The sequence below is a fragment of the Mycolicibacter longobardus genome (assembly GCF_002102265.1).
Lineage (GTDB): Bacteria > Actinomycetota > Actinomycetes > Mycobacteriales > Mycobacteriaceae > Mycobacterium > Mycobacterium longobardum.
Map to the genome: position 1 here is coordinate 1 of NZ_LQPG01000022.1, position 57671 is coordinate 57671.

Consider the following 57671-nt stretch of genomic DNA (forward strand, 5'->3'; position numbering starts at 1 on the left):
CACCGGAGACGACACCAACGGCACCACCCCCAACCCCAAAAACGCCGCCACAGAACCCACACCCAACACCCGACGACCGACCCGAGTTGCATTGCGGCGCTTACTAATCACAGGGAGACCCTCACTACTTGAACAGGACTGGTTTTGCGTTGAACAGGACAGGAATGGTTATGTGCTGACCGATGCCGAGGTCGTCGAGGCCTTAGCCGGTACTGCCGGTCGATCCGCCGCTGCCGGCGACGCCGTCGGTGCCGTCGGCCCCTCCGGTACCGCCCGCACCGCTGGATGCGGTCGAGCCGTCGGCGTTCTGTCCGCCGGCCCCTCCGGTGCCGGCGGCGCCGCCGGTTCCGCCGGAGTCCGCGGTCCCGCCGGATCCGCCCTGGCCGGCTGTCTGACTGCCGAATGCGGTGCCACGGCTGGTGTCGCCGCCGTCGCCACCGTCGCCACCATTGCCGCCATCACCGCCGGCGCCACCGTTGCCCCCGGCGCCGCCTACACCGGCCTGACCGGCGCCATCCGCACCGGCCGCACCCGCGGCACCGCCCTGGCCACCGATGCCACCGTTGCCACCGTTACCGCCGTATCCACCGTTGCCGCCGTCACCGCCGTGACCACCGACCGCGGAGGTGCCGCCGACCGGCGCCGACATGTATGCCTCCCCGCCGGTGCCGCCGTCGCCGCCGTTGCCACCCACGGTGCCGTCGCCACCGTTGCCGCCCGCACCGCCGACGCCACCGTTGCCGCCCACACCAGACACCGAGCCCCCGGCACCACCGGCACCACCGACACCACCGTTGCCGCCGGTCACACCGTCGATCCCGTTGCCGCCGTTGCCGCCGTCACCGCCGACGCCGCCGCGGGCGCCGCTCGAGCTGCCGCCGACGTAGGCGTAGCCGCCGGTGCCGCCGTCGCCGCCGTTGCCGGCCACCCCGCCGTCACCGCCGTCGCCGCCCCGGCCGCCGGTAGCCGTCTGGCCCAACCACGCTCCCGTGTTGGCCCGACCGCCGGTGCCGCCGTTGCCGCCGTCCTGGATGTGCCCGCCGTTGTTGGCGTTGTTGCCCAGGGTGCCCTCGCCGCCGATTCCGGCGGTGCAAGAGGTGGTGCCGACCGTGCTGCCGCAGTCCGATCCGGTGGAGCCGTTGGGCGCCGACGGGTTCGACCCGCCCGGGGTCGGCGCGACCGGGTTGGTGCCCAGCGCACCCCTACCGCCGGCGCCACCGTCGCCGCCGTTGCCGTTGGTGCCGGCGGCACCGCCCAGGCCGCCGTTCCCGCCGGATTGGCCGACATTGTTGATCACGCCGACCCCGCTACCGCCCGCACCGCCGTTGCCGCCGTTGCCGCCGCCGCCGGCCGCACCGACGCCGCCGTGCGCACCGTCCTGCACGCTGCCGGTTCCGCCGGCACCGCCTTGTCCGGCCGTGCCACGTTCGCCGCCGTCGCCGCCGTCGCCGCCGTTGCTGGCGCTGGCTGCGGCGCCTCCGCCGACGCCGGCGCCGCCCTGGCCGCCGTTCCCGGCATCGCCGGCGGCGCCACCGCGCCCACCGGCCCCGCCGGTGCCGTTGGTGGCGTTACCGCCCTGGCCGCCCACACCGCCCTGGCCGCCGTTCCCGGCGTCCCCGGCGTTGCCACCGTTCTGGCCTGCCACGGTGGCGTTGAGCCCGGCGCCACCGGTGCCACCGGCACCGCCCGCGCCGCCCTGTCCACCGGCGCCGCCGTCACCGGCCACGCTGCCGCCGGCACCACCGGTGCCGCCGTTGCCGCCCAGGCCGCCGTTGCCGCCTTGAGTGCCCGTGCCGGAGGCGTCGGTGTCCCCGGTCGCACCGGTGGCACCCGCACCACCGTTACCACCGGCACCACCGGTGCCGACCGTTCCGGCGTTGCCACCGTTGCCGCCCTGGCCGCCGGTCTGGGCGCTGCCGTCGGCCAGCACCTGCCCGGTGCCGCCGTTGCCGCCGGCGCCGCCGTTGGAGACACCGGCAGCACCGGCCGCCCCGTCGGCGGCGTAGATGCCATCGGCACCTTGGCCGCCGGCACCGCCGGTGCCGGCCTGCCCGATCACACCGCCGTTGCCGCCGTTGCCACCCGTGCCGGCCACCGCGTTGAGTCCGCCGCCCGCACCATCGCCGCCGCGACCGCCCGTACCACCGTTACCGGCCGCACCGCCCTGGCCACCGGCACCGCCGGCCCCGTGCTCGCCGGCCATGCCGTTGACGGCTGAGCCGCCTGCGCCGCCGTTGCCGCCGGCACCGGCGTTGCCACCGTTGCCACCGCTGAGGCCGTCGGCACCGTCGGTGCCCTCACCGGCGGCGTCGGTCTGCCCGGCGGCGCCGGCGAGGCCACTGCCACCCGCACCTCCGTTACCGCCGGCACCACCGCGGCCGCCCGCGCCGCCATTGCCGGAGGTGCTGCCACCCGCGCCACCGACCCCGCCGTTACCACCGGCCGCGCCGTGGCCGCCGTCGGTGCCGTCGCCTCCGGCGTCCGTGGATCCCGCGTCACCGCTCGCGCCCGCACCACCGTTACCGCCGGCGCCACCGGCGCCGACCGCAGCCGCGTTACCGCCGGCGCCACCGTCACCGCCGGCCTGGGAAGCGCCGTTGGACAGCACCTGGCCCGCGCCGCCATCGCCACCGGCACCACCGTTGCCGCCTCCGACCGCCGCCACCCCCGCGACACCGCCGGCACGCTGCGTGACGCCATCACCGCTCAGGCCGCCCTGCCCGGCGCCACCGGCCTGGCCCACGTTGCCGGCATCACCACCGGCCCCGCCGTTTCCGGCGATCAGGTTCAACCCGCCTCCGGCGCCACGCCCGCCGGCACCGCCGTCGCCGCCCTCGCCGGCGTTGCCGCCGTTTCCACCGATACCGCCGATACCGGCCTTGCCCGCCGTCCCGTTGGCCGCACTGCCGCCGACGCCGCCCTGCCCGCCGGCGCCACCGTTGCCGCCGTTGCCACCGTCGGCACCGTGGCCGCCGTTGCCACCGGCCAGGCCGCTGCCGGCCGCGGCATCGATGCCCGCGGTGCCCGTCACGCCGTTGGCGCCGTTTCCTCCGTTTCCGCCGTGGCCGCCGACGCCGCCGGCACCACCGTTGCCGGAGACCGCGCCGCCGCTACCACCGGCGCCACCGACACCACCGGTGGCGCCGTTGGCGCCGTTCGAGCTGTTGACCGAGCCGGTCCCACCGCTGGCGCCCGCACCGCCGGTACCACCGCGTCCACCGTCGCCGATCGACCCGGCGTTACCGCCCTGGCCGCCGGCGCCACCGATCTGCATTGTGCCGTCAGCGAGTTCGCGGCCGTCGCCGCCGCGACCGCCTTCACCGCCGTTACCACCGCCGCCGGCGCCACCGGCCGCGCCCACCGCACCGTCCTGGCCGGATCCGGCTCCGCTACCACCGGCACCACCGGCACCCGCGGTGCCGCGTTCGCCGCCGTCACCACCCTGGCCACCGCTGCCGGCCTCGGCAGCGCTGCCGCCGCCGGTGCCGACGCCACCGTTGCCGCCGTTGCCGGCACTGCCCGCGGCACCACCCTGGCCACCGGCCCCACCGTTGCCGTCGGTCGCGGCACCACCGATGCCACCGGCCCCACCGGCGCCGCCGGTTCCGCCGTTGCCGCCGGTCGCGCCGGACGCACCGCTGCCGGGGATGACGAAGCCGGCGTTGCCGCCGTTGCCACCCGCGCCGCCGGCGCCGCCCTGACCGCCGGCACCACCGTCCCCGGAGATGGTGCCGCCCGCGCCGCCGGCACCACCGACACCGCCCGCGGCGCCGGTGCCACCGGTGAGTCCGTTGCCCGCCGCGTCGCGCCCGCCCGTCGCGCCACTTGCGCCGCTGCCGCCGTTCCCGCCGGCACCACCGGTGCCGATCGCACCCGCATTGCCGCCGTTGCCGCCCGCGCCGCCGGCCTGCACCGTGCCGTCGGCGAGCACCTGGCCGTCGCCACCGTTGCCGCCCACGCCACCGACCGCGCTGCCCGCCGCACCCGCGGCACCACCTGCCGCCTGACCGCCGAAGCCGACGCCGCCCGCACCGCCGACGCCGACCTGGCCGGCCGTGCCGCCACTGCCGCCGTTGCCTCCGCGACCGGCCGCCGCGTTGGCACCGCCACCGGCGCCGTCACCGCCGGCACCACCGGTGCCACCGTCACCGGCCGCGCCGCCCGCACCACCGACGCCGCCGACGCCCTGGGCGCCCGCGGTGCCGTGGGCCGAGGTACCACCCGCACCGCCGGTACCGCCGACACCACCACTGCCGCCGTTGCCGCCGACGCTGGTGGTGTCACCACCGTCGCCGCCGTTGCCGCCGCTGCCGGCGACCGCATCCGCGCCGTCGACTCCGTCGGCGCCGGAGCCACCGGCACCACCGGTGCCGCCGACACCTCCGGCACCACCCACACCGCCGTTACCCGAGGTGGAGCCACCTGCACCACCCACACCGCCTGCACCGCCGTTGCCGCCGGTGGCACCGTTGGTGCCGTTACCCGAACCGTTGGTCGTCCCAGCCTCGCCGGTCGCCCCGGCACCGCCGGCGCCACCCGCACCACCGTCGCCGACCGCGCCCGCGTTACCGCCGTTACCGCCGACGCCACCGGACTGGGCAAAGCCGTTGGCCAGCAGTTGCCCGGCGCCACCGGTGCCGCCCGCACCGCCGTCGCCACCATTACCGGCCGCACCCACCGCGCCACCTGCCGCCTGCGCGCCACCGGCGCCCTGGCCGCCGGCACCACCGTCGCCGCCCGCGCCCACCGAGCCACCGTTACCGCCGGCACCACCGTTACCGGCCGCGGTGCCGATGCCACCACCGGCACCCGTACCGCCCTGGCCACCGTTGCCTGCGTCCCCGCCGGCGCCGCCGACACCACCGACACCACCCGCGCCGTGCGCGCCCGCGGTGCCGTTGACGGCGGCGCCGCCCGCGCCACCGTTGCCGCCCAAACCGCCTACACCGCCCTGGCCACCGTTACCGCCGTTCTCGCCGGTTCCGCCCGCGGCACCACTGCCGGCGATCGCGTCCTCACCGGCAGCGCCGGTCTCTCCGGCGCCACCGGAGCCACCGGCGCCGCCGACACCACCGGCACCACCGGCACCGCCTTTGCCCGAGACCGATCCACCGGCACCACCGACACCACCGTTACCCGCCGCGCCACCGGCGCCGCCCTGCAGACCATTGCCGGCGACATCGTTGCCGCCGACCGCACCGGTCGCCCCGTTACCGCCGACGCCACCGTTGCCACCGTTGCCGGTCGACCCGCCGTCACCGCCCCGGCCGCCGTTACCGGCGATCTGGCCCGGGTTGATCGCGCTGAAGCCGGCGCCGCCGTTGCCGCCGTTGCCGCTGACGGTGGCTGCTTCGCCCGCACTGCCGGCCACGCCGGCGACACCGCCGGTGCCGTTACCGGCCGCGCCGCCCTGGCCCGCGGCGCCTGCCACGCCGGCCTCGCCGCCACGACCGCCGTTGCCGCCGTGGAGGTTTGCCGCGGTTCCGGCCGCGCCGTCGCCGCCGTTACCGCCCACACCGCTGTCGCCGCCGTCGCCGCCGGACCCGCCGGAGCCACCGGTGCCCGCACCACCGAAGATGCCGCCCGCGCCGGCGTTGCCGCCCACGCCGCCGTTGCCGCCCCGGCCGCCGGCTCCACCGTTGTCGCCGTCGCCGCCGTTGCCGTTGCCACCTCCGGTGAAGGTGCCCTGCACGCCGTCGGTACCGGCCGCGCCGGCCGCGCCCTCGCCGCCGGCGCCGCCATTGCCGCCGGAGCCGCCCTTGCCCATCCAGACGCCGCCGCGACCCCCGGCACCGCCCGCGCCACCGTTGCCGCCGTCGACGTGCACGGCGGTACCGGCCAGCCCGACGCCGCCGTCCCCGCCGCTGCCGCCGTAGCCGAAGATGGATCCGCCGTTGCCGCCGTTGCCGCCGGCGCCGCCCTCCACACCGTCGGCGCCGGCACCGCCGTGGCCGAACAGACCGCCGCCGTTGCCCCCGTGGCCCGCCGCCCCGGTGGCGACCGAGCCGGGGTCGAGGATGCTGCCGGCGTCACCACCGTTGCCGAACAACCATCCGGCGCTGCCGCCGCTACCGGTCAGGCCATAGCCGTCACCGCCGTCACCGAGCCACAGGCCGCCGTCGCCGCCGTCCGGGTTGTCGATGGTGCCGTCGGCGCCGTTGCCGATCAGGTACATCCCGAACAGGCCGTTGATGGCACCGTTGACCTGCATACCGAGCGAGCTGGTGATCCAGTTCTCGATGCTGGCGTGCATCGGTTGGTAGAACATGGTGTTGAACAGCTCGGTGAACGGGTCGGTGGCCGCTGCCGACATCGGGACCAGTGCGGCTTCCCAGCCGTTGTCGAGCTGGGTGAACAGCGGCGACCATGAGTCGGCGTCGAAGATCGTCTGCCACGACGACGGGTCGTCGAGCTGGATGACGGCCTCGCCGAGGCTCTGGCCGAGCACGTCGATGACCCAGTCCAGCTCGTCGGCGTGGGCCGGCGCGGCGGCCAGCGGGCTCATCCCGAATGCCAGGAACGCACCCACCGCGGTTCCGGCTCCGGCGACGCGTTTGCCACGGCGCGTCCCGTTGGGGTTCGCCGTCCGCCGTTGTGCACCGTCGCGCCTGCCGCCCATTGCTGTCATCCGCCCTTGCTTTTCGTGAAGTGATGTTTTGCCGAGGAAGTCCGGGATCGGACTAGAAGCCGAACAGCCCGCCGAGCTGTCCGATGCTGATGGTGATCAGATCGGTGCCGGCGATGCCCATGTTGGACAGCAGGCCGTCGAGGTCGAGGCCGCCGAGGCCCAGGCCGTCGATCACGTCGTTGACCGTCAGGCCGTCGAGACCGAGGCTGGCGACCAGCGCGTCGAGGGTGACGCTGCCCAGGCCCAGCGAGTTGGCGATGTCGTTGACCGTGACTCCGCCGAGCAGGCGCTGAAGAATCTCGTCCAGGTGGACGCTGTCCAGGTTCAGGTCATCGAGGAGGTCGCCGACCTTGGCGCCGCCCAGCAGGCCTTCCAAGAAGCCATCCAGGTGAATGTTGTTCAACCCCAGGTCATTTGCGATCGAACCGAGTGTCATGCCGCCCAGCACGTGGTCGATGACGCTGCCGATGTCGACCTGGTTCAGCCCGAGGTTGCCCAGCAGCCCGTTGATCGTGACGTCCAGGCCCAGCCGGTCGATCACCGTGTCGATGTTCAGGTTGTTCAGGCCCCAGGAGCTCAGGATCGACACCAGCGAGGTGTTCATCAGATCCGGGAAACCGTTGTTGAGGACGGTGCTCAGGGTGACGTCGTCCAGGCCCAGGTTCTGCATGACCGTGTCGAAGGGGGTGGTCAGGTTCAGGCCGGTCAAGATTTCGCTGAGCTTCTCGTCGGACACGCCGGTGGCACCCAGCAGCTGGCCGAGGGTGATGTCGGCCAGCGGGGTGCCGGGTGCCACGCCCAGGTTCGGGGCGCCGGCACTGTACAGCCGCTGCAGGGTCTCCAGCAGGCTGTTGTTCCCCATCAGGCTGTTGAGGGTCTGGTAGCAGGAGACGTTGTACAGACCCGGCAACAGGGGGCAGGTGATGTCGGGGACCGGGATTGCGCCGTTCGCGAGCTCGAGCAGCGTCTGGTCGCCCACGCCGGCCTGCGTCAGCAGGTCGGTGAACTTCTGCTCACCGATCTCGGTGCCTTCGAGCAGGTCACCCAGCGTCATGCCGGACATTTCCGAGCTCTGCAGCACCTCCGCCAGCGACATGTCGAAGCCGGCGCCCTGCAGGATCTCGATCACCAGGTCGCCGACGGTCATGCTGCCGGCACTGCCGCCACCCAACATGCCGCCCAGCAGGCTGTCGATCAGCTCGGCGATGCTCTGGTCGCCGAAACCGGAGGCTTCCAGCAGCGGGTTGAGCATGCTGCCGATGGTCAGATCCTCGCCGCCGAACTGGTCGAGCAGGTCGGTGATGGTCACGTCGCCGCCCACCGTGGCATGGACCAGATCTTTGAGCGCTTCACCCAGGGTGAGGTCGCCGACACCGAGCTGGCCGAGCAGGCCGGTGATGGTGGTGTCGGTCATTCCGCCGGCTTGCAGCAGACCGGTCGCCAGCTCGCCCAGCGACTGGTCGCCGAGCCCGAACTCGTCGAGCAGGCCGGCCAGGGTCGGGTTGCCGATGCCGGCCTGGCCGAGCAGACCGGTCAGCACTTCGGCGATCGACTTGTCACCCAGCCCCACCTGATCGGCCAGGCCGGAGATCGTCGGGTTGCCGATGCCCATCACGTCGAGCAGGTTGGCCGCCAGTCCGGCGATCGGCTCGTCGCCGATCCCGAATTCGCTGAGCAGCCCGGTGACGCTCATGTGGCCGAAGCCCAGGCAGTCGAGCAGGCCGGTCAGCAGGCCCCCCACCGACTGATCGCCGATGCCGAAGTCGCCGAGCAGGTCTCCCAGCGTGGTGTTGCCGACGCCGGCCAGGTCCACCAACTGACCCAGTTGCAGATCGACCGTCGCAGTGTGCGGTGCGACGAGCAGGCCGTTGAACAGCGGGATGTTCATGCCCGCCACGTCGATGCCGGCCGTGCCGTAGAGGAAGGCGTTGATCAGCGTGCCCGGCGCGTTGAACAGGATCATGAACGCGTTGGCCGGGTCGGCGGCGAGCTGCTCGGTGATGTCGTTCCACGCGTTGGTCATCGTGATGAACGGGCCGATCATCGCCAACAGGGTGTGCAGCGTCGAGCCCAGCTCGATGTTGATCTGCGCCGGCAGCGGCAGTGCGTTGACGGTGATCGTCGGCAGCAGCCCCCAGCTGGTGAGCAGGCCGGTGACGTCGTTCGCCGGGTCCGCGGTCAGCGCCACCGGGTACTGCTGGGTGAGCGGGGCCGCGGCGGCGGGCATGGGCGCTGCCGAGGGAACGACGGCGATCAGGCCGGCGCCGACGACGGCGATGCCGGGGGTGACGTAGGGGCGAAGCATCTGAAGCATCACGTTCTCCGAATCGATTCCTGGAAGTGGGTGGGTCGGCTACCCGAACAGGGAGGCGAACAGGCCCCCGAAATCTCCGATATGGGTGTCGATCAGCACCATGTCCGCCAGACCGAACTGGTCGAGCAGCTCGGTCAAGGTGTCACTGCCCAGGCCCATGTTGATGAGCAACTCGTTCAACGTCCCGCCGCCGAGGAGGTCGCCGATCAGCGTGTTGAGGTCGGTGGTGGCGAGATCGAAGCCGCTCAGCAGATCGCCGATGGTCTGGCCGCCCAGGAAGTCGCCGACCAGCGTGTTCAGGTCGGTGGTGGCGAAGCCCAGGCCGCCCAGCACCGACCCCACGGTCATGTCGCCCAGCAGGCTGTGCAGCAGGGCGTCGAGGTGGGTGTCACCGAGGTCGGTGCTGCCGAGCAGGGAGCCCAATGTCTGGCCGCTGAAGATGCCGTCCAGCAGGTCGCCCAGGTGCTGGTTACCGATACCGGCGTCGTCGAGCAGCTGACCCAGGGTGGAGGTGCCCAGCAGATCGGCGAGCATCTGGTCGAGGGTGGTGTCGCCCAGCCCCAGGTCGGTGAGCAGCTGGCCCAGGCTGGTGTCGTTCATTCCGAAGCTGGCAACCAGTTCGTCCAGCGTCTGGTCGTTGTAGCCCATACCGGTCAACAGCGAGCCCACGGTCATGGACAGGTTGGTTTCCAGCAGGGTGCTGAGCTTCTCGTCGGCCATCGGCCCGAGCAGCTCGGCGATGGTCTGGTTGCTCATGCCCTGGCCCGCCAGGATGCTGTTGATCGTCTGGTCGTTGAAACCGTCGATCATGCCCTGGCCGCCGATCTTGGCCGCGACGGTTTCGCCGCCGGTGGCCCAGATCAGGTTGTTCAGGGTCAGGCCACCGAATCCCAGGTTGGTGAAGATCGTGCCCAGCGAGACCTCGCCCAGGTTGGCGGCATCGACGATGTTCTGCATGGTCAGACTGCCCAGGCCGGCGGCATTCACCAGGTCGCCGACCGTGGTGTCGCCCAGGCCGGCGCCACCGAGGAAGTCGGCGGCCAGCGATCCCACACTGACGTCGCCCAGGCCCATCGCGTCGACGAGGTCCACCGGGGTCCGCTGACCGAGGTCCAGCGCATCGAGAACCTTGGGCAGGATGTCGCCGACAGTCAGGTCGGCCAGGCCCAGCGCGCCGAGCAGATCGACCGGGGTCTGCTGGCCCAGGCCGAGCCCGTCGAGCAGGCTGCCGGCCAGGTCAGCGACCGGCTGTTGGGCCAGGCCGAGCTGGTCGAGCAGGCCGGTGACGGTCGGGTTCCCGATGCCGGCCGCGTCCAACACCGCCAGCAGCGCGCCCGACACCGACTGGTCGGCCAGCCCGACATCGCCCAGCAAGTCGCCGAGCGTCGGGTTACCCATGCCGATCGCGTCGAGCAGCTTGGCGCCCAGGTCCGCCACCGACTCGTCGCTGAGGCCGACGTCGCCGAGGATGTCGATCAGGTTCTTCTGTCCCAGCCCCATTGCGTCGAGCAGACCGGTGGCGAGCTGCGCGGCGGACTGTTCGCCGATGCCGATCGCGTTGATCAGGTCCAGCGGAGTCTGGTCACCCAGGCCGACCCCGTCGAGCAGGCTGGTCACCATCGAGCCGATCGGCAGGTCGCCGATCCCGATACCGGAGAGGATCTCGGTCAGGCTCTTGTTCCCGAGGTTGATGGAGTCGAGCACCTGGTCGAGCCGCAGCTCGAGGTCGAACGGCTGCGGCCCGACCAGCAGGCCGTTGAACGCCGGCACCACGATGCCGAACAGGTCGATCGTGTTGGTGCCGTTGAGCCAGGCGTTGAGCAGGGTGGCCGGCGCGTTGAACAGGATGCTCAGCGTGTTGGCCGGGTCGATCGCGATGGCGGCCCAGATCTCGTTCCAGGCGTTGGTGACGGTGATGAACGGCGCGACCGACGACAGGATGAGACCCAGCTCGGACGGCAGTGAACCGGAGTCCACATGTTGGCCCAGGTTCGCCAGGTTGGCCGCGGTATTGCTGAACAGCTCATCCCAGGTGACCAGGACGTCGGACGTGTTGGCCACCAGCCGCAGGTTCGGCTTTTGCTGGACCGGCGCGAGATCCGGCCGTGGAGCCGCCGAGGGATGCAGGCTCACCTGCGGAGTCGGTACCACAGCGACGCTGACGAGACCGGCACCGACCAGGGCGACACCCGTCGTGGCGTAGGGACGAAGTATCTGCTGCATCGGTAATTTCTTCCATCTCGGGGATCAAACGTTCGCGACAGTACATGAGCGGAATCACATTTCCAACATGGATTTCTCAGCTTCACAGCGCTTCGGCAGTCCAATTTTTCAGGCGCCCAATGACAACGTGTGTAGTCATTTTTATGACAACGCGCGTGGTCATTTTTTTGACAACATGCGTGGTCAGGACTGGTGAATAGCGGGTAACTTCACCAAGGTTTCCGGAGAATTCCAATATCGTCGCCCAGGCGCTGGGAAGTTTCGGCGGCACCGCTTTCGCGTTTTTATTAGGAAACATGCTGATAAATGACTTAGGAGCCGAACCATCACCGCTGGAAAGCTCCAGTGGACGACTGTCTGCCGACGGGCGACCGTTTTTTTCGTCTCGGCGGGTACATCCCGGCCGTCGGGGTGGCCCCGCCGGTCACGGCGCCGGCACTTGCGGGGGTCGTCGACGACGAGATCGAGCAGCTGTGCCGGACCGGTTTGCTGAGCTTGTTCCCGGCGCTACGAATACACCACAATTTCGGCACGGCTGTTCACTTACGCCCGCCGGCGCTCGCCGACTGTCATCGCCTCCGACAGCGGGCAGGCACCGCCACCGTCACCGTGACGCCCACCGGGTCTGGATCGGTCTTAGTCCGATCCGCGTCCCTGGCGCACGAGCCTGCCCACGAACCGGGCCAGACCGAGCGCCATCTGCTGTTTGGGTTCCAGGGCCGCGTTGTCCGTCTCCGGGGCGTTCCACTGCGCGACCGCCGCCAGCTCGCCGTCGCTGAACAGTTCACGGCAGGCGATCCGCTGGATCTTGCCGCTGGACGTGGTGGGAATGCACATCGGCTTGACCAGGAGCACGTCGTGCACCTCGACCCGGTGATGGTGTCGGACCGCAGCCCGGATCGCCTCGAGGACTGCGTCCAGATCGGTGTCGCCGGATCGATGGCGCTGCACCTCCTGCACCACCACCAGCCGTTCGCGAGCGTGGGGATCGCCGGGATCCCCGGTTATCGCGAACACCGCGCCGCGGCCGGGCAGCAACATCGGGTCACAGTCCTGCACGGTCCGCTCGATGTCGTTGGGGTAGTGGTTGACATCGCCGATGACCACCAGGTCCTTGCAGCGTCCGGTGATGAACAGTTCGCCGTCGCGCAGGAATCCACGATCCCCGGTACGCAGGAACGGCCCTGGAAAATCTCGCGTGGTGTCGGCCAGGTGCGCGGCGAACGTCCGCGCGGTCTCCTCGCCACGGCGCCAATACCCCTGCCCCACACTGGGCCCGGCGACCCAGATCTCCCCGACCCCGTCGGCATCGCACTCGGTTCGGGTCTCCGGGTCGACGATGATGACCCGTTGGCCGCCCCGCGGCCGCCCGCACCCGACTATCGCGGAGGCGGCCGGATCACCCGGCGCGGCGTCGGCAACCCGATCCTCACCGAGCGCGCCGCGATCGATATGGGCGATCACCGGCAGCCCCAGCGCTCCGGCATCCGATCCACCGGACACCCCCAGCGTCGCCTCTGCCAGGCCGTACACCGGAAGGAATGTCTCGGGTGTGAACCCGGCCGGTGCGAATGCCTCCGAGAACGCCTGCAGCGTCGCGGGATTCACCGATTCACCGCCGTTGAGGGCCACCTGCCAGTTGGACAGGTCCAGCGCCGCCCGCTCCTGCGGCGAGCTGCGCTTGATACACCACTCGTAGGCGAAGTTCGGTGCGCCGGAGATCACCGCGCCGTGCCGGGACATCGCTTCGAGCCATCGCATGGGACGCATCAGGAAGGCGCCCGGCGACATCACCACCGTCGTGGTTCCGACGTACAGCGTCATCAGGACGCCACCGATGAGGCCCAGGTCGTGATACTGCGGCAGCCAGGTCACCGAACCCACCGGGCGATGGAAAACCGGGTTGTCCGGTGCGGGATTCCAGGTCTGGCGGACCGTCTCCAGGTTGTGCATGAAGTTGCCGTGGGTCAGCACAACACCCTTGGGCACCTTGGTGGTGCCCGAGGTGTACTGGATCGCGGCGACGGTGGTCGCGGTCACCGGCGGCAGCGCCCACCGGTCGGCGGCCGAGGCATCGCCGGCCAATTCGTCGGTGGCGAACCATTGCAGGGGCGGTGCGCCCGCCGCCTCGGCCGCAGCGTCCGCCGCGGCCCGGATCCCGTCTTGGGTTTTCGTTGTGGCCAGGGCGATTTCGGCCCGCGCATCGGGCACGATGGCTGCGATTCGGGCCGAGGTCCACTGCGCGTCCACCGGAATCGCGACCGCGCGGGCATACAGGCAACCGAAGAAGCCGACGATGCTGTCCAGGCCCGGGCGGCAGAAGACCAGTACCCGCTGGCCGGCCGCACCGTGCTGTTGCAGGCCGGCGGCGACCGCCCGTGCCCGACGATCCAGCTCGCGGTAGGTCAGCCGGTCGCGTTCCTCGTCGCCCTCGGGGCAGAAGTGGAACGCGACCTTGCCGCCGTGCCTGTCGGCCTGCTGCGACAGCAGGTCGACAAGGGTGGGTGCGCTGGGCACTGTCCCGGACATTGCCCAGCGACCACCTATTCCTACGGACTTACTCCGGCTGGCAGAGATTGTCCAGGACGTCGATCTCGCCGCGGAGCTGGTCGCGCAGCGGCTGCTGGACCGAGTCGTCGGGCGAGTGTCCGGCCAGGTAGTTGATGCTCAGCGCCTCCAGGGTGTCGGCCATGTCGCCGACTGCCTTGGCCAGGTCCGCCGGGGTGGCCGGGTTCTCCTCCAGGCGCTGGTGCAGGAACGCACCGCCGGCGAACAGCGACAGGCGCGCGTTGGTGCCGACGGCCAGGTCACCGGCCAGGTCACCCGGCACCGGGTTCTGCAGGTTGGTGTTGAACTGAGTGCCCTGACGCACGACGCCCTGCGCGTCACAGATCTTGCCCTTGGCTTCCTGGCGCTGGTCGCCGGAGAACTTCTGGCTCGTCGACGGGTGGAACCATCCGAAGATGGCCAAGACGATACCGATCACGGCCAACGCCAACGCGGCGATGGTCGGCAGGGACAGCCCCGGCGCTGAAGTGGAAGATTGCGGAAAACCCGCGCTCTTGGGCTTGACGGCCTTGGCCGAGGAGGGGGAATCGCTAGCAGGAGTCTCAGGCATTGCGCGATCGTAGCGGGACAGCTCCGAATAGTCACGCGGACCCGGGATGTGGCGCGTTGCCGGTACCCTCATGTGCGATGTTGAGCACCGAGTTCGAGACCACCGCGCGCCGGCTCACCGGCTGGGGACGCACCGCGCCGAGCGTGGCGCAGGTGTTGTCGACCCCGGATGTCGAGGTCATCGCCAAGGCGGTGGCACGATCGGCCGACGCCGGCAACCGGGGCGTGATCGCCCGCGGTCTGGGCCGCTCCTACGGCGACAACGCCCAGAACGGCGGCGGCCTGGTGATCGACATGACCGCGCTGAACCGGATCCACTCGATCTCGTCGGATCGCGGCGTCGTCGACGTCGACGCTGGCGTGAGCCTGGACCAGTTGATGAAGGCCGCGTTGCCGTTCGGTCTGTGGGTGCCGGTGCTGCCGGGGACCCGCCAGGTCACCATCGGCGGGGCGATCGCCTGCGACATCCACGGCAAGAACCACCACAGCGAAGGCAGTTTCGGCAACCACGTGGTCTCGATGGATCTGCTGACCGCCGACGGTTCGGTGCGGCAACTGACCCCAGACGGTTCCGAGGCCGAACTGTTCTGGGCCACCGTCGGCGGCAACGGGCTGACCGGGATCATCCTGCGCGCCACCATCGCGATGACCCCGACCGAGACGGCGTACTTCATCAACGACGGCGACAACACCGCCGACCTGGAGGAGACCGTCGCCTTCCACAGCGACGGCAGCGAAGCCGACTACACCTACTCCTCGGCCTGGTTCGACGCGGTCAGCGCGCCGCCGAGACTCGGGCGAGCGGCCATCACCCGGGGCCGGCTGGCGCTGCGCGACGAGCTGCCCAAGAAGCTGGCCCGCAACCCGCTGAAGTTCGACGCTCCGCAGCTGATGACGGTGCCCGACGTCTTTCCCAACGGGCTGATGAACAAGCTCTCCGCCAGCGTGATCGGTGAGCTGTACTACCGGCGGGGCGGGCACTATCGCGGCAAGGTCCAGAACCTGACGCAGTTCTACCACCCGCTGGACCTGCTGGGGGAATGGAATCGGGCCTACGGAACCGCGGGTTTCGCCCAGTATCAGTTCCTGGTCCCCACCGAGGCGGTCGAGGAATTCAAGGCGATCATCCGCGACATCCAGGCCAGCGGGCATTCGTCGGCGCTCAATGTGTTCAAACTGTTCGGGCCGGGCAACCAGGCGCCGTTGAGCTTCCCGATGGCCGGCTGGAACGTCGCCATGGACTTCCCGATGAGACCCGGGGTGGACGAATTCCTCAACGCCCTGGACCGCCGGGTGCTGGAGTTCGGCGGCCGGCTCTACACCGCCAAGGATTCCCGCACCACCGCGGAGAATTTCCACGCCATGTACCCGCGCATCGACGAATGGATTGCGGTGCGCCGCAAGGTGGATCCCGATGGGATTTTCGCCTCCGACATGGCCCGACGTTTGGAGCTGCTGTAGAGATGGTGCTTGACGCCACCGGAAATCCCCAGTCCATCCTGTTGCTGGGCGGCACGTCCGAGATCGGCCTGGCGATCTGCGCACGCTATCTGCGCCACGCCTCGGCGAGCGTGGTGCTGGCCTGCCTGCCGGGTGATCCCGGCCGCGACGGCGCCGTGGCGGCCATGGAGGCCGCCGGAGCCAAGTCGGTGCGGGTGATCGACTTCGACGCACTCGACACCGCCGGCCACCCAGCCATGATCGACTCGGCGTTCAGCGCCGGTGATATCGACGTGGCGATCGTGGCGTTCGGCATGGACGCCGACGCCGAGGAGCTCTGGCACAACCAGGCCAAAGCCGTGCAGGTCGCCGAGATCAACTACACCGCAGCGGTTTCGGTGGGTGTGCTGCTCGCCGGCAAGATGAGCGCGCAGGGTTTCGGGCAGATCATCGCGATGAGTTCGGTGGCCGGCGAGCGGGTGCGCCGCACCAACTTCGTGTACGGCTCCACCAAGGCCGGGCTCGACGGCTTCTACCTCGGCCTGGGCGAGGCGCTTCGCGACCACGGGGTGCGGGTGCTGGTGATCCGGCCCGGCCAGGTGCGCACCCGGTTCTCCGCGCACGTCAAGGAGGCACCGCTGACCGTCGACAAGGAGGACGTCGCCGAGCTGGCGGTGACCGCGGCCGCCAAGGGCAAGGAATTGGTCTGGGCGCCAGGGGCATTCCGCTACGTCATGATGGTGCTGCGGCACGTCCCGCGGGCGATCTTCCGTCGGCTTCCGATCTGATGTCGGCCAGCAGGGCAGGACATTGCGAGTTGCCCACCTATGAGCGACAACTGGGTTATTTGCCCGCCTTGTTCCGCGTCCACGCCCGGGCAGAAGACTCGTTGAGTGTGCGGTTTCGTACGCCAGCGCCGGCGTGTCGCGTACGAAACCGCACACTCGGCACGTTTTCATCCCGACAAAGCGGGATGCACCCCTCCGAAAGGTTCCAGCCCCAACGGTTGTCGCTCATAGGCGGGCAACACACACATACCTTTCCCTTTGCGAGCCCCTTCACGAGCCTTCGCTCGCACCCACACCTGACAGGCCGATGCTGACCATGCGCACCGCGTCGGTCACCGCCGGCAAGACGTTGGCCCAGATGCTCCTGGCCGCCGCAGTGGCCGTCGCCGTCTCGGTGGTCGCGCTGGTGGCGATCTCCCGGGTGGAGTGGCCGGCGTATCCGTCGTCGAACCAACTGCATGCGCTGACCACGGTCGGGCAAGTGGGCTGCCTGGCCGGGCTGGTCGGTTGCGCCCTGCTCTGGCGACGCGGGCGACAGGCCCTGGCCTGGCTGGCGGCGGTGACATTCACCAGCGCGTTCTCGGTGGTGACGCTGGCGATGCCGCTGGGCGCCACCAAGCTCTACCTGTTCGGGATCTCGGTGGACCAGCAGTTCCGCACCGAATACCTGACCCGGCTTGCCGACAGCCCGCGACTTGCAGACATGACCTACCTGGGGCTGCCGTCGTTCTACCCGCCGGGCTGGTTCTGGCTCGGCGGACGTGCCGCGGCGCTGACCGGACTGCCGGCCTGGGAGATGTACAAGCCGTGGGCGATCACCTCGATGGCCGTGGCGGTCGCGGTCGCGCTGGTGCTGTGGAACAAGCTGATCCGCTTCGAGTACGCGCTGCTGGTGACCATCGCCGGCGCCGCGGTGACGCTGGCCAACAGCTCCCCGGAGCCCTACGCCGCGATGATCACGGTGTTGCTGCCGCCGGTGCTGATCCTGACCTGGTCGGGTCTGCGGGCCGGCGACCGCGGCGGCTGGGCAGCGATCGCGGGCGCCGGCATCTTCCTCGGGTTCGCGGCCACCTTCTACACCCTGCTGGTGGCCTACACGGCGTTCACCGTGATCCTGATGGCGCTCCTGCTGGCAGCGATCCGGCGGAGTTTCGACCCCCTGGCCAGGCTGGCGGTGATCGGGGTGATCGCGCTGGCCATCGCGTCGATCACCTGGACGCCGTACCTGCTGGCCACGCTGCACCACCCGGTCAGCGACTCCGGCAGCGCCCGGCACTACCTGCCCGGCGACGGCGCCGAGCTGAGCTTCCCGATGCTGCAGTTCACCCTGCTCGGTGCGCTGTGCCTGCTGGGCACGCTGTGGCTGGTGGTGCGTGCCCGCGAATCCACCCGGGCCGGCGCGCTGGCGATCGGCGTCGTCGGCGTCTACGCCTGGTCGATCCTGTCCATGTTGTCGACGCTGGCCCGCACCACGCTGCTGAGCTTCCGGCTGCAGCCGACGCTGGCCGTGCTGCTGGCCACCGCCGGGGTGTTCGGCTTCATCGAGGGCGCCCGGGCCCTCGGCCGGGCCGGACAGGGCTGGCACCGCGTGGTGTATCCGGCGGCGACGGCCGTGGGACTGTCCGGGGCCCTGGCGTTCAGCCAGGACATCCCCGAGGTGCTGCGGCCCGACATCACCGTCGCCTACACCGACACCGACGGCCACGGCGAACGCGGTGACCGCCGCGCACCCGGCGCGGCGAAGTACTACGAGGCCGTTGACGCCGCGATCACCAAAGCCACCGGCAAGCCGCGCAACGAGACCGTGGTGCTCACCGCCGACTACAGCTTCCTGTCCTACTACCCCTACTGGGGTTTCCAGGGCCTGACGTCGCACTACGCCAACCCCCTGGCGCAGTTCTCCGCGCGTGCGGGCGCGATCGGGGCGTGGTCCAAGCTTCAGACCTCAGAGCAGTTCACCCGCGCGCTCGACGAGTTGGCGTGGCCGGCGCCGACGGTGTTTCTGATGCGGCCCGGTGCCGGGGACACCTACACGCTGAAGCTGGCCAAGGACGTCTACCCCAACCACCCCAACGTGCGGCGCTACACCGTGGAACTGGACGCGGCGCTGTTCTCCGGGCCGCAGTTCCAGGTGCAGAAGATCGGGCCGTTCGTGCTCGCCGTCCGCACCTGACAGACGCCGCCGAGCACCCCGATAGCATCTAGGTCCGTGACCGATACGCGCAACTACCGGGTGGCTCGGACCGTCGCCGTCGTCGCCGGCGTGCTGGGCACCCTGCTGGCGATCCTCACCCCGTTACTGCCGGTCAAACAGACCACCGCCGAACTCAACTGGCCGCAGAACGGCGCGCTGACCAGCGTGCAGGCCCCGCTGATCGGCTACGTCGCCACCGATCTGGACATCACCGTGCCGTGTCAGGCCGCGGCCGGGCTGACCGCGACCAAGACGGTGTTGCTGTCCACGGTGCCCAAGCAGGCCCCCAAGGCCGTGGACCGCGGCCTGCTCATCGAACGCGTCAACGACGATCTGGTCCTGGTGGTGCGCAACGTGCCGGTAGTGGTGGCGCCGCTGACCCAGGTGCTGAGCCCGGCCTGCGAGAAGCTGACGTTCACCGCGCACGCCGACCGCGTCACCGCGGAGTTCGTCGGCCTCAAATACGGTCCCAACGCCGAACACCCCGGCTCGCCGCTCAAAGGCACCCGCAGCGGCTACGACTTCCGGCCGCAGATCGTCGGCGTCTACACCGACCTGTCCGGGCCGGCGCCGGCCGGACTGGACTTCACCGCCACCGTCGACACCCGCTTCTCCAGCGCGCCCACTCCCCTCAAGCTGGCCGCGATGATCCTCGGGGTGGCGCTGACGATCGTCGCGCTGATCGCCCTGCACGTCCTGGACACCGCCGACGGCACCCGGCACCGCCGTTTCCTGCCGGCCCGCTGGTGGTCGATGTCGCCGCTGGACGCGCTGGTCACCCTGGTACTGGTCTGGTGGCACTTCGTCGGTGCGAACACCTCCGACGACGGCTACATCCTGACCATGGCGCGGATCTCCGAGCACGCCGGCTACATGGCCAACTTCTACCGTTGGTTCGGCACCCCGGAGGCGCCCTTCGGCTGGTATTACGACCTGCTGGCGGTGTGGTCGCAGGTGTCGACCACCAGCATCTGGATGCGGCTGCCCACCCTGGGCATGGCGCTGGCGTGCTGGTGGCTGATCAGCCGCGAGGTGATCCCCCGGCTGGGTCACGCCGTCAAGCACAGTCCGGCGGCGGCCTGGACCGCGGCCGGCATGTTCTTGGCGTTCTGGCTGCCGCTGAACAACGGGCTGCGCCCCGAGCCCATCATCGCGCTGGGCATCCTGGCGACCTGGTGCTCGGTGGAGCGCGCGGTGGCCACCAGCCGGCTGCTGCCGCTGGCGATCGCCTGCATCATCGGCGCGATGACGCTGTTCTCCGGGCCGACGGGAATCGCCTCCATCGGTGCGCTGCTGGTGGCGATCGGGCCGCTGCGCACCATCTTGCACCGGCGCTCCAAGCAGTTCGGCCTGGCGCCGCTGCTGGCGCCGATCACCGCCGCGGTCGGCATCACCGCGATCGTGATCTTCCGCGACCAGACCCTGGCCGGCGAGATCGAGGCCAGCACGCTGAAGTCCGCGGTGGGGCCCAGCCTGGCCTGGTTCGAGGAGCATGTCCGCTACGAGCGACTGTTCCTGGCCACCCCCGACGGTTCGGTGGCACGCCGGTTCCCGGTGCTGGCCCTGGGCGTCGCGCTGGCGGTGTCGGTGGCGATGGCGCTGCGCAAGGGCCGGATTCCCGGCACCGCGGCCGGCCCGAGCCGCCGCATCATCGGGATCACCATCATCTCCTTCATCGGACTGATGTTCACGCCGACCAAGTGGACCCACCACTTCGGGGTGTTCGCCGGGCTGGCCGGGTCACTGGGCGCGCTGGCCGCCGTCGCGGTGAGCGCGGCGGCGATGCACTCGCGGCGCAACCGGACGATGTTCACCGCGGTGGTGCTGTTCATCACCGCGCTGTCGTTCGCCAGCGTCAACGGCTGGTGGTACGTCTCGAACTTCGGGGTGCCGTGGTCGAACGCATTCCCCAAGTGGCACTTGGCCTTCGCCACCATCGGGGTGGCCCTGACCGTGTTCGCGCTGCTGGTGGCGGCCTGGTTCCACTTCGCCAACGGCGAAGACCGCCCGCCGCGCTGGACCGCACTGTCCGGCTACCCGCTGGCCATCGCGTCCTGGGTGCTGATCCTGTTCGAGGTGGTGTCGCTGACCGCCTCGATGGTGGGCCAGTACCCGGCGTGGACGGTGGGCCGTTCCAACCTGGACGCCCTGACCGGCAAAACATGCGGGCTGGCCGATGACGTGCTGGTCGAGCAGGACCCCAATGCCGGCATGCTCGATCCGGTCGACACCCCGGTGGCCGAGGCGCTCGGCGCGACCTTCTCGGTCGGGTTCACCCCCAACGGGATTCCCGCCGACGTCACCGCCGACCAGGTGATCGGACCGCCGGGGCTGGGCCGGCTGGCCGATGACGACGCGCAGACCGCGGGCGGCGAGGCCGGCACCGAGGGCGGCACCACGGCCCGTGAAGGGGTCAACGGCTCGCGGGCCCGGCTGCCCTACAAGCTGGACCCGGCCCGGGTGCCGGTGCTGGGCAGCTGGCGCCCCGGTATGCAGATGCCGTCGCTGCTGCGCTCCGCGTGGTACCGGCTGCCCGCCGACCGGGCGAACGCCGGACCGCTGCTGGTGGTGGCGGCCGCGGGCCGTTTCGACCGCGGCGAGGTCACCGCGCAGTGGGCCACCGACTCCGGCGCCGCCAACGACAAGCCCGGCGGGACGGTCGATTTCGGTGACATCGGCGCAGTCCCGGCGTGGCGCAACCTGCGCGCGCCGCTGTCCGCGATCCCGGCCGAGGCCACTCAGATCCGGCTGGTGGTCCGCGACGACGACCTGGCTCCGCAACACTGGATCGCGGTGACGCCGCCGCGTGTCCCGCAGTTGCGCACCCTGCAGGATGTGGTCGGATCCTCGGATCCGGTACTGCTGGACTGGCTGGTGGGCCTGGCGTTCCCCTGCCAGCGCCCGTTCGGCCACCAGAACGGGGTGACCGAGGTGCCGAAGTGGCGGATCCTGCCGGACCGGTTCGGCGCGGAGGCGAACTCTCCGGTGATGGACAACAACGGCGGCGGCCCGCTGGGCATCACCGAACTGCTGGTGCACGCGACCACCGTGCCCAGCTACCTGAACCACGACTGGTTCCGTGACTGGGGCGCCCTGCAGCAGTTGACGCCCTACTACCCCGCGGCGACGCCCGCGCAACTGGACCTGGGGACGGCGGTGCGGTCCGGGTTGTGGAGCCCGGCGCCGCTGCGGCACTGACCCGCGGGCCTCGCGGCCCCGGGGGTATATGTCGTTAATTGCCCGCCTATCAGCGACAACGTTCGTCGTGTCACACCCCGGTGCCATCGTGGGGTATGAAAAACGCGATAACACTGCGCGGGATCGAACTTCGTTATGTGCTCACCCACTATTTGCACCACCGTGACTACCCAGCCACCATCGGCGAGCTGGCCGATGAATTGGAATCCCGGGGCTTCGCGGTGGTCGGCCGAGCTTCGAAGGCAATCTCCGACGCGCTGCGCTGGGAGTGCCGATACGGCCGCGTGTACCGGCGTCGCCGGGGGCTCTACGGCCCGGCGTCGATGCCACGCAGCACCGAGTACCGAATTCACCAGCGGGTGATGACGCTGCGAGCCCGGGCGAAGGAGCAGTGGGACTCCCCCGAGGGCCGGGCTGACCCTGAGCCAAACCCGCCCTGAGCCGGGATTGACCCGGCTGCGGCCCGCTGACCCCGGCGTCGTCGCCGCACCCCGACTCCGACCCGGCCGCAAATTCCCGCACCCCCGACACCCGGCCGCAAATTCCCGCACCCGACACCCCGACCTGACGTGCCCCACCCCCCGACCTGACATAACGTACGTTGTCGCTGATAGGCGGGCAATTAACGACATATACCCGGGCCGCGGGGCAGGACGGTGGGGGCACCGGAGGGGCCGGTTCCCCGCCGGGCGGGACGGGTTCCCCGCATCGCCGGCCTCGTCGCATAACATCGAGGCTCGTGTCCTCCCCCCACGATCAGTCCAGGGACCAGCCCCAGCAGCGTTATCGGTTCGCCCGGCTGATCGCGGTGGTCGCAGGCATCACCGGCGTGCTGCTGTGCGGCCTCACCCCGCTGCTCCCGGTCCGACAGACCACTGCCACCATCGCCTGGCCGCAGGGCGTCAACGCCGACGGCCACGTCACCGACGTCACCGCCCCCCTGGTCTCCGGCGCGCCCCGCAGCCTGGACATCACCATCCCCTGCTCCGCGATCGCCTCGCTGCCGGAGAAGGGCGGCCTGGTGCTGTCCACCGTGCCGGCCGGCGGCGTGGACGCCACCGCGCACGGCCTGTTCGTGCGGGCCAACAAGACGGTCGTGTTCGCGGCCTATCGCGACCACGTGGCCGCGGCCGCCTCCCGGGACAAGATCGCCGGCTGCAGCGAGCTGCACCTGTGGGCGGATACGGGCGGTGTCGGCGCGGACTTCGTCGGCATTCCCGGCGCATCCGGCAGCCTGCCTCCCGAGAACAAGCCGCAGATCGGCGGCATCTTCACCGAGCTGGAGATCGGCCCGCAGCCCGGCTTGAGCGCCCGCATCGACGTCGACACCCGGTTCATCACCGCACCCACCACCCTCAAGGCCGGGGTGATGGCGCTGGGCGTGCTCGCGGTACTGGCGTCGATCCTCGCGCTGGCGGTCCTGGACGGGCCCCGGCGTCGACGTGCCAGGTCCAAGGTCCACACCGTGACCCGACTCGCCGACGTCGGTGTGCTGGGGACCCTGGCGCTGTGGCACGTCATCGGCGCCATCTCCAGCGACGACGGCTACAACCTGACGATGGCGCGCAACGTCGCGCACGCCGGTTATGTCGCCAACTACTACCGGTTCTTCGGCGCCAGCGAGGCCCCGTTCGACTGGTATCCGTCGCTGCTGGGCCAGCTGAGCACGGTCAGCACCGCCGGGGTGTGGATGCGCCTGCCCGCCACCCTCGCCGGGATGGCCTGCTGGCTGATCATCAGCCGCCGCATCCTGCCCCGGCTGGGCCGGCTGTCGGGCAACCGGGTGGCGGTGTTCACCGCGGCGATGATGTTCGCGGCGGCGTGGCTGCCGTTCAACAACGGCCTGCGCCCGGAGCCGCTGATCGCGCTGGGGACCCTGGTGGTCTGGATGCTGGTGGAACGCACCATCGCCACCCGCCGGCTGGTGCCGACTGCGCTGGCAATCGTGGTGGCGGTCTTCAGCGTCACGCTGGCCCCGCACGGACTGATCGCGCTGGCCCCGCTGCTGACCGGCTCCCGGGCCATCGAGGCGGTGATCCGCAAGCGCCGGGCCGTCGACGGTCTGGCCGCACCGCTGACGGTGCTGGCCGCGGCGGCCTCGGTGCTCGCCGTGGTGGTGTGCCGGTCCCAGACCCTGGCCGCAGTCGCCGAGTCGGCCCGGATCAAATACGTGGTCGGCCCCACCATCGCCTGGTACCAGGAGTTCCTGCGCTACTACTTCCTGACCGTCGAAGAGAACGTCGACGCCTCCCTGACCCGCCGGTTCGCCGTGCTGGTGCTGCTGTTCTGCATGTTCGCCATGCTGGTGGTGCTGCTGCGCCGCGGCCGCATCGCCGGGGTGGCCAGCGGCCCGGCCTGGCGGCTGATCGGCTCGACCGCGGTGGGCCTGCTGCTGCTGACCTTCACCCCGACCAAGTGGGCGGTGCAGTTCGGCGCGTTCGCCGGGCTGGGCGGGGCGCTGGCCGCGCTCACCGCGTTCACCTTCGCCCGGGTGGGCCTGCACAGCCGACGCAACATGACCCTGTACGTGACGGCGCTGTTGTTCCTGGTGGCGGTGGCGACCTCCGGGGTCAACGGCTGGTTCTACGTCGGCGGCTACGGCGTGCCGTGGTTCGACATTCCCCCGGTGATCGCCAGCCGGCCGGTCACCTCGATGTTCCTGGCGCTCTCGATCGCCACCGGCCTGCTGGCCGGCTGGCAGCACTTCCGGCTGGACTACGCCGGGCACACCGAGGTGGCACCGACGCGGCGCAACCGGATCCTGGCCTCGACGCCGCTGCTGGTGCTCGCCACCTTGATGGTGCTGCTGATGGTCGGCTCGATGGCCAAGGCCGCCGCCGGCCGCTACCCGGCCTACACCACCGCCAGGGCCAACGTCGACGCCCTGAAGTCCGGTTTGAGCAGCTGCGCCATGGCCGACGACGTACTGGCCGAGCCGGACACCAATGCCGGTCTGCTGCAACCGGTTCCGGGTCAGAGCTACGGGGAGCTGGGCCCGCTCGGCGGGTCCGACCCGTACGGCTTCGACCCCAACGCCGTCGATGATGACCTGACCTCGCTGGCCGTGATCGCCAAGCCGGGTGTGCCCAACGCCGACGCCTCGCCCAACAAGCCCAGCGCCAACCAGAGCGACGCCGCCGGCACCGCCGGCGGCACGATCCCCGACGACGCTCCCGACGGGGTGAACGGCTCCCGGGTGGCACTGCCGTTCGGCCTGGACCCGTCGGTCACGCCGGTGCTCGGGTCCTACAAGGAGCAGGTCGCCGCGCACGCCACCTCGGTCTGGTACCAACTGCCGGAGCGGTCGGCAGACCGGGCACCGATTGTCGTCGTGACCGCCGCGGGCGCCATCTGGTCGCACGGTGAGGACGGCAAGCTCGACTACGGCCAGCCGTTGAAACTGGAGTTCGGCACCACTGCCGACAAAGACGCAGACGGCACAGTGAAGTCGCAGGGCCAGGTGGAGCCGATCGACATCGGGCCGCAGAACTCGTGGCGCAACCTGCGCTTCCCGCTGGCCTGGGCGCCGCCGGGCACCGACGTGGTGCGCATCGTCGCCAACGACCCGAACCTGTCCACCGAGCAGTGGATCGCGTTCACCCCGCCGCGGGTGCCGGTGGTCAAGACCATCAGTGAGTTGATGGGCTCGCAGACCCCGGTGCTGATGGACATCGCAGTCGCGGCGAACTTCCCGTGCCAGCGGCCCTTCACCGAGCACCTGGGCGTTGCCGAGCTGCCGGAGTACCGGATCATGCCCGACCACAAGCAGACCGCGGCGTCGTCGAACCTGTGGCAGTCCGCCGAGGACGGCGGGCCGTTCATGATCACCCAGGCGATGTTGTGGACGACCACCGTCCCGACCTATCTGCGCGATGACTGGTATCGCGACTGGGGTGCGGTGGAGGCCTACCACCGCCTGATCCCCGCCAAGACCGCGCCCGACGCCGTCATCGACCAGGGCACCATGACCGTTACCGGCTGGAGCCGGCCCGGACCGATTCGAGCACTGCCATGACGCCGCCCGTGACCGACCGTGACCTGAGACTGACCCGCTGGGTGGCGACCGTCGCCGGCCTGGTCGGCTTCCTCCTGGCGGTGGCCACTCCGCTGCTGCCGGTGGTGCAGACCACCGCGACGCTCAACTGGCCGCAGCACGGGGAGCTGAACAGCGTCACCGCGCCGCTGATCTCCCAGACACCGATCTCGATGTCGGTGAAAGCGCCGTGCGCGCTGGTGCGCGAACTGCCCGCCGAGGGCGGCACGCTGCTGAGCACGGCCCCGGCCAAGGGCAAGGACGCCGCCCTCAACGGGTTGTTCATCAGCGTCACCGAAAAGCGCGTCGACGTCACCGACCGCAACGTGGTGCTGGCCACCGCGCCGCGGGCCAAGGTGGAAGGACCGGGCTGTACCGACATCGAGGTCACCTCGTCGCACGCCGGAACCTTCGCCACCATCGGCGGGGTCACGCAGCGCTACGGCTGGCCCGACCCGAACCTGCGTCCGCAGATCGTCGGGGTGTTCACCGACCTGACCGGTCCGGCGCCGGACGGCCTGTCGCTGACCGCCGACATCGACACCCGGTTCTCCACCAAGCCGACGGTGCTCAAGCGGGCCGCGATCTTCGCGGCGATCCTCGCCACGGTGATCGCGGTGCTGGCCCTGTGGCGCATGGACCGGCTCGACGGTCGCCGGATGCACCGGCTGATCCCGAGCCGCTGGCGGTTCTTCTCGCTTGCCGACGTCGTGGTGGTGCTCGGGTTCGTGGTCTGGTACGTGATAGGCGCGAACTCCTCCGACGACGGCTACATCCTCGGCATGGCCCGGGTGGCCGACCACGCGGGCTACATGAGCAACTACTTCCGCTGGTTCGGCAGCCCCGAGGACCCGTTCGGCTGGTACTACAACCTGCTGGCGTTGATGACGCACGTGTCCGACGCCAGCATCTGGATCCGGCTGCCGGATCTGGTCGCCGGGCTGGTGTGCTGGCTGCTGCTGAGCCGCGAGGTGCTGCCCCGGTTCGGCCCGGCGGTGGCGGCCAGCAAGCCCGCGCTGTGGGCGGCCGGGATGGTGCTGCTGGCGGCGTGGATGCCGTTCAACAACGGCCTGCGGCCCGAGGGGATCATCGCGGTCGGATCGCTGATCACCTACGTGCTGGTGGAGCGGGCGATCATCTCCGGCCGGCTGACACCGGCCGCGCTGGCGATCATCTGCGCGGCGTTCACCCTGGGCATTCAGCCGACCGGGCTGATCGCGGTTGCCGCCCTGCTGGCCGCCGGCCGGCCCTTGCTGCGAATCCTGGTGCGCCGCCATCGTCTGGTGGGCACCTGGCCGCTGGTGGCGCCACTGCTGGCCGCCGGCGCGATCATCCTGACCGTGGTCTTCGCCGACCAGACGGTGCGGGCGGTGCTGGAAGCCACCAGGATTCGCACCGCGATCGGTCCCAGCCAGGCCTGGTACACCGAGAACCTGCGCTACTACTACCTGATCCTGCCCACCGTCGACGGCTCGCTGTCCCGGCGGTTCGGCTTCCTGATCTGCGCGCTGTGCCTGTTCACCGCGATGTTCATCATGTTGCGGCGCAAGCGGATCGCCGGCGTCGCCAGCGGACCGGTGTGGCGGCTGATGGGCGTCATCCTGGCGACCATGTTCTCGCTGATGTTCGCCCCCACCAAGTGGGTGCACCACTTCGGGCTGTTCGCCGCGGTGGCCGGGGCGATGGCCGCGCTGACCACCGTGCTGGTCTCTCGACAAGTGGTGCGCTGGTCGCGCAACAGGATGGCGTTCGCCGCGGCGGTGCTGTTCGTGCTGGCGCTGTGTTTCGCCACCACCAACGGCTGGTGGTACGTCTCCAGCTACGGGGTTCCGTTCAACGCCGACATGCCGCGGATCGGCGGGATCACGGTCAGCACCATCTTCTTCGCCCTGTTCGCCATCACCGCCGGGTGGGCGGCCTACCTGCACTTCGCCCCGCGTGACCGCGGTGAGGGCCGGCTGGCCCGGGCGCTGACCGCCGCCCCGGTGCCGGTGGCCGCCGGGTTCATGGTGTGCGTGTTCGTCGCCTCGATGGTGGCCGGGATCATTCGCGAATACCCCAGCTACTCCAACGGTTTGGCCAACGTGCGGGCCTTCGTCGGCGGCTGCGGACAGGCCGACAACGTGCTGGTCGAACCCGACCCCAACGACGGCGCGCTGACCCCGCTGCCCGGCATGTACGGCGAGCTGGGGCCGCTCGGCGGCTCCGATCCGGTCGGGTTCACCGCCGGCGGCGTGCCGGAGAAGGTGGTGGCAGAAGCGCTGCGGATGTCGATCACCCAGCCGGGCACCGACTACGACTGGGACGCCCCCAAGAAATTGCCGGCGGCTGGAATCAATGGCTCCAGGGTCCCTTTGCCTTACGGGCTGGACCCGGCGCGGATTCCGCTGGCCGGCAGCTACAGCACCGACGGCCAGCAGGAGTCCAAGCTGACCTCCGCCTGGTACGCACTACCCAAGGCCGACGCCGCGCACCCACTGGTAGCGGTGACCGCGGCGGGCACCATCGCCGGCAACAGCGTGCTCAAGGGCTACACCACCGGTCAGGACGTGCAGCTGGAGTACGGACTGCCCGGCCCGGACGGTGTCCCGGTCGCCGGTGGCCGACTGGTGCCCTACGACCTGTTCGGCGAGTGGCCGAAGATGTGGCGCAACCTGCGCTACCCGCGGTCGCAGATCCCCGCCGACGCCGTCGCGGTTCGCATTGTCGCCGTGGACAAGTCGCTGAACCCGCGGGACTGGATCGCGTTCACCCCGCCCCGGCTGCCCGAGGTGAAGACCATCCAGGAGTACATCGGCTCGGAACAGCCGGTGCTGCTGGACTGGGCGGTGGGCCTGGCGTTCCCGTGTCAGCACCCGATGCTGCACGCCAACGGCGTCACCGAGGTGCCCAAGTACCGGATCACCCCGGACTACAACGCCAAGAAGCAGGACACCGACACCTGGCAGGACGGGGTCAACGGCGGGCTGCTGGGCATCTCGGACATGTTGCTGCGGGCGCACGTGATGGCCACGTACCTCAACCACGACTGGGGCCGGGACTGGGGCTCGCTGCGTAAGTTCGACGAGGTCGCCCCGGCGTCGCCGGCCGAGCTGGAACTGGGCAGCGCCACCCGCAGCGGCTGGTGGTCACCGGGCGAGATCCGTATCCAGCCCTGACCCCCTCAGGCGCGAGCGTGCGTGTCTGTACCGCGACACGCCACCGCAGTCGTCATTCTGTGCACGCTCGCGGTCGGGGCCACCCGCTGATTGGCGATCACGACCGCCAGCTCCCGCTCGAGCTCGCCCTGCACTCCCGGGATCCCGGTGCCACGCAGTGAGCAGCCGGCCGTCTCCGGCAGGAACCGCAGCGCGGCAAGCCCGATGACCGCCGCGAGCACCAGGTAGCCGGCCGGGAACAGTTGCCACCCGGTGTGTTCGATGACCGAATCGACCACCACCGGCGCCGTGCCGCCGAACACCGCCACGGCCGCGTTGTCGGCGATCGCGAACCCCGCATAACGCACCTGGGTGGGGAACATCGCCGGGAACGTCGCCGCGACCGTCGCCAGCGGCGCGGCGAACAGGACGCTCAGCACCGTGAAACCCACTATCGCGAAGGCGAATCCCTGTCCCATCAGCCAGTACATCGGCAATGCCAGCGCGGCGAACCCCAGCAGCGACCCACGCCACAGCGGCTTGCGGCCGATCCGGTCGGACCAGGCGCCGGCGAACGGGATGCAGGCCAGCATCGCCAACTGGCCGACCAGCACCACCGCCGTCCTGCTGCGCTCGTCGAGTCCGGCCGAGGCGTGCAGATAGGTCGGCTGGTAGGTCACCAGCGTGTACTCGATGATGTTCAGCGCGACGACCATTGCGCATGTCACTGCGATCGGCCGGGTGTAGTTGGTCAGCAGGTCCACCAGGCGGTCCCAGGCCGACCCGGTGATCGCCTCGGAGGCAACGCACTCGGTGAACACCGGCGTCTCCTGCATCCGGCTGCGCAGCACCAAACCGATCACGCCCAGGGGCAGGGCGAGCAGGAACGGGATCCGCCAGCCCCACGCGGCCATCTGCTCATGGGTGAGCATCGCCTCCAGCGCGAGTACGACGGCACTGCCGAACACGAAGCCGGCGACCGCGCCGAACTCCAGGAAACTGCCGTAGGCGCCGCGTTTGTCGTCGGGCGCACTTTCGGCCATAAACGTTGCGGCACCGCCGTATTCGCCCCCGGTGGAGAAACCCTGCACAACTCGCAGAGCGATCAGCAGTCCCGGCGCCCACCAACCCGCGGTGGCATAGGTGGGCAGTACGCCGATCAGCGTGGTGGCCACCGCGATCAGCAGAATCGTCGTGACCAGCACCGACTTCCGTCCGAACCGGTCCCCGATCGGCCCCCAGACCAGCCCGCCCAGCGGTCGCAGCACGAAGGACACCGCGAAGCCGAGCATGGTCCCTAGGCTGCCCAGCGCGTCGGGAAAGAACGCCCCGGTGAGATAGGTGGCCACCACGGCATAGACCCCGTAGTCATACCACTCCGTCGCGTTGCCGACCGCCGAGGCCACAATCGCCTTGCGCAACACGCGTTTACGTTCATCGGCGGCGCTGCGACGCCCTCCTCCGGCCGGTGCCGACGGTCTCGGCGCCGGCAACAGCAGGCTCACAGCACCTCGCCGCTAAGACACCCGCTGCCAGTACGCACCCAGCCCCCACTCGTCACACGCCCGAAGATTCGCACAGCGATCCGCGCAGCCCGGAATCACGTTCCGGCCCTGCCCAATTGGAACCTCAGCGGTCAGCCCTGTCCGGGATCGCCTGGGGGAAACGATAATTGCTTTGTGGCGAAAGTGGCTGGTGTTGCTGAAGCGTTACGCAACACTTACCCACCCGATACCGCGATTCGGTGTGTCCGAGACGGTGATGGCGTACCACGACACGCCGCGAACGTGCGCAGATGCACACGAGGTACCGGCGTGTCGCGGTACAAACACGCACGCTCGCGCAAGCGGGGGGTACCCCAGCTCGCGGCGAAAGGGACCCTAGGAGGCTTCTGCCCAGTAGGCCGGGTCCAGGTATTGGCCGATCAGCGAATCCCACATCAGGTTCGTCAGGCTGTTGAGCAGCTCCGGCACCGAACCTCCGCCGAGGCCCATAGCCTCGCCGGCCGCAATCAGGTTCGCGAAGGCGGGATCGTCGGCCGGGTCCAGCCACTGATAGGTCGCCGGGTCCATCAAGCCGGCAACGAAGTTGTCCCAGCCGGTCTGCGCCGCCACGGCCAACGCGGCGTTGAACTCCGTCCAGTCGACGTCCTGCGAGCCGAGTGAGAACATCGTCGGCTGGTCGGCCGGGCCGTCATACCAGCCGTGTTCGATGTTGCCGTAGCCGAGGTTCACCAGGATCCGCATGGTCGGTTCCAGCAGGTCGTAGAGCGGCTTTCCGAATACGGGCGTGAACAGCAGCGGCAACAGCAGCGGGAGGTGCTCGCTGGGCACCATGTAGGAGTTGATCAGGCTGTCGGGACTGGACTCCAGCAGGATCGCCTGCTCAAGCTGCTCGGAAGTCAGTCCGAGGTAGGCCATGTGCTGCGTAGCCATACCCATGATCGCGTTCAGGGTGGCCAGGATGTTCAGCGGGTAGTGCGGGAAGGCCGCGTAGCCGTCGTACTCCAAGGTGTAGATGTCGGTGGCGTACAGATCGTTGGGCGTCGGGTTGCCCAACGTGACGCCGGCATCCCGCATGGCGTCGTAGAAGTCCTGCATCTCTTCGAAACCGACCAGCAGGCCGCCGTTCGGGTTCGCCGAATTGCCGATCAACACGAAGCGCACGGCGTCAGTCGACACCCCGGCGTCATAAAGCTGCTGCATGGCCAGCGTGGTCAGCGCGGCACTCTGCGAGTAGCCGAAGACCGTCACCGGGTTGTCGGCGCCGAACGGCCCGTCCACGACCAGGCTCTGCACCCTCTCAACCAGAGCCTGCGCGCCCTGGGTCATGGAGTCATCCAGCAAATAGGGTGCCTGCGGCGTGGTCAGTACCTCGAGTTCGCCGGCGAAACCGCGCGGCTGCAGAAAGAGGTTGTTCACGATGTCGGCGTACTGCTGGCTCGGCGTCGGGACCATGCTCGGACCCATGATCAGCGCGAGACCCGAATTCGCGAGGGAATCCTCGCCGGCCGACAGCAGTACGCCGGCATGGCCGGGAGCTGCGGGCAGCGACGTCAGCTGCGGGGCAACGCCGATGCCGGCCACCAGCGTGACGGCGCTCAGGGCGATTCGTAGAGCGGGCCGTGCCGCGGCTGCATCAAACATCGAAACTTCCTCGCCCCCGACTCAAGCCTTCACATCAACGTGGCTCTATCGAAAGCGATGATTTCAATCACACTCTGTTATGTCAAATTAAGGTACGCCCGCGGGGGCTTCCCCAATCTCACCAGGCACAACGCCCCCGGAGCGGGGTCATCGGGCGTGGCGTACGCTGAGCGTTAACTTAAATCTTTAGATGGGCAGCAGGCCGTGCTTGCGCTGCACCTTGGGGAAGTTCTGCTTGTCGCGCAGCAGCCGCAGCGACTTGCGCAGCAGCAACCGGGTCTCGTGCGGCTGGATCACCGCGTCGATGTAGCCGCGCTCGGCGGCGGTCCACGGGATCGCCATGTTCTCGTTGTAGCCGTCGATGAAGTCCTGCTTGATCTTCTGCACCTCGGGCGCGGTCGGATCCGGGAAGCGCTTCACCAGCAGCTGGGCCGCACCGTCGGCGCCGATCACCGCGATGCGGGCCGTCGGCCAGGCGAAGTTCAGGTCCGCGGAGAGCTGCTTGGAGCCCATCACCGCGTAGCCGCCGCCGTAGGCCTTGCGGATGATGATCGTCACCTTGGGCACGTCGGCCTCGACGATCGCGTTGAAGAACCGGCCACCGCGCTTGATGATCCCGTTCTTCTCCTCCGACACCCCGGGCATGGCGCCGGGGGTGTCGACGACGAAGACCAGCGGCAGATTGTAGGAGTCGCAGAACCGGATGAAGCTGGCCGCCTTGTCGGAGGCCTCGGTGTCGACCGCCCCGGACATGAACATCGGCTGGTTGGCGATCACCCCGACCGGCTGCCCGTCGACCCGGGCGAACGCGGTGATCATCGCCTTCCCGCGCTGCTCGGAGATCTCGAAGACATCGCCGTCGTCGAAGATCCGCAGCAGGATCTCGTGCATGTCGTAGGCGGTGTTGTCCGCGTCCGGCACGATCGAGTCCAGCTCCAGGTCGTGCGGGGTGATCTCCGGCTCCAGGCCGGGGTTGACGATCGGCGGGTCGTCGAAGTGGTTGGCCGGCAGGAACGACAGGTAGTCGCGCACGTACTGGAACGCCGCCGCCTCGTCCTCGACCACCTTGTGGATGTTGCCCCGCTGCGCCTGCGCGTCGGCTCCGCCGAGCTCGTCGAACGTCACGTCCTCGCCGGTGACGTCCTTGATCACGTCGGGCCCGGTGATGAACATGTAGCCCTGATCGCGAACCGCCACCAAGAGGTCAGTCTGGATCGGCGAATACACCGCTCCCCCAGCGCATTTGCCCAAGATGATGGAGATCTCCGGCACCAGGCCGCGCAGCATCTCATGGCGGCGGCCCAGCTCGGCATACCAGGCCAGCGAGGTCACCGCGTCCTGGATGCGGGCGCCGGCGGAGTCGTTGATCCCGATGATCGGGCAGCCCACCATGGCCACCCATTCCATCAGCTTGGCGACCTTGCGGCCGAACATCTCCCCGACCGAACCCTGGAAGACGGTCTGGTCGTGGCTGAACACTCCGACGGGACGGCCGTTGATCCTGCCGTGGCCGGTGACCACGCCGTCGCCGTAGAGCGCGTTCGGGTCACCGGGCGTCTTGCACAGCGCACCGATCTCCAGGAAGGAGCCTGGGTCCAGCAGCGCATGGATCCGGTCGCGGGCGCTGGGGATGCCCTTCTTGGCCCGCTTGGCGACGGCCGCCTCACCGCCGGGTTCCTTGGCCAGCTCCAGCTTTTCGCGGAGCTCGGCCAGCAGTTCGGCGGTGGTCTTGTTCGTCACGCGCGCTCGCTCTCGGCTTGGATACGGCCCAGCGCCTCGCTCATGTGGGCGCCCACTTTGGCAATGTACGGCTCATCGATGGCCTGAATGTGCTCGCCCCCGATGTGCACGATCTCGAGGTCCTTGACGTACTCGCCCCAGCCGCCATCGGGCTTGCGGGTCGCGTAGGCGGGCTCGAAGACGATGGCGTCGTCGTGGTAGCGGTCGGCCATGTAGAGGGTGACGTGCCCGTCGTAGGGCTGGATCTCGATGGTGTCCAGCGCCCGGTTGTCCAGGTAGGACGTGCGCTGGTGCTCGATGATGCCGCCCGGGATCTGCACACCGCTCTGCGAGACGACCTCCAGAACGAACTTGACCTGGCCCTCGTCGTCGAGCTTCTCCAGCTCCTCGTAAGGGATTTCGGGAACCTCGACGTTGAAGGTGCGCTCGGCGAACCGGGCGTAGCGGTCCCAGCGGGCGCGCATCCCCTCTTTGCTCTGGTCGATCGGCTCGCCCGGCAGCACCAGGTCGATCAGCCCGACGTAGCGCACATCGGCCCCGGCCCGCTGCAGCCCGATCGCGCACGCGTAGGCCAGTGCCCCGCCCAGCGACCACCCGGCCAGCACGAAGGGGCCGTCATGCAGCTCCAGCAGCTTGGGCACGTACTCGGCGGCGCGCTCCTCGATGGAGCCCTCCACCCGCTCGATGCCATACACCGGAAGGTCGGCGGGCAGGCGCTTCATCAGCGGTTCGTAGACCACGGTCGAACCGCCCGCCGGGTGGAACACGAACAGCGGAACCTGGTTCGAGCCTTCAGGTTTGGCGCGCAGGGTGCGGACGAAACCGTCCACCACGCCTTCCTCGAGCTGGTCGCGAACGATGGTCGCCAGCCCCTCGATGGTGGTGGCCGACTTCACGTCGTCGACGGTCACGATGCCCTCGGCCCGTTCGGACAGCCGCGCGGACATCTGCTCGGCCGCGGAGTCGTCGAGGGCGGGCAGCTCGTTGAAGATGCCGCCCGGCGACTTGCCGGTGACGATCGCCCAGGTGGCGAACGTGACGCGTTCGGCGGCATCACGCGGGGGCACGTCGGCGCCCAGCGCCTCGGTGACCGCCTCCTGGGTGAGCACCTTGGCGGCCGCAGCGGCGGCGGTCTTGGTGCTGACGCCGCTGGTGTTGGCGGCCGGTCCGGAAGGATCGGTGGGCGGCGGTGGGATCGGGATGTCCGACGGTGGCGGTGCCGCAGCGGGTTCGGGAGCCGGGGCCACCGCAGCCGGGGCGTCTCCGGCCGACTCCGCCGCCTTGGCCGCGGCTAGGATCGCGGCCTGCTCCGCGGCGATCTCCTCCGCCGTCTGGGTCTGCTGGTGCTCGTGCAGCGCCTCGACCTCGTCGCGGTGCTCGACCGCGTAGCGGATCATCTCCTCTACGTTGTAGAGGTTCGCGTCGCGGACCGCGGTCAGCTGGATCGGCGGCAGGTCGAAGTCGTACTCGACCCGGTTCTTGATCCGCACGGCCATCAGCGAATCCAGGCCCAGCTCGATCAGCGGCACCTCCCACGGCAGGTCCTCTGGCTCGTAGCCCATCGCACCGCCGACGATCGCTCCCAACCGATCCGCGATGGTCTCGCCGCATTCCGGCGACCACTTGGCGAAACCGGCGGCCAAACCTGCTCCGGCGGTGAGGTTGTCGTGCAGGATCTCGGCGTCGGGCTGTTCCTCGGGCTCGGCCACGGGAGCCACCGCGGTGTCCGCCACCGCGGTGCCGGCACCGACGGCTACCGGCAGCACGCCCGCCGCCCCGCCACGGCTGACCAGCGCGTCGTAGACCAGCGTGAACGACTCACCGATGCGGGAATGCACCTGCACGGCCGCCCCACCCGGGTGCCGGGTCAGCGTCGTCACCAGCCGGGAGCCCTCGGCCGGCACCGCGCGCTGTTCGGAGGCCACCAAAGCGGAATCCGGAATGACCGCCGCCGCAGCGGCTTTCACCAGCGCGCCCAAGTCGGTCTCACCGCGACCGGCGTACTCGAAGACGTGCCGACCGTCCGGCAGCGCCACGTGCGAGCCGGGCATGACACCGGTGGCGTCGCCGGAGAAACGGGCGTCCAGCCAGTGCGGCTTGCGCCTGAAGTGCGTCGGCGGGATGTTGGCGAACTCCGCCGGGCTGACCGGTCCCTCGACGTCACGCGGGAACAGCGTGCGGAAGTCGAGGTCGTGGCCGTAGACGTAGAGCTGGGCCATCGCCATCGTCATCGCGTCGAGGTCGTCGGTCTTGCGGGCCAGCGTGGCGATCAATTGCGCGTCGTGCAGACCGGCGGACGCCGTCGTCAATCCCACCTGCATGAGCGCCACCGGGTTGGGCGCCAGTTCCAGGAAGGTGGTGTAGCCGTTGTCGACGGCGTTGCGGACGCCGTGGGTGAAGTAGACGCTGTGGCGCATCCCCTTCTTCCAGTAGTCCACGTCGTGGATCGGTTCGCCGCCGGGCTTGACGTAGCTGCCCTCATGCACGGTGGAGAAGATGCCGATGCTGGGCGTGTGCGGCTCGATGCCCTGCAGTTCGGCGGAGAACTCGCCGAGCAGCGGGTCCATCTGCGAGGTGTGGCCGGCGCCCTTGGTCTGCAGCTTGCGGGCGAAGCGGCCCTCGGCCTCGGCGCGGGCGACGATCGCGTCGATCTGCTCGGGCGGACCGCCGATCACGGTCTGGCTGGGCGCGGCGTAGACGCACACTTCCAGGTCGGGGAAGTCGGCGAACACCGTCTTGAGTTCGTCGGCCGAGTACTCCACCAGCGCCATGAACCGGATGTACTCGCCGAACAGCATCGCTTCGCCCTCGCCCATCAGATGTGCGCGCGAGGCGATCACCCGGCAGGCGTCGGCCAGCGACAGTCCGCCGGAGAAGTACGCCGACGCGGGCTCGCCCAGCGACTGGCCGATGACGGCGGCCGGGCGCGCCCCATGATGCTTGAGCACCTCACCGAGCGCGATCTGGATGGCGAAGATGACGACGTTGGAGGTCTCGATCCCGTACTCATGCGAGTCGTCGAGGATCAGCTCCAGCACCGAGTAGCCGCGCTCGTCCTGGATCAGCGCGTCGACCTTTTCGATCCACTCGGCGAAGACCTTGTCGCGCAGGTAGAGGTTCTTGCCCATCTTGCGGTGCTGGGCGCCGAAGCCGGCCATCACCCAGACCGGCCCGTTGGTGACCGGGCCGTCGGCGGAGTAGACGTTCGGCTTCTGCTTGCCCTCGGCGACCGCGCGCAGGCCGGCGATGGCCTCATCGTGGTCGTGGGCCAGCACCACCGCGCGGGAACGACCGTGGTTGCGGCGCGACAATGACCGTCCGATGGACGTCAGCGGGGTGGCCCGGCCTTCTTCGCTGTCGATCCAGTCGGCCAGCTCGGCCGCGGCGGCCTTCTTGCGGGAGGTCAGAAACGCCGAGATCGCCAGCGGGATCAGCGGTTTCACGGCTTCTTCTGCATCCAGCTCGGCCAGCGCCTCGTCGCGCAGCCGCAGCGCCTCGTCGGTCAGGCCGGGCAGCTCGTACTCAGGCTCCTCGGCGGATCCCTCGGGGTGGATGAACTCGCCGTACTCATCGAAGCGCGGCGCCTCGTGTTCGACTGCCGGCTCAGCGTCCTGCGAAACCTCTTCAGCGGCAGCCTCTTCGGGCTGCGGCTCACGCTCGATCACATCGCGCGGCAACACCTCGCGCACCACCAGGTGTGCGTTGGCCCCGCCGAATCCGAAGCCGGACACCCCGGCCACCGCGTACCCGCTATAACGCGGCCAGTCGGTGACGGTGTCGGCCACCTTCAGATGGGTGGCGCCGAAGTCGATGTAGGGGTTGGGTCCGGCGTAGTTGATCGACGGCGGGATCTTGTCGTGCTGCAGGGCGAGCACGATCTTGGCCAGGCTGGCCGCACCGGCCGCCGACTCCAGATGTCCCAGATTGGATTTCACCGCGCCCAGCAAGGCGGGCTTGTCGGCGGCACGGCCCCGGCCGACCACCCGGCCCAGCGCCTCGGCCTCGATCGGGTCACCCAGGATGGTGCCAGTCCCGTGCGCCTCGATGTAGTCGACGGTGCGCGGATCGATGCCGGCGTTCTTGTAGGCCTTGCGCAGCACGGCGGCCTGGGCGTCCGGGTTGGGGGCCAGCAGGCCGTTGGAGCGGCCGTCGTGGTTGACCGCGGAGCCGGCGATCACCGCCAGGATCTGGTCGCCGTCGCGGCGCGCGTCCTCGACTCGCTTGAGCACCAGCACGCCGCCGCCCTCCGAGCGCGCGTAGCCGTCGGCGTCGGACGAGAACGACTTGATCCGGCCGTCGGGTGACAGCACCCCGCCGACCTCGTCGAAACCAACCGTCACCAGCGGGGTGATAAGGGCGTTGACGCCACCGGCGACCGCCACGTCGGCCTCGCCGTTGCGCAGCGCCTGCACCGCCTGATGGACCGCCACCAGCGATGACGAGCACGCGGTGTCGACGGCCACCGACGGCCCGCGAAAGTCGTAGAAGTAGCTCACCCGGTTGGCGATGATCGAACTCGCGTTGCCGGTGATCGCGTACGGGTGGGTGACGCTCGGGTCGGACAGCGCCAGGTTCTGATAGTCGGCGTTCGACGAGCCCATGTAAACCGCAACCGCTTCGCCGCGCAGCGCCGACGCCGGGATGCGGGCGTGTTCCAGTGCCTCCCAGGTCAATTCGAGCGCCATCCGCTGCTGCGGGTCGATGTTGTCGGCCTCCATCTTCGACAGCGCGAAGAACTCGGCGTCGAAGCCCTTGATGTCGGACAGGTAGCCACCGCGGGTGCGCGCCTTGCTGACCCGCTCGGCCACCCGCGGCTCCTCCAGGAACTCCGACCAGCGGCCCTCGGGCAGGTCGGTGATCGCGTCGAACCCCGCCAGCAACTTCTCCCAGGTCTCCTCGGGGGAGTTCATGTCGCCCGGGAAGCGAGTGGCCAGACCGACCACCGCGATGTCATCGACATCAGCCTCCCGCGACCAGTCCTCGCCGTCGGAATCGTCCACCACCACCGGCTCGCCCTCGATGATCACCGTGGCCAGCGCCTCGATCGTCGGGTGCCGGAACGCCACCGTGGCCGACAGCGTCACCCCGGTGAAGTCCTCGATGTCGGAGGCCATCGCCACCGCGTCGCGCGACGACAGTCCCAGTTCGATCAGCGGAGCGGTCTCGTTGATCTTGTCCGGCGACTGGGCGGTGGCGTTGGCCACCCAGTTGCGCAGCCAGGCCCGCATGTCGGCGACGGTCAGGTCGGTGCGACTGGTGCCGCGCAGGGTCGCGTCGTCGCCGGTCATGTGCGGTGCCTCGCTCATCTGGGGGTTAGACCTCGTCGGGGTAGGCGTTCGGGCCGGTGGTGCCGCCACGCAGGCTGCCGTCCAGGTAGGCGGCCCGGCAGGCGCGGCGACCGATCTTGCCGCTGGAAGTACGCGGCACGGTGCCCGCCGACACCAGCAGCACGTCACGCACGGTCACGCCGTGGCGCACCGCGATCGCCGCGCGAATGTCGTCGGCGATGGGCTGGTACTCCAACTTGTGCGCGCCCGGGGCGCGCTCGGCGACGATCACCAGCTGCTCGGAGCTGTCCTCCGGGTCGAACTTCAGCCCGGAGTGCGGGTTGTCGAACGCCGCCTGCGGCAGCTGGTTGGCCGGCACCGAGAACGCCGCGACGTAGCCGGCCCGCAGCGCCCGGCTGGCCTCCTGCGCGGAGTACTCCAGATCCTGCGGGTAGTGGTTGCGGCCGTCCACGATCACCAGGTCCTTGACCCGGCCGGTGATGTAGAGGTCGTCGTTGTAATAGGCGCCGTAGTCGCCGGTGCGCACCCAGAAGCCGTTCTCGTCGGAGCCCTCGGCACGCGACGGGTTGGTCCGCGACTTGAGCACATTCTGGAAGGTGTCAACCGTTTCTTGCTCACGGTTCCAATAGCCGACGCCCATGTTGTTGCCCTGCAGCCAGATCTCGCCGATCTGGCCGTCGGGCAGCTCCGCGCCGGTCTCGTAGTCGACGATCACCGCCCACTGGTCCACCGACACCCGACCGGCCGAGGCCTGGCTGACCGCGTTGGGGGCGTCGGCGGGCACCTCGACGAACCGGTTGCCGTTGTTCAACTCCTCCCGGTCGACGTAGACCACGCGCGGGCCCTCGTCCGGCGGGGTGGTGGACACGAACAGGGTGGCCTCCGCCAGCCCGTAGGACGGCTTGATCGCCTCCTCGCGGAACCCGTACGGGCCGAAGGCCTCGTTGAACTTGCGCACCGAGGCCGCCGACACCGGCTCACTGCCGTTGAGGATCGCCCGGACGTTGCTCAGGTCCAGTGGCGGGTCACCCTCCTTGGGCAGCCCGCGGGCAGCAGCGTGCTCGAAGGCGAAGTTCGGGGCCACCGAGAAGCACTCACCGGTATCGCCCTCTTTACGGGCCATCTCCTTGATCCACCGGTAGGGCCGGCGGACGAATGCCGCCGGGGTCATGAAGGTGAACTGCTGGCCCAGCACGCACGACAGCAGGATCGTGACCAGGCCCATGTCGTGGAAGAACGGCAGCCAGGTGACACCGCGGTCGCCTTCCCGGCCCTTGAGGGAATCCAGCAGTTGGACGACGTTGGTGGGCAGGTTCAGGTGGCTGATCTTCACGCCGGTCGGGGTGCGGGTGGAGCCGGAGGTGTACTGCAGGTAGGCGATCGCTTCCCGGTCGGCTTCGGGCATCACCCAGGTCGATCCCACCTCGGCGGGCACCGCGTCGACCGCGATGACACGCGGGCGGGCGTTGGCCGGGCGGCTGCGGAAGAACTTCCGCACCCCCTCGGCCGAGTCGCTGGTGGTCAGCACCGCCGACGGGGTGCAGTCGTCGAGCACGGCGTGCAGCCGACCCACGTGACCCGGCTCGCCCGGGTCGAACAGCGGCACCGCGATACGGCCGGAGTACATGATCCCGAAGAACGACACCAGATAGTCCAGGTTCTGGGGGCACAGGATCGCCACCCGATCACCGGGTTCGGTGACCTGTTGCAGCCGGGCGCCGACCGCGCGGTTGCGGGCACCGAAGTCCGCCCAGGAGATGTCGCGCGCCAAGCCGTCACGCTCGGTGGAGTAGTCCAGGAACCGGTACGCCAGCTTCTCGCCACGCAGCGCCGCCCAGCGTTCGACGGTCCGTACCAGGTTGGCGTTGTCCGGGAACCGGATCTTGCCGTCCTTGATGAAGGGGTTGTGGTAAGCGGCCTGTGTTGCCGGGGCCATGCAAAATCTCCTGTCACGAACATACGTTCAGTCAGCTGCCGGGCGCGTCTGGCCACGCTGGTGCGTTACATCGCGCGGGCCCGGGACCTCACAGATGGTAATGGGTTTCCGATACCCGACGATGCGATGCCGCCCCGCGGCCGCGCGCCGCCGCTCTTAAATTGCTCTTAATGTTAGAGGTCGGTGGGGCCCATGCCAAATCAAACGGTACCGCGTGTGACGCCGGTCTCGGGGTTCCCGCGGCGGCTTCAGCCGTGTGGCGGATGCGGCGCGTTGTCGACGAGGTCGCGGGCCCAGTTCAGCGTCCACTGCGTGGCGGACTGGCCGTCGTGGTTCCAGAAGTCGACGGTGGCGTACATCGCATGCACCGGCTGACCGGCACCCCCGGCCAGCGTCTCCAGGGTAGCCGGCAGCCTGCCCACGCTGAACGCCTCGCGCGGAGCGGCGCAGATCAGGTCCCCGCGTGCGCAGATCTCGTTGGTGCGCTGGTCCAGATCGCCGAAACCGCCCTCGCGGGCGCCGGTCATGGTCAGTCCCATCCCGGACAGGATCGGCAGCTCGTGCAGGGTCACCTCGGCACCCTGGCCCGGCGGGGTCGGCGGCACGTCTACACCGCTGCCCGGTCCGACCTGGCGGCGGCCGTCGGCGATCAGCGTCACCCCCAGCACCAGGTCCTCGTCGACCGGGCCGCGCCCGTTGCCGATGTCGCTGGCGACGTCACCGGCGATCACCGCGCCCTGCGAGAAGCCGACCAGCACGTAACTGGTCAGCGGGCACCTGTCGTTCATCTCCGTCATCGCCTTGACCGTGGCGCGGGTCCCCTCGGCCCGGCTGTCGTTGTAGCTCATCTGCTTGTCGGCCGACAGCGGGTTATGGAACTGCGCGGTGTAGGGCACGGTGTAGGTCTGCACGCGGGACGCGTCGAACTGCTCGGCGATCGGGCGGGTGACCGTGAGCAGCAGCGCTATCGGGAACTGCGTGGGGTTCAGCGGGTCATCGGTGGGCGACGTCTCCCAGGTGCCGGGCACCGACACCAGTTGCACGTCCGGGCAGCTGGCGTCCTGATAGGCCGGGCGGGGCTTCTTGATCCGCGGCGGCACCGAGCTGGTCGGCGGGACGCCCCCGGAGGGCTGTTCGGCGATCGGCGGTGTGTCCGGGCGGCGGATCCAGATCACCAGCGCCACGGCTACCAGCGCCACCACCAAGGCCATCGAGCCGGCTGCGATCCAGGCGAGGACGCGGCGACGGTCACGCGGCGACTTGCGTGGGGACTTGCGTGGGGTTTTCCGTGCATTCTTGGCCATATTGCCTATCACGGTACAGATCGGCGGCCTCGGCCATTGACTCTGCGCCCACGGCGGCCCCTACTCGAACTTTCCCGCCGTGAGCGCAGAGTCAACGCCAAATTAACGGATCGCGCCGACGATCTCGCCGACCATCGCCCCCAACTGCGAGGACCACGAGCCCCAGCCGTTGTCCCCGGCCGAGAAGTCGAAATGCCCGTTCTTGCCGCGCACCTGGCGGTACTGCATGTTGAAGTACCGCCCGCTGCCGGTCGCCTCGGACGGGTCGCCGATCATCGCGGCCGGGTTGGAGGCGCCGCCCATCGGGTTGTAGATCCACACCCGGGTGTTGTTCTGCGCCAGCAGGGTGGCGTGCACGGTCGGGTCGTGCCACTTCCAGCGGCCCAGCTGGGGCGCGCCCCACATGCCGTACGGGTCCACCCCGCCGAAGTTCTCCAGGCCGGCGCTGATGACACCGCTCTCGGTGGTGTTGGACGGGCCGAGGAAGCCCGACATCGAGCCGGCGAAGCCGAACCGGTCCGGGTGGAAGGTGGCCAGCGCCAGCGCCCCGTAGCCGCCCTGGGCGGCACCGACCACGGCGTGACCGCCCGGCGCCAGGCCCCGGTTGGCGGCCAGCCAGTCCGGCAGCTCGGACGACAGGAAGGTGTCCCACTGCTTGCTGCCGTCCTGCTCCCAGTTGGTGTACATGCTGTAGGCCCCACCGGCCGGCGCCACCACCGAGACGCCCTTGCCGGCCAAGGTGTTCATGGCGTTGCCCGCGGTCACCCAGTTGCTCACGTCGGGGTGGGCGTCGAAGGCGTCCAGCAGGTACACGGCGTGCGGTCCCTGGTTGAGGAACGCCACCGGGATGTCACGGCCCATCGACGGCGACGGCACCATCAGGTTCTCGAACTGTGCCGCGTGCGCGGTGGAGGCGACCGTCGTGCCACCACTCCACATCCCCAGCATCAGCACGGCCACGCATAGCGTCCGCAGCAGCTTCGACAGTCCGCTCATATCCACCTCGCTCGTCGGCACAGATTTGTGGTGATCCCACCCGCTGGTCGCGCGCCCCGACCACGCAAGGTAGTCAATCACACAGCGCTCGCGGGCAGGGCAGGAAATGACCGACGGCGGCGACCCTGAGGTCGCCGCCGTCGGCATAGCGTTTCTACGCCGGGCTACTAGCCCGCGGTGCTCTCGCCGCTCGACGGCGAAGCGCCCAGGTGCGCCTGCAGGTCAGGCTTCATCGCCTGCAGCTGCTGGCCCCAGTACTCCCACGAGTGGGTGCCGTACTCCGGGAAGTGGAAGACGGCGTTGTTGCCGCCGGCCGCGGTGTAGAGCTCCTGGAACTTCTTGTTCGCGCCGATCATGAAGTTCTGCTCCAGGAAGACGGCCGGGATGTTGTCGCCGCCCAGCTCGTTGGCCTTGCCGTTGCCGCAGAACACCCACAGGCGGGTGTTGTTGGCCACCAGCTTGTCGACGTTGACCGTCGGGTCGTTGCGCAGCCACGCCGGGTCGCTGTCGTCGCCCCACATGTCGTTCTTCTTGTAGCCGCCCGCGTCGCCCATCGACAGCCCGATCCAGCCCTTACCGGTGGACGGGTTGAGGTAACCCGACAGCGAACCGGCGTAGGTGAACTGGTTGGGGTGGTAGATGGCCAGCGTCATGGCCGAGGAGCCGGCCATCGACAGGCCGACCGCCGCGTTGCTGGACTGGCTCACGCCGTACTCCGAGGCCAGGTAGGCCGGCAGCTCGCTGGTGAGGAAGGTCTCCCACTTGTAGGTGGAGCAACCCGCCTTGCCGCAGGCCGGCTTGTACCAGTCGCTGTAGAAGCTGGACTGGCCACCGACCGGCATGATCACCGAGATGCCCGAGTTGAGGTACCACTCGAACGCCGGGGTGTTGATGTCCCAGCCGTTGAAGTCGTCCTGGGCCCGCATGCCGTCCAGCAGGTACAGGCCCGGCGAACCGGAACCGCCCGGCTGGAACTGGACCTTGATGTCACGACCCATGCCCGCCGAGGGCACTTGCAGGTACTCGACCGGCAGACCCGGCCGGGAGAAGGCATTGGCCTCTGCGGTACCGACGACACCGACCAGTCCCGTCAACAGGGCCGCGCCGCTGGCGGCGACCATCAACCTGTCAAGCAACTTCATCCTTGGCATCCTCATTCGTATTCGTTGCCGTAGCTCATAGGTGGCCCGAGTCGGACCCGATCTGCGCGCATGGACGCGTCAGTGCCGGTGTAGTCAATCACAAGACGTCCGGCATCGAGAAGCTCGGGGTTCTGTCGCCCAGCCTGCGAACCCGCCCGTCACCGGATTTTGGGACACTCGCCGCGCTGCGCTCACGCCCGCATTCCAGCCGGTGAGACCCGACGCGGCCGGTAGCTGCGGCGGCCGGGGCATGACGTCCGTCACATTTTTCTTCCCAGTCGAGCCAAAGCCGTCACGGGACGTCTGGCGGCATACCCGTGTAGGGCGGGCGGGTCGGCTCGGGCACGGCCAGCCCGCAGCGGATCAGCTCGTCGCGCGGAACCCGCTCGATCCGGTACCGGGTGAACTTCGGCGAGTGCAGCACGTTGGACAGGAACCGTCGCGGGCCCATCGGAGCGCGCACCGAGCCCAGCACCGCCGCGGTGTCGGGGCAGCGCAAGGCGGCCTCGGCCTGGGCGATCCAGTCCTGGTCCAGATAGCCCGGGATCAGCGGGTACCACTTGACCCACGGGCCGTCGGCCACCACGAAGTCCCGGAACAGGTCCTTGTCGTGGCCGATCCGGCCGTGCTGCAGCCGTTCCGTGTGCGCGGCGATCGGGTTGGCCAGCCCGATCTGGTCGAGCAGTCGGACGTCGAGGCCGGTGTTCATGCCCAGCATGCCCAGGTTGGTGAAGAAGACGGTATGGGGCCCCGGTGTGCCCGGAGCGGGATCGGTCGGGACGCCGATGCCCGGGGGCGGCGGCAGGATGACCGGGACCACGTCCCACTGGTCGTAGTTGCCCGACGGCAGCAGCAGCGCCCCGTCCGGGGTCGCCGCGATGGTGGTCAGCACGGCACGCATTCGCGGATAGCCGAGATAGTCCGCGGCGGTCAGCGGATGCGCGTTTCCGACCGCCTGTGAATAGAAGCGGCGCTCGTCGACGATCCCGGAGTAGGTCACGCGGGTGGCGTCGTCACCCATTCCGGGCGAGTTGGCTGCCCACAGCGCCCAGCCGGCCACCGCCAGCCACAGCAACCCGACGGCGCCGCTGAGCGGATAGCCGGCCTCCCGGTGATAGCGCGCACCGTCGGGCAGCAGCACCGGAATGACCGCCACCGGGGCCAGCATGCAGAACAGCGGTGCCAGCAGCACCCGGCCGTGCATGAAGTCGCCGCCCTGGCGCACCCAGTAGGCCGCCTGCAGCAGTCCGCTGACCACAAAGAAACAGACCACCGCGCCCGGGCTCTGCACCAGCCGGGCCCAGGCGCCGACACCGTGCGGCACCGGACGGCGGGGCCGGTGACGGACCGCGGCGCCCACCCACAGCGCCGCGCCCAGCGCCGACAGCAGCACACCGGGCACCCACAGCGCGTAGGGGGCGTTGAAGTTCGCCAGGTAGATCATTCCCTGCGACCACTTGTCGCCGGCCGCGTCCTTGGCCAGCGCGGTCCCCGGTACCAGCAGGCCGTAGTAGCCCATCCGGAAGATCTGGTAGGCCACCGGCAGCGCGCCGCCGGCCACCAGGATCAGCGCCCGCGGCCGCCATTCCCGCGGCGCCGCGATCAGCAGCATGATCAGCGCGCCGCCACCGATCAGCGCCAGTTCGGGGCGGATCAGCACGCTGGCGCCGGCCACGAAAGCCAGGCACGCCGTGAAAAGGGCTCCGCGGGCCCGGGATCGCGGCATCCGCAGTGCCTGCGCCCAGCAGACCAGCATCCACCACAGCAGGCCCAGGTAGGCCAGCACCAGGCCGGCCTCCAGACCGGAGGTGGCGAAGTCCCGGGCGGGGGGCAGCGCGATGTAGACCAGCGCCCCGGCCGGCAGCAGCAGCGCCCGCCGGCCCTGCAGGCCCGGCGCGTAGAGCCGGGTGGCGCCCAGCATCAGCATCGCCACCCCGGCCAGACTGAGCACCAGCGCGAACACCAGCGCCACATACTCCATGCGCACCGGCCCGCCCAGCCAGCTGCCGACGTACATCAAATAGGTCCACGCGGTGGAGGTGTTGGCCTCCACCCGTTCCCCGGCGTTGAACACCGGCCCGTTACCGGCCAGCAGGTTGCGCACGGTGCGCAGCACGATCAGGCCGTCGTCGGAGATCCAGCGCCGCCGCCACGCGCCGACACCGAACAGCAGCGTCACCGCCGCCACCCCGGCCCACGAACTCAGCCGCACCGAGGGGCTGTAGGCGACCGCGGGCCAGCCCAGCGGCCGGACCCGACGGTCCGGCGCTCTGCCGATCCCGGCCCCCCAGGCCGAGCTAGCCGAAGGCGACGGCCGCACCGATGGTTCCGATCCAGGCCAGTGCCATCAGCTGCAGCACCCGGTCACGCCGCAGGATGTCCTCGGCTTCACCGGCCATCCCGCCGTCCACGTCGACCGCGTAACGCAGCACTCCGATGACGATCGGGATGATCGTCACCGCGAACCACGAACCCGATCCGCTGTCGCGCTCGAACGCGTACAGGCTGTAGCAGACCACCGCCGCAGTCGCCGACATCGTCCAGACGAACCGCAGGTAGGTGCTGGTGTAGTTCTCCAGCGATCTGCGGATCTTGGCGCCGGTCTGCTCGGCGATCTGGAGTTCGGCGTAGCGCTTGCCGGCCGCCATGAACAGTGATCCGAACGCCATGACCAGCAGGAACCACTGCGACAGCGGGATGCTGGCGGCCACCCCGCCGGCGATAGCCCGGATCAGGAAGCCCGACGAAACGATGCAGATGTCCAGCACCGCTTGATGTTTGAGGCCGAAACAGTAAGCCAGCTGAATGGCGAGGTAGATCGCCATCACCAGAGCCAGATTCGGGGTCAGCCACCAGGAGATGCCCAGCGACGCCGCCGACAGCAGCGCCGCCAGGGCGTAGGCGAACCCCACCGGCACCACTCCGGCGGCGATCGGCCGGAACCGTTTGGTGGGGTGAGCCCGGTCGGCTTCCACATCCTGGGCATCGTTGACCAGGTACACCGCCGATGCGGCCAGGCAGAACACCACGAAGGCGATCAGCGACTTGCGCGCCAGGTCGGCGTAGTCATAGTGGACGCCGCCGCCGAGTGCGGCCAGCGGCGCCGCCAGCACCAGCACGTTCTTCACCCACTGGCGGGGCCGAATCGCCTTGACGATTCCAGCCAGCAGGTTCGCCGGCGGGCCGATCTCCTGCGTTCGATCGTGCGTTTCTGCGCTCATGCCGAGTCTCCAGAGTTGTCCAGGCGGGTCGCGGCCGCGGCGACGACGGCTCCGACCAGCACGCCGGCGGCGACATCGCTGGGATAGTGCACGCCGAGCACCATGCGCGACAGCGCCATCGGCGGCACCAGGACCGCCGGCAGCGCCCGTGCCGGAAGCCCGGCCGCCCGGCCCAGCAGGATGGCCGCCGCCGCGGTGGAGGTGGCGTGCGCCGAGGGGAAGCTCAGTGCGCTCGGAGTGCCGACGTTGATCGCGATCGCCGGGTGGTGCGGGCGTTTCCGGCGCACGATGCGCTTGATGACGACCGCGGCGGCGTGCGCGGCCAGGGTGCCGGCGCCGGCCACCAGCCAAGACCGGCGCCGCTGGGGCTGGGCCAGCGCGCCCAGCGCCGCCACCGCCAGCCAACCCAGGCTGTGTTCGCCGAAGTGCGACAGGGCCCGCGCGGCCGGCAGCACGCCGGGCCGGCCGGTGAATGCCGACTGCACGGCGACCAGCACGGCGTCCTCGCCGTGCGGAGGTACCGCGTCGGGGTCGATGCGGTCTTGGGCGCCGCTGAATTCGGTCATGCCGACTTGGCACTGTCGGGCAGCAACACCGTCTCCCACTGCTGTTTGCTCGCCAGCGTGGGCAGCGCCCGGCGGTAGGTCCGGCGCAGGGCGTCGAACCGGCGCGCCAGCTGGTACTGGCGGCGCAGCGACTCGCGCAGCAACGAGAACATCTTGTCCCGGTCCCGCTGCCGGTAGACCACACCGCGTCCGTCGGCGGTGGTGACGGTGACGCCGTCCTGGGTGCACAGCAGGAACCACCGGGCGTCCTGGGTGGGCACGTTGAGCTGCGGGCGGCGATGATGCTCGGGCTCGGTGCCCTTGAGGTTGTGCAGGATGCCGCGAGCCAGCCGGTAGCCGATGGACAGCGGCTGCACCGGTGGTCGCATCGGCTTGCGACGCTGCGACGGGGCGGGCAGCTCGCTGGCCGCCGGCAGCACCACCGCGTCGGGGTAGTTCTTGCGCAGCGCGTGGATGTCCGGCAGCGCCGACTCCAGGATCGAGAAGATGTGCTCGGGGCCGGCCATGAAGTCGTCCAGCGCCTTGTTCTGCACCGCCACCGTCGAATACTCCAGGCAGGCAAGGTGTTTCAGGGTTGCCTTGAGGTGGCTGCGGATCAGCCCGGCGATGTTGCCGTCCCAGTGCAGGGCCGCCACCATCAGCCGGTTCCGCAGGTGGAAGTAGGCCTGCCAGTCGATCGCGTCGTCCTTGTCGCTCCAGGCCATATGCCAGATCGCCGCGCCCGGCAGGGTGACAGTCGGGTAGCCGTGCTCACCGGCCCGCAGCCCGTACTCGGCGTCGTCCCACTTGATGAACGACGGCACCGGCTGGCCGATCTCCTCGGCGACCGCCCGCGGGATCATGCACATCCACCAGCCGTTGAAGTCGACGTCGATGCGCCGGTGCAGGTCGGGGCTCTCGGCCAGCGAGTCGGTGGCGAAGTTGTGGTCGTACTCGGTGTGCGGGGCGTTGGTCCACATGAAGACGCTCGAGTCGACCACCTCGCCCATGATGTGCAGGTGCGACGGCTCCTGCAGGTTGAGCATGTGCCCGCCCACCAGGGTGGGGGTCTTGGCGAATCGGTTCAGCGCCAGCGCCCGCAGGATCGAGTCCGGCTCGATGCGGATGTCGTCGTCCATGAACAGGATCTGTTCGCAGCCGGTGTTCTTCAGCGCCTCATACATCACCCGGCTGTAGCCGCCGGAGCCGCCGAGGTTGGGCTGGTTGTGGATCGAGAGCCGCTCACCCAGACCGGCGGCCGCCTCCGCGAAGCCGGGATGGTCACGGACCTTGCGGGTGCCCTGGTCGGGGACGATCACCGCGCTGATCACCTTGTCGACCTCGGGGTCGGAGGTCAGGGCCAGCAGTGCGTTGACACAGTCGTCGGGCCGGTTGAAGGTCGGGATGCCGACGGCGATGTCGGCTCGCCCGGGTGCCTCGGTGGGGGCGTACCAACCGCCGCCGTGCAGCGTGACCGCGGTGTCGGTGGTGATGTCGAACCAGATCCAGCCGCCGTCCTCGAACGGTTGCAGACCCACCTCGAACTCGATCACAGCAGGCTTGTCATCGACGGAGGTGAACGGCTTGCCGTCCACCGCGATCCGCGCTCCGGTGGCCTTGGAGCGGTAGACGTCCACCCGCCCGGACCCGGTCAGTTCCAGGTGCAGCACCACCGACTCGACCGTCGACCAGCGCCGCCAGTAGGAGGCCGGGAAGGCGTTGAAGTATGTCGCGAACGACACCTCCGACTCCTCGCCGATCTCCAGGCTGGTGCGGGTGAGCGGGTGCGCTCGCCGGTTGTTGGTCTCGGACTCTTCGATGTAGAGCTTGCGCACATCCAGCGGCTCGCCCTGGCGCGGCAGGATGATCCGCGAAAGCCGGCTCACCGCACGCGAACTGTCGGTCATGCCTTACTGCCCTCCCCCAGCGGCACCCCGTCGAGTAGGTGCGGCGCCAGGATGTTGTCGTACATGTTCAACGCACTGGCGATGGCCATGTGCATGTCCAGATATTGGTAGGTGCCCAGCCGCCCACCGAAGAGCACCTTCGCCGCATCCATCTCGGCCTTGGCGCGCGCCCGGTAGGACGCCAGCACCGCCCGGTCCGCCTCGGTGTTGATCGGATAGTAGGGCTCGTCGGCGTCGTCGGCGAAGCGCGAGTACTCCCGCATGATCACCGTTTTGTCGGTCGGGTAGGACCGTTCCGGGTGGAAGTGCCGGAACTCGTGGATGCGGGTGTACGGCACGTCGGCGTCGTTGTAGTTCATCACCGGAGTGCCCTGGAAGTCTCCGGTGTCGAGCACCTCGAGCTCGAAGTCCAGGGTGCGCCAACCCAGCTTGCCCTCGGCATAGTCGAAGTATCGGTCCAGCGGTCCGGTGTAGACGACCGGCGCGTCCGGGCTGGCCGCCCGGAGTTCGTCGCGGACGTCGAACCAGTCGGTGTCGAGGCGGACCTCGATGCGCTCGTCGGCCGCCATGTTCTCCAGCCAAGCGGTGTAGCCGTCGACCGGCAGGCCCTCGTAGGTGTCGTTGAAATAGCGGTTGTCGAACGTGTAGCGCACCGGCAGCCGGGTGATGTTGGCGGCCGGGAGTTCCTTGGGATCGGTCTGCCACTGCTTGGCGGTGTAGTCCTTGACGAACGCCTCATAGAGCGGTCGGCCGATCAGGCTGATCGCCTTCTCCTCGAGGTTCTGCGCATCGGCGGTCGCGATCTCGGCGGCCTGCTCGGCGATCAGCGCGCGGGCTTCGTCGGGGCTGAAGTAGCGGCCGAAGAACTGCGACACCAGACCCAGCCCCATCGGGAACTGATAGGCCTGCCCGTCGTGCATGGCGAACACCCGGTGCTGGTAGCCGGTGAACTCGGTGAACTGCCGCACGTAGTCCCAGACCCTCTTATTAGAGGTATGGAACAGGTGCGCGCCGTACTTGTGGACCTCGATGCCGGTCTGCGGTTCGGCCTCCGAGTAGGCGTTGCCGCCGATGTGCGGGCGCTTCTCGAGCACGAGGACACGCTTGCCGAGCTGCGTGGCTACGCGCTCAGCGATGGTCAGGCCGAAGAATCCGGAACCCACGACGAAGAGGTCAAAACGAGCGGTCATCGGCGCCTAGGGTATCCGACCAGCGGCCACGAGCATCGTCGGCGCCCCGCCACCCCGGCGTGCACCCTGCCCCTGGCCGCGCCGCCGCCCCTCTGCCTGTCGGCCTCTGGCCGCCGTTCACGCCGCGAGATCGCGGCCAAGCAGCGAAAACGCGCCGATCGGCTGCGTCAGTGCGATCTCGGCGCGACCGATGCCCCAACCGCCGAAAGAAGGGTTGGTCGCGGTTTCCTCACGATTCGATCTCGTCACTCTTTTCACACGAGTCACACGCGTACCGTCGATCACGTAAGGCCGAAGCAGGGCCCGATGTAAGTGCAGTAAGCGCCTGAAGACCCCGGGAAGCCGGGGCCGGACGGCAAAACATATTGAGGAGACTTCCGTGCCGAACCGACGTCGACGCAGGCTCTCGACCACTATGAGCGCAGTCGCCGCCCTAGCGGTCGCGAGTCCGTTTGCAGTCATTGCCGTGTCCGAGCTGACGGCCCACAACAGCGCCCCGCAGCACCGCGAGTTCGTCGCCGCCGCCTCGGTGGCCGACCTGCCCGGTGAGCTGATCAGCGCGCTGACCCAGGGCCTTTCCCAGTTCGGGGTGAACCTTCCCCCGATGCCGGGCAGCCTCGGCGGCACGGGCACCATGCCCGGGGCGTACCCCGCCACGCCCGGGACGTACCCCGGCCTGACCTCGCCGGGCCTCACCCCCGGCCTGACCTCGCCGGAGCTGTCCCCGGGGCTGACCTCGCCGGGGTTGACCTCGCCGGGGCTCACCGACCCGTCGCTGACCACGCCGTCACTGTCCACGCCTCCGCTGGGCACGCCGGGGGTGTCGACCACGTCGGGCCTGACCTCGCCGGGGCTGACCACGCCGTCGCTGGGCACACCGGGACTGACGACACCCGGACTGACCACGCCGGGTCTGACCGACTCGTCGCTGACCAATCCGTCGCTGACCAGCCCGGGATTGACCAGCCCCGGATTGACCAGCCCGGACACCGGCCTGCTCGGGTCCGACGGTCTGCCGATCACCTCTCCGGTGGGCCTGGACCCCGGCCTTGACGGCACCTACCCGATCCTCGGCGACCCCTCGCTGGGTATGCCGGAGAGCGGCGGTAGCGGCGGGGTCGTCAGCGACCTGATGAGCGCCGCCAACCAACTCGGCGCCGGGCAGGCCATCGACCTGCTCAAGGGTGTGGTGATCCCGTCCATCGCGCAGGCCGCGCAGGGTGCCGGGCCGGCCGTCGCCGCGGCCCCGCCGCCGGTGCCGGCCCCGTAACAAGATCTAGTAACAGCACAACGGAGCTTGTTGCCCAACGGCACCGCAGAGTCAGCCCGCACCCGGCGGGCACCAGGGACTCTGCGGTGCCGTTAACAATGCGCCTGCACCAGTAGTCGCGTGTCGCATCACCAACAACACATGACACATACGTAACATCAGCACGTGCCAACTCGTCGTCGTCCCCCGCCGACGATCAAGCTGACGGCTACCGTCGCGACGGTGCTGATCCTGCCGTGGGCACTGGACTCCGGGTCGGGATTCAGATCGGCTGACGCTCCCCCCAGCGCCGCTGCGACCAAACTGAACCAGCAGCCGCTACCGGATCTGGAGCCGGGTGTCACCATCCGCGAGATCACCCAGGACGAGCCGTTCACCATGGTCGCGCTCACCGGCGCGGACCTGACCGGCACCTCGGCACGGATCCGCGCCAAGCGCGCCGATGGGACGTGGGGTCCGTGGTACGCCACCGCGCACGAGGTCAAGCAGGAGGCGCCGGGACCCCGGCCCGCGGATGCGCCCGCTCCCGGACCGGACGGCACCGAACCGGTGTTCGTCGGCCGGACCACGGCCGTGCAGATCGCGGTGACCCGCACCGATCCCAAGGCCCCTGTGGCAAAGGGCAAACCCAAGTCCAAAGGATCGGCCAAACCGGAGCCGAACCCGAAGAAGGCCCCACCCAAGCCCGACCTCGGCTATGTGCCGGCCACCGCGGCGCAACCCTTCGCCCAGAACGTCTCCGCGGTGCTGATCACGCCCCCGAAAGCTCCGGTCGACGCACAGTGGTCGCCGCCGAACGCGGTGCTGGCCCCGGGCCAACCGCCCAACATCATCCCGCGCAGCCGCTGGGGCGCCGGCGCCTACGGCCGGTGCGGCAAACCCGTGGAGAGCGGCCCGGTGCACGCCGCGGTGGTGCACCACACCGCGGGCTCCAACGACTACTCCCCCGAGGATTCCGCGGACATCATCCGCGCCATCTACGCCTACCACACCCGCACCCTGGGCTGGTGCGACATCGGCTACAACGCGCTGGTGGACAAGTACGGCCAGGTCTTCGAGGGCCGGGCCGGCGGCGTCACCAAGGGCATCATGGGCAGCCACGCCGGCGGATTCAACAGCCACACCTGGGGGGTGTCGATGATCGGCACCTTCGACGACGCGCCTCCACCGCCGGTTCAGCTCGAGACCGTCGGCCGGTTGCTGGGCTGGCGGTTGGGGCTGGACCGCACCGACCCGCGCGGCATCGCCCAGCTGACCTCCGCCGGCGGCTCTTTCACACACTTCCCGCGCGGCGCTGCGCTGACGCTGCCCTCGATCATCGGCCACCGCGACGTCGACGAGACCGAGTGCCCCGGCGACCAGGGATACGTGGCGCTCAACGAGATCCGGGAGATCGCCGCCCGGTTCGGCGAACCACCCGGCCCCGAAGACCTCGCCCGGTCGATGGAGGGCGGTGCCATCCACACCCGCTGGCTGGAGCTCGGCGGCGCGGAGGGCGTGCTGGGGGCGCCGACCTCTCCGGAGGCGGTCGCCGAGGGACTTGCGCGCTACGCCACCTTCGAGCACGGCGCGGTGTACTGGTCCCCGGACACCGGAGCGCAGCCGATCACCGGGGCGATCTACGACGCCTGGGCGTCGCTGGGCTACGAGCGCGGCATGCTCGGACTGCCCACCAGCGCCGAGCTGGCCGAGCCCGAATGGGTGGGCCAGAACTTCCAGCACGGCACCCTGAACTACAACCGGGCCAGCGCCACCGTCTTCCGGGTCGTCGACGGCCGCGCCGAAGCGCTGCCCCCGCCGCCGCCGGACGGCCCGCCGGTGCAATTGGAGCGCTTCTCGCGGGTGGTCGATCCGTTCGCGGTCGGTTAGCGCCCATTGCGCAGTCGCCTAGCCCATTGACTCTGCGCGCAGGGCGGGAAAGTTCGAGTGACCCCCGCCGTCAGCGCAGAGTCAACGCAGAAAAATCCGCTCCAGCACCCGCGCCAGGCCGTCGTCGGTGTTGGGTGCGGTGATCTCCGCGGCGGCGGCCAGCACCTCGGGGTGCGCGTTGCCCATCGCCACGCCGTGCCCGGCACGCACCAGCATCGGCAGGTCATTGGGCATATCCCCGAACGCCACCACCTCTTCGACGCCGATCCCCAACGGCGCGATCACCTCCTCGAGACCGCTGGCCTTGGTGATGCCCGCGGGCACCACCTCGATGAGTCCGTTGTTGGTGGAATAGGTCATCTCCGCGGCGGTTCCGATGTGGGGCGTCAACTGCGCGGCCATGTCGGCGCTGGTCGCCCCCGCCTTGCGGATCAACAGCTTGATCGCCGGCTGGGACAGCAGGTCGGCCAGGGAGACCTCGGTGTTGTCCGGGTTGAGCCAGGCGTGCTCGTAGCCCGGTGAGCTGACGAACTGGGGGGTGGCCGCGTCGTGTGCGCTCTCGCCGATGCGCTCGACCGCCAGACCCGCGCCCGGGATGACGCGGCCGACGACCTCGGCCAGCTTGACCAGGGTGTCGGCCGAGAGCGTGCGCGCCGAGATCACCCGGTCGGTGGCCGGGTCGTAGAGCACCGCCCCGTTGGCGCACACCGCCATGGGGGCGAACCCGAGCGCGTCGACCACGGGGCGAATCCAGCGTGGCGGGCGCCCGGTCGCCAAAACAAACCCGGAGCCAGCGTCAATGGCCGCATGCACCGCGGCCCGGGTCCGATCGGTGATGTTCTCGCTGTCGTCGAGCAGGGTGCCGTCGACATCGCTGGCGATCAGCGCGGGGATCCGGTGCTGCGGCAGTGCCATCAATGGGGGCTCCGCCCGGGCAGCACCCGCCGACGCCGGCCGCCGTCGGCCCGCTCCAGTCGTCTGCGATCGCGTTCGGCCAGCTCGGCTTCACGCAGTTGCTGCGCTTCGGCCGGGGTGGGTGCGCTGCCGCCGAGCCGGCGCGGCACCCAGTGCGCCCCGGCGGGGTGCGGATACTCCAGTTGCGCCTCCTCGAGCATCGCGGCCATGGTGTTGTGCAGCTCAGCGGTGGTCGCCTCGATGTCGGCGGATGCGGCCATCGGTCGGCCGATCTTCGTCAGCACCGGAATATTGTTGCGCCACAGCTGCTTCGGGTGATCCTTTGTCCAGACCCGGTGGATACCCCAGACGATGACCGGGATGAGCGGGACCCCGGCGGTGTGGGCCATCCGCGCGGCACCGGTCTTGAAGTCCGTCAGCTCGAAGCTGCGGCTGATGGTGGCCTCCGGATGCAGCCCGACCAGCTCACCGTCGGCCAGCCGCTGCACCGCCACATCGTAGGCACCGGCCCCCGCGGAGCGGTCGACCGGGATCAGCTTGATGTGCTTGATCACGTAGTTGACCACCGGTACCTCGGTCATCTCGACCTTGATCATGAACCGCAGCCGGCGCCGCCGTCGCAGCGCGGCGACCGATCCCGGATACCAGTCCAGGTAACCGGTGTGGTTGAAGGTCAGCACCGCCCCGCCGCGTTCCGGAATGTTCGCCAGGCCGTCGATGGTCACGTGCGGCCCGTTGAACTTCACCAGCCGCGGGACCACGATCTCCAACGCTCGGAAAAAGGGTTCAGCCATGCTCAGTGCTCCGTGCGCTCCGCGCGTATACGCCTGCGTTCCGCCAATTCGCGCTCATCCAAAACCCTAGCCGCTTTCGGGGTGGGCGCGCCGCCGCCGAGTCTTCGCGGCACCCAGTACTCGCCGGCGGGATGCGGGTAGTCCTGCTGCACCCGGGCCAGCATCGGCTCCATCTGTGCACGCAGGCGCGCGGTGAGCGTCGCAGCGTCACCCGACGGGGCCAGCGGCTCGCCCGCCATCACGGTGATCGGAATTCCGCTGCGGATCAACCGCGCCCTCGGGTGATCCTTGGTCCACAGCCGGTGGGCGCCCCAGACGATCAGCGGAACGATCGGCACCTGCGCCTCCAGCGCCATCCGGGCGGCCCCGGACTTGAACTCCTTGAGCTCGAAGCTGCGGCTGATGGTGGCCTCCGGGTAGACGCCCACCACCTCACCGGAGCGCAGTGCGTCCACCGCATTTCGGTAGGCGCCGGCCCCGGCCCCGCGGTCCACCGGAATGGTGCCGGTGTGGTTGATCAGGAAATTCACCACCCGCACCTGCTGCATCTCTTCTTTGATCATGAACCGCATCCGACGTCCCCGGCGGTAGGCCGCCAGCCCCGCGGGCAGGAAGTCCACGTAGCCGGTGTGGTTGATCGCTATCACCGCGCCGCCGGTGGCTGGGATGTGTTCCAGGCCGACGTAGTCGATCGCAGCGCCGGTGATCTTCACCGCGCTCATCGCTGCGAGTTCCAGCGCCCGGAAAACCGGCTGCATGCCAGCCTCTACTCCGCGGTGCCCGTCGGGCTCGGCGGCTGCTGCTCGCGGGCGGCGCGCTCCTGGGCCTTGCGCGCCAGTTCGGCGGCGTCGAGCTGCGCTGCCTCAGCGGGCGTGGGGGCACCGCCGCCCAGCCGGTGCGGCACCCAGAACGCCCCGGCCGGATGCTCCGGGTAGGCGTCCTGCACCTGCTCGAGCAGGTGCAGCATGCGGGTCTGCAGCAGCGCTCGCAGGTCCTCGACCGGCAGGCTCGGCGGTATCGGTTCGCCGATCGCCACCGAGATCGGGATCTTCGTGCGACCCAGCTGCTTGGGGTGGTCCTTGGTCCAGATCCGTTGGGCGCCCCACACGATGTGCGGGATGATCGGCACCTGCGCCTCTACCGCCATCCGGGCGGCGCCGCTCTTGAACTCCCGCAGTTCGAAGCTGCGGCTGATGGTCGCCTCCGGGTAAACGCCGACCAGTTCGCCGGCCTGAAGGTATTCGACCGCGGAGGCATAGGCGTCCGCGCCCTGGCTGCGGTCCACTCCGATGTGCCGGCAGCCGCGCATGATCGGGCCGGTGAACCGGTTGTCGAA

General features: G+C 69.7%; 32 protein-coding genes (1 of these 32 running past the window's edge). 9 read left to right on the plus strand and 23 right to left on the minus strand.

From position 1 onward, the window contains the following. Positions 1 to 202: 202 nt before the first annotated feature. The 5 genes from AWC16_RS25555 to AWC16_RS12400 all read right to left on the minus strand — a co-directional run bounded on the left by AWC16_RS25555 (position 203) and on the right by AWC16_RS12400 (position 14283). Entirely contained in the window at positions 203 to 6628 is a 6426-nt protein-coding gene (locus AWC16_RS25555) for a PE family protein (protein ID WP_165759215.1), read from the minus strand. Between the two features lie 52 nt (positions 6629 to 6680). Beyond that, positions 6681 to 8942: a hypothetical protein gene (locus AWC16_RS12385; RefSeq protein WP_085265057.1), complete on the minus strand. Its 2262-nt coding sequence runs from the start codon at positions 8940 to 8942 to the stop codon at positions 6681 to 6683. Positions 8943 to 8981: 39 nt separating this feature from the next. Beyond that, the gene (locus tag AWC16_RS12390; protein ID WP_085265058.1) at positions 8982 to 11165 is read right to left on the minus strand and encodes an autotransporter outer membrane beta-barrel domain-containing protein; all 2184 of its coding nucleotides are present in this window, start codon (positions 11163 to 11165) and stop codon (positions 8982 to 8984) included. Between the two features lie 636 nt (positions 11166 to 11801). Next, positions 11802 to 13694 (minus strand): fatty acyl-AMP ligase, encoded by a 1893-nt coding sequence (locus AWC16_RS12395; protein WP_085265059.1) that lies wholly within the window; start codon positions 13692 to 13694, stop codon positions 11802 to 11804. Between the two features lie 28 nt (positions 13695 to 13722). Next, complete coding sequence (locus AWC16_RS12400; protein ID WP_234812242.1) at positions 13723 to 14283, minus strand: hypothetical protein; 561 nt, start codon at positions 14281 to 14283, stop codon at positions 13723 to 13725. A 77-nt stretch (positions 14284 to 14360) separates the two neighbouring features. On the opposite strand from AWC16_RS12400, the gene AWC16_RS12405 reads away from it, so the two are divergent. The 7 genes from AWC16_RS12405 to AWC16_RS12435 all read left to right on the plus strand — a co-directional run bounded on the left by AWC16_RS12405 (position 14361) and on the right by AWC16_RS12435 (position 29093). Further along, positions 14361 to 15743, plus strand: coding sequence for a decaprenylphosphoryl-beta-D-ribose oxidase (locus AWC16_RS12405; protein ID WP_085265060.1), 1383 nt, complete (start codon positions 14361 to 14363; stop codon positions 15741 to 15743). A 2-nt stretch (positions 15744 to 15745) separates the two neighbouring features. Continuing rightward, positions 15746 to 16510, plus strand: coding sequence for a decaprenylphospho-beta-D-erythro-pentofuranosid-2-ulose 2-reductase (locus AWC16_RS12410; protein ID WP_085265061.1), 765 nt, complete (start codon positions 15746 to 15748; stop codon positions 16508 to 16510). A 316-nt stretch (positions 16511 to 16826) separates the two neighbouring features. Then, complete coding sequence (locus tag AWC16_RS12415; protein WP_085265192.1) at positions 16827 to 18683, plus strand: galactan 5-O-arabinofuranosyltransferase; 1857 nt, start codon at positions 16827 to 16829, stop codon at positions 18681 to 18683. Between the two features lie 21 nt (positions 18684 to 18704). Further along, on the plus strand, positions 18705 to 21902 hold the full coding sequence (locus tag AWC16_RS12420; RefSeq protein ID WP_085265062.1) for an arabinosyltransferase domain-containing protein: 3198 nt from the start codon (positions 18705 to 18707) through the stop codon (positions 21900 to 21902). Between the two features lie 95 nt (positions 21903 to 21997). Then, positions 21998 to 22342 (plus strand): hypothetical protein, encoded by a 345-nt coding sequence (locus tag AWC16_RS12425; RefSeq protein WP_085265063.1) that lies wholly within the window; start codon positions 21998 to 22000, stop codon positions 22340 to 22342. Between the two features lie 299 nt (positions 22343 to 22641). Beyond that, the gene (locus AWC16_RS12430) at positions 22642 to 25917 is read left to right on the plus strand and encodes an arabinosyltransferase domain-containing protein (RefSeq protein ID WP_085265064.1); all 3276 of its coding nucleotides are present in this window, start codon (positions 22642 to 22644) and stop codon (positions 25915 to 25917) included. Next, a complete protein-coding gene (locus tag AWC16_RS12435) occupies positions 25914 to 29093 on the plus strand; it encodes an arabinosyltransferase domain-containing protein (RefSeq protein ID WP_085265065.1) in 3180 nt (1059 codons plus the stop codon). The genes AWC16_RS12430 and AWC16_RS12435 overlap by 4 nt, the downstream gene beginning before the upstream one ends. Before the next feature lie 5 nt (positions 29094 to 29098). On the opposite strand, the gene AWC16_RS12440 is transcribed toward AWC16_RS12435, so the two are convergent. The 14 genes from AWC16_RS12440 to AWC16_RS24345 all read right to left on the minus strand — a co-directional run bounded on the left by AWC16_RS12440 (position 29099) and on the right by AWC16_RS24345 (position 51754). Next, the gene (locus AWC16_RS12440; protein WP_085265066.1) at positions 29099 to 30577 is read right to left on the minus strand and encodes an MFS transporter; all 1479 of its coding nucleotides are present in this window, start codon (positions 30575 to 30577) and stop codon (positions 29099 to 29101) included. 375 nt (positions 30578 to 30952) lie between these two features. After that, a complete protein-coding gene (locus tag AWC16_RS12445; protein WP_234812243.1) occupies positions 30953 to 32218 on the minus strand; it encodes a PE-PPE domain-containing protein in 1266 nt (421 codons plus the stop codon). A 186-nt stretch (positions 32219 to 32404) separates the two neighbouring features. Beyond that, on the minus strand, positions 32405 to 33958 hold the full coding sequence (locus AWC16_RS12450) for an acyl-CoA carboxylase subunit beta (protein ID WP_085265067.1): 1554 nt from the start codon (positions 33956 to 33958) through the stop codon (positions 32405 to 32407). Further along, on the minus strand, positions 33955 to 39246 hold the full coding sequence (pks13, locus tag AWC16_RS12455; protein ID WP_234812253.1) for a polyketide synthase Pks13: 5292 nt from the start codon (positions 39244 to 39246) through the stop codon (positions 33955 to 33957). Before pks13 ends, AWC16_RS12450 begins: the two co-directional genes overlap by 4 nt. A 25-nt stretch (positions 39247 to 39271) precedes the next feature. After that, entirely contained in the window at positions 39272 to 41182 is a 1911-nt protein-coding gene (fadD32, locus tag AWC16_RS12460) for a long-chain-fatty-acid--AMP ligase FadD32 (RefSeq protein WP_085265069.1), read from the minus strand. Between the two features lie 248 nt (positions 41183 to 41430). Beyond that, on the minus strand, positions 41431 to 42486 hold the full coding sequence (gene culp6 / locus AWC16_RS12465; protein WP_085265070.1) for a carboxylesterase Culp6: 1056 nt from the start codon (positions 42484 to 42486) through the stop codon (positions 41431 to 41433). Between the two features lie 102 nt (positions 42487 to 42588). After that, positions 42589 to 43482 (minus strand): esterase family protein, encoded by an 894-nt coding sequence (locus AWC16_RS12470; protein WP_085265071.1) that lies wholly within the window; start codon positions 43480 to 43482, stop codon positions 42589 to 42591. Positions 43483 to 43649: 167 nt separating this feature from the next. Then, a complete protein-coding gene (locus AWC16_RS12475) occupies positions 43650 to 44633 on the minus strand; it encodes an esterase family protein (RefSeq protein WP_085265194.1) in 984 nt (327 codons plus the stop codon). Between the two features lie 283 nt (positions 44634 to 44916). After that, on the minus strand, positions 44917 to 46944 hold the full coding sequence (gene aftB, locus AWC16_RS12480) for a terminal beta-(1->2)-arabinofuranosyltransferase (RefSeq protein WP_085265072.1): 2028 nt from the start codon (positions 46942 to 46944) through the stop codon (positions 44917 to 44919). Next, positions 46922 to 47845: a decaprenyl-phosphate phosphoribosyltransferase gene (locus tag AWC16_RS12485; RefSeq protein ID WP_085265073.1), complete on the minus strand. Its 924-nt coding sequence runs from the start codon at positions 47843 to 47845 to the stop codon at positions 46922 to 46924. Before AWC16_RS12485 ends, aftB begins: the two co-directional genes overlap by 23 nt. Further along, the gene (locus AWC16_RS12490; RefSeq protein ID WP_085265074.1) at positions 47842 to 48411 is read right to left on the minus strand and encodes a phosphatase PAP2 family protein; all 570 of its coding nucleotides are present in this window, start codon (positions 48409 to 48411) and stop codon (positions 47842 to 47844) included. Before AWC16_RS12490 ends, AWC16_RS12485 begins: the two co-directional genes overlap by 4 nt. Continuing rightward, positions 48408 to 50297, minus strand: coding sequence for a glycosyltransferase (locus AWC16_RS12495; RefSeq protein WP_085265075.1), 1890 nt, complete (start codon positions 50295 to 50297; stop codon positions 48408 to 48410). The genes AWC16_RS12490 and AWC16_RS12495 overlap by 4 nt, the downstream gene beginning before the upstream one ends. Then, complete coding sequence (glf, locus tag AWC16_RS12500) at positions 50294 to 51487, minus strand: UDP-galactopyranose mutase (protein WP_085265076.1); 1194 nt, start codon at positions 51485 to 51487, stop codon at positions 50294 to 50296. The genes AWC16_RS12495 and glf overlap by 4 nt, the downstream gene beginning before the upstream one ends. 117 nt (positions 51488 to 51604) lie before the next feature. Continuing rightward, positions 51605 to 51754 (minus strand): hypothetical protein, encoded by a 150-nt coding sequence (locus tag AWC16_RS24345; protein ID WP_165759218.1) that lies wholly within the window; start codon positions 51752 to 51754, stop codon positions 51605 to 51607. A 112-nt stretch (positions 51755 to 51866) separates the two neighbouring features. Here AWC16_RS24345 and AWC16_RS12505 point away from each other — a divergent pair, with 112 nt between their 5' ends. Next, complete coding sequence (locus AWC16_RS12505; protein WP_085265077.1) at positions 51867 to 52757, plus strand: hypothetical protein; 891 nt, start codon at positions 51867 to 51869, stop codon at positions 52755 to 52757. Between the two features lie 165 nt (positions 52758 to 52922). Beyond that, positions 52923 to 54626, plus strand: a complete 1704-nt coding sequence (locus tag AWC16_RS12510; RefSeq protein WP_085265078.1) for an N-acetylmuramoyl-L-alanine amidase — start codon at positions 52923 to 52925, stop codon at positions 54624 to 54626. A gap of 81 nt (positions 54627 to 54707) precedes the next feature. Here the strand turns inward: AWC16_RS12510 and AWC16_RS12515 are convergent, their stop codons facing one another. The 4 genes in view from AWC16_RS12515 to AWC16_RS12530 are tightly spaced (at most 8 nt apart) and all read right to left on the minus strand, a layout consistent with a single transcriptional unit that may run on beyond the window. Next, positions 54708 to 55541: a Cof-type HAD-IIB family hydrolase gene (locus AWC16_RS12515; protein WP_085265079.1), complete on the minus strand. Its 834-nt coding sequence runs from the start codon at positions 55539 to 55541 to the stop codon at positions 54708 to 54710. Continuing rightward, a complete protein-coding gene (locus tag AWC16_RS12520) occupies positions 55541 to 56335 on the minus strand; it encodes a lysophospholipid acyltransferase family protein (RefSeq protein ID WP_085265080.1) in 795 nt (264 codons plus the stop codon). Before AWC16_RS12520 ends, AWC16_RS12515 begins: the two co-directional genes overlap by 1 nt. A gap of 2 nt (positions 56336 to 56337) precedes the next feature. After that, positions 56338 to 57093 carry a lysophospholipid acyltransferase family protein gene (locus AWC16_RS12525; RefSeq protein WP_085265081.1) on the minus strand — a complete coding sequence of 252 codons (756 nt, stop codon included), beginning with the start codon at positions 57091 to 57093 and terminating at the stop codon, positions 56338 to 56340. A gap of 8 nt (positions 57094 to 57101) precedes the next feature. Then, on the minus strand, positions 57102 to 57671 hold the 3' portion of the coding sequence (locus AWC16_RS12530; protein WP_085265082.1) for a lysophospholipid acyltransferase family protein. It continues 219 nt past the right edge of the window; only the last 570 of its 789 coding nucleotides appear in the window; its start codon lies off the right edge, out of view; it ends in the stop codon at positions 57102 to 57104.

Coding starts and splice junctions, on each gene's coding strand:
- pks13 (WP_234812253.1), bottom strand. CDS start 39,246: ATGACCGGCGACGACGCGACCCTGCGCGGCACCAGTCGCACCGACCTG.
- AWC16_RS12400 (WP_234812242.1), bottom strand. CDS start 14,283: ATGCCTGAGACTCCTGCTAGCGATTCCCCCTCCTCGGCCAAGGCCGTC.
- AWC16_RS12395 (WP_085265059.1), bottom strand. CDS start 13,694: ATGTCCGGGACAGTGCCCAGCGCACCCACCCTTGTCGACCTGCTGTCG.
- AWC16_RS12385 (WP_085265057.1), bottom strand. CDS start 8,942: ATGCTTCAGATGCTTCGCCCCTACGTCACCCCCGGCATCGCCGTCGTC.
- culp6 (WP_085265070.1), bottom strand. CDS start 42,486: ATGGCCAAGAATGCACGGAAAACCCCACGCAAGTCCCCACGCAAGTCG.
- AWC16_RS12425 (WP_085265063.1), top strand. CDS start 21,998: ATGAAAAACGCGATAACACTGCGCGGGATCGAACTTCGTTATGTGCTC.
- AWC16_RS12410 (WP_085265061.1), top strand. CDS start 15,746: ATGGTGCTTGACGCCACCGGAAATCCCCAGTCCATCCTGTTGCTGGGC.
- AWC16_RS12520 (WP_085265080.1), bottom strand. CDS start 56,335: ATGGCTGAACCCTTTTTCCGAGCGTTGGAGATCGTGGTCCCGCGGCTG.
- AWC16_RS12475 (WP_085265194.1), bottom strand. CDS start 44,633: ATGCCAAGGATGAAGTTGCTTGACAGGTTGATGGTCGCCGCCAGCGGC.
- AWC16_RS12515 (WP_085265079.1), bottom strand. CDS start 55,541: ATGGCACTGCCGCAGCACCGGATCCCCGCGCTGATCGCCAGCGATGTC.
- AWC16_RS12405 (WP_085265060.1), top strand. CDS start 14,361: ATGTTGAGCACCGAGTTCGAGACCACCGCGCGCCGGCTCACCGGCTGG.
- AWC16_RS12490 (WP_085265074.1), bottom strand. CDS start 48,411: ATGACCGAATTCAGCGGCGCCCAAGACCGCATCGACCCCGACGCGGTA.
- AWC16_RS12445 (WP_234812243.1), bottom strand. CDS start 32,218: ATGTTTGATGCAGCCGCGGCACGGCCCGCTCTACGAATCGCCCTGAGC.
- fadD32 (WP_085265069.1), bottom strand. CDS start 41,182: ATGGCCCCGGCAACACAGGCCGCTTACCACAACCCCTTCATCAAGGAC.
- AWC16_RS12390 (WP_085265058.1), bottom strand. CDS start 11,165: ATGCAGCAGATACTTCGTCCCTACGCCACGACGGGTGTCGCCCTGGTC.
- AWC16_RS25555 (WP_165759215.1), bottom strand. CDS start 6,628: ATGACAGCAATGGGCGGCAGGCGCGACGGTGCACAACGGCGGACGGCG.
- AWC16_RS12435 (WP_085265065.1), top strand. CDS start 25,914: ATGACGCCGCCCGTGACCGACCGTGACCTGAGACTGACCCGCTGGGTG.
- AWC16_RS12470 (WP_085265071.1), bottom strand. CDS start 43,482: ATGAGCGGACTGTCGAAGCTGCTGCGGACGCTATGCGTGGCCGTGCTG.
- AWC16_RS12495 (WP_085265075.1), bottom strand. CDS start 50,297: ATGACCGACAGTTCGCGTGCGGTGAGCCGGCTTTCGCGGATCATCCTG.
- glf (WP_085265076.1), bottom strand. CDS start 51,487: ATGACCGCTCGTTTTGACCTCTTCGTCGTGGGTTCCGGATTCTTCGGC.
- AWC16_RS12415 (WP_085265192.1), top strand. CDS start 16,827: ATGCGCACCGCGTCGGTCACCGCCGGCAAGACGTTGGCCCAGATGCTC.
- AWC16_RS12525 (WP_085265081.1), bottom strand. CDS start 57,093: ATGCAGCCGGTTTTCCGGGCGCTGGAACTCGCAGCGATGAGCGCGGTG.
- AWC16_RS12485 (WP_085265073.1), bottom strand. CDS start 47,845: ATGAGCGCAGAAACGCACGATCGAACGCAGGAGATCGGCCCGCCGGCG.